This window comes from Nocardia sp. TBRC8007 (assembly GCF_056629435.1).
This window is the reverse complement of sequence record NZ_JBWSOR010000031.1, coordinates 1-52,048: the sequence shown is the minus strand read 5'-3', so window position 1 is coordinate 52,048 and position 52,048 is coordinate 1. Positions and strand designations below refer to the sequence as shown.

At 63.6% G+C, this 52,048-nt stretch carries 46 protein-coding genes, 3 pseudogenes and 1 riboswitch; of the genes and pseudogenes, 20 read left to right on the top strand and 29 right to left on the bottom strand.

The features are described 5' to 3' along the window. Positions 1-61: 61 nt before the first annotated feature. Together ACX4ZE_RS18690 and ACX4ZE_RS18685 are read right to left on the bottom strand one after the other, a co-directional pair. Positions 62-637 carry a methyltransferase family protein gene (locus ACX4ZE_RS18690; RefSeq protein WP_480274744.1) on the bottom strand — a complete coding sequence of 192 codons (576 nt, stop codon included), beginning with the start codon at positions 635-637 and terminating at the stop codon, positions 62-64. 131 nt (positions 638-768) lie between these two features. Continuing rightward, positions 769-1,650 carry a helix-turn-helix domain-containing protein gene (locus ACX4ZE_RS18685; protein WP_480274743.1) on the bottom strand — a complete coding sequence of 294 codons (882 nt, stop codon included), beginning with the start codon at positions 1,648-1,650 and terminating at the stop codon, positions 769-771. A gap of 146 nt (positions 1,651-1,796) precedes the next feature. Here ACX4ZE_RS18685 and ACX4ZE_RS18680 point away from each other — a divergent pair, with 146 nt between their 5' ends. Together ACX4ZE_RS18680 and ACX4ZE_RS18675 are read left to right on the top strand one after the other, a co-directional pair. Next, entirely contained in the window at positions 1,797-2,588 is a 792-nt protein-coding gene (locus ACX4ZE_RS18680) for an SDR family oxidoreductase (RefSeq protein ID WP_480274742.1), read from the top strand. A gap of 1 nt (position 2,589) precedes the next feature. Further along, on the top strand, positions 2,590-3,666 hold the full coding sequence (locus ACX4ZE_RS18675) for an NAD(P)H-dependent amine dehydrogenase family protein (RefSeq protein WP_480274741.1): 1,077 nt from the start codon (positions 2,590-2,592) through the stop codon (positions 3,664-3,666). A gap of 50 nt (positions 3,667-3,716) precedes the next feature. Here the strand turns inward: ACX4ZE_RS18675 and ACX4ZE_RS18670 are convergent, their stop codons facing one another. Then, complete coding sequence (locus ACX4ZE_RS18670; RefSeq protein WP_480274740.1) at positions 3,717-4,769, bottom strand: aminotransferase class V-fold PLP-dependent enzyme; 1,053 nt, start codon at positions 4,767-4,769, stop codon at positions 3,717-3,719. Between the two features lie 299 nt (positions 4,770-5,068). Between ACX4ZE_RS18670 and ACX4ZE_RS18665 the strand changes: the two genes are divergently transcribed. Then, positions 5,069-6,337, top strand: a complete 1,269-nt coding sequence (locus ACX4ZE_RS18665) for an IPT/TIG domain-containing protein (RefSeq protein WP_480274739.1) — start codon at positions 5,069-5,071, stop codon at positions 6,335-6,337. Positions 6,338-6,570: 233 nt separating this feature from the next. Here the strand turns inward: ACX4ZE_RS18665 and ACX4ZE_RS18660 are convergent, their stop codons facing one another. Continuing rightward, positions 6,571-7,047: a nuclear transport factor 2 family protein gene (locus ACX4ZE_RS18660; RefSeq protein WP_480274738.1), complete on the bottom strand. Its 477-nt coding sequence runs from the start codon at positions 7,045-7,047 to the stop codon at positions 6,571-6,573. Positions 7,048-7,364: 317 nt separating this feature from the next. Here ACX4ZE_RS18660 and ACX4ZE_RS18655 point away from each other — a divergent pair, with 317 nt between their 5' ends. Further along, positions 7,365-7,766, top strand: a complete 402-nt coding sequence (locus ACX4ZE_RS18655) for a hypothetical protein (RefSeq protein WP_480274737.1) — start codon at positions 7,365-7,367, stop codon at positions 7,764-7,766. Positions 7,767-7,770: 4 nt separating this feature from the next. Here the strand turns inward: ACX4ZE_RS18655 and ACX4ZE_RS18650 are convergent, their stop codons facing one another. Both ACX4ZE_RS18650 and ACX4ZE_RS18645 read right to left on the bottom strand, forming a co-directional pair. Next, on the bottom strand, positions 7,771-9,474 hold the full coding sequence (locus ACX4ZE_RS18650) for an FAD-binding dehydrogenase (protein ID WP_480274736.1): 1,704 nt from the start codon (positions 9,472-9,474) through the stop codon (positions 7,771-7,773). Between the two features lie 2 nt (positions 9,475-9,476). Then, entirely contained in the window at positions 9,477-10,112 is a 636-nt protein-coding gene (locus ACX4ZE_RS18645; RefSeq protein ID WP_480274735.1) for a TetR/AcrR family transcriptional regulator, read from the bottom strand. Positions 10,113-10,350: 238 nt separating this feature from the next. Here ACX4ZE_RS18645 and ACX4ZE_RS18640 point away from each other — a divergent pair, with 238 nt between their 5' ends. Then, positions 10,351-11,355: a zinc-binding alcohol dehydrogenase family protein gene (locus ACX4ZE_RS18640; RefSeq protein WP_480274747.1), complete on the top strand. Its 1,005-nt coding sequence runs from the start codon at positions 10,351-10,353 to the stop codon at positions 11,353-11,355. Between the two features lie 165 nt (positions 11,356-11,520). On the opposite strand, the gene ACX4ZE_RS18635 is transcribed toward ACX4ZE_RS18640, so the two are convergent. Beyond that, on the bottom strand, positions 11,521-13,584 hold the full coding sequence (locus tag ACX4ZE_RS18635; protein WP_480274734.1) for an SDR family oxidoreductase: 2,064 nt from the start codon (positions 13,582-13,584) through the stop codon (positions 11,521-11,523). Between the two features lie 540 nt (positions 13,585-14,124). Between ACX4ZE_RS18635 and ACX4ZE_RS18630 the strand changes: the two genes are divergently transcribed. Together ACX4ZE_RS18630 and ACX4ZE_RS18625 are read left to right on the top strand one after the other, a co-directional pair. Continuing rightward, on the top strand, positions 14,125-15,654 hold the full coding sequence (locus ACX4ZE_RS18630; protein WP_480274733.1) for a SulP family inorganic anion transporter: 1,530 nt from the start codon (positions 14,125-14,127) through the stop codon (positions 15,652-15,654). 1 nt (position 15,655) lies between these two features. Then, on the top strand, positions 15,656-16,078 hold the full coding sequence (locus ACX4ZE_RS18625; RefSeq protein ID WP_480274746.1) for a MerR family transcriptional regulator: 423 nt from the start codon (positions 15,656-15,658) through the stop codon (positions 16,076-16,078). Positions 16,079-16,204: 126 nt separating this feature from the next. On the opposite strand, the gene ACX4ZE_RS18620 is transcribed toward ACX4ZE_RS18625, so the two are convergent. Beyond that, positions 16,205-16,879 (bottom strand): biliverdin-producing heme oxygenase, encoded by a 675-nt coding sequence (locus ACX4ZE_RS18620; RefSeq protein WP_480274732.1) that lies wholly within the window; start codon positions 16,877-16,879, stop codon positions 16,205-16,207. A 274-nt stretch (positions 16,880-17,153) separates the two neighbouring features. Here ACX4ZE_RS18620 and ACX4ZE_RS18615 point away from each other — a divergent pair, with 274 nt between their 5' ends. Then, positions 17,154-18,008 carry an LLM class F420-dependent oxidoreductase gene (locus tag ACX4ZE_RS18615; RefSeq protein ID WP_480274731.1) on the top strand — a complete coding sequence of 285 codons (855 nt, stop codon included), beginning with the start codon at positions 17,154-17,156 and terminating at the stop codon, positions 18,006-18,008. Positions 18,009-18,082: 74 nt separating this feature from the next. Here ACX4ZE_RS18615 and ACX4ZE_RS18610 read toward each other — a convergent pair whose 3' ends face one another. The 7 genes from ACX4ZE_RS18610 to ACX4ZE_RS18580 form a co-directional block, all read right to left on the bottom strand. Continuing rightward, positions 18,083-19,714 carry an ABC transporter permease gene (locus ACX4ZE_RS18610; RefSeq protein WP_480274730.1) on the bottom strand — a complete coding sequence of 544 codons (1,632 nt, stop codon included), beginning with the start codon at positions 19,712-19,714 and terminating at the stop codon, positions 18,083-18,085. After that, the gene (locus ACX4ZE_RS18605; RefSeq protein ID WP_480274729.1) at positions 19,711-20,652 is read right to left on the bottom strand and encodes an ABC transporter ATP-binding protein; all 942 of its coding nucleotides are present in this window, start codon (positions 20,650-20,652) and stop codon (positions 19,711-19,713) included. Before ACX4ZE_RS18605 ends, ACX4ZE_RS18610 begins: the two co-directional genes overlap by 4 nt. Beyond that, on the bottom strand, positions 20,652-21,305 hold the full coding sequence (locus ACX4ZE_RS18600) for a TetR/AcrR family transcriptional regulator (protein ID WP_480274728.1): 654 nt from the start codon (positions 21,303-21,305) through the stop codon (positions 20,652-20,654). The genes ACX4ZE_RS18605 and ACX4ZE_RS18600 overlap by 1 nt, the downstream gene beginning before the upstream one ends. 78 nt (positions 21,306-21,383) lie before the next feature. Further along, positions 21,384-22,754, bottom strand: coding sequence for a cytochrome P450 (locus tag ACX4ZE_RS18595; protein WP_480274727.1), 1,371 nt, complete (start codon positions 22,752-22,754; stop codon positions 21,384-21,386). Positions 22,755-23,024: 270 nt separating this feature from the next. Then, positions 23,025-23,687 (bottom strand): phosphatase PAP2 family protein, encoded by a 663-nt coding sequence (locus ACX4ZE_RS18590; protein WP_480274726.1) that lies wholly within the window; start codon positions 23,685-23,687, stop codon positions 23,025-23,027. Between the two features lie 29 nt (positions 23,688-23,716). Beyond that, complete coding sequence (locus tag ACX4ZE_RS18585; RefSeq protein ID WP_480274725.1) at positions 23,717-24,613, bottom strand: nuclease-related domain-containing protein; 897 nt, start codon at positions 24,611-24,613, stop codon at positions 23,717-23,719. A gap of 127 nt (positions 24,614-24,740) precedes the next feature. Continuing rightward, on the bottom strand, positions 24,741-26,135 hold the full coding sequence (locus tag ACX4ZE_RS18580; RefSeq protein ID WP_480274724.1) for a DUF2252 domain-containing protein: 1,395 nt from the start codon (positions 26,133-26,135) through the stop codon (positions 24,741-24,743). Positions 26,136-26,458: 323 nt separating this feature from the next. Between ACX4ZE_RS18580 and ACX4ZE_RS18575 the strand changes: the two genes are divergently transcribed. The 8 genes from ACX4ZE_RS18575 to gcvP all read left to right on the top strand — a co-directional run bounded on the left by ACX4ZE_RS18575 (position 26,459) and on the right by gcvP (position 35,150). Then, positions 26,459-27,106, top strand: a complete 648-nt coding sequence (locus tag ACX4ZE_RS18575; protein WP_480274723.1) for a CDP-alcohol phosphatidyltransferase family protein — start codon at positions 26,459-26,461, stop codon at positions 27,104-27,106. A gap of 42 nt (positions 27,107-27,148) precedes the next feature. Next, on the top strand, positions 27,149-27,547 hold the full coding sequence (gene gcvH / locus ACX4ZE_RS18570) for a glycine cleavage system protein GcvH (protein ID WP_480274722.1): 399 nt from the start codon (positions 27,149-27,151) through the stop codon (positions 27,545-27,547). 168 nt (positions 27,548-27,715) lie between these two features. Then, the gene (gene odhI, locus ACX4ZE_RS18565; RefSeq protein WP_412804205.1) at positions 27,716-28,201 is read left to right on the top strand and encodes an oxoglutarate dehydrogenase inhibitor Odhl; all 486 of its coding nucleotides are present in this window, start codon (positions 27,716-27,718) and stop codon (positions 28,199-28,201) included. Between the two features lie 97 nt (positions 28,202-28,298). After that, positions 28,299-29,102: a transcriptional regulator FtsR gene (ftsR, locus tag ACX4ZE_RS18560; protein ID WP_480274745.1), complete on the top strand. Its 804-nt coding sequence runs from the start codon at positions 28,299-28,301 to the stop codon at positions 29,100-29,102. A gap of 157 nt (positions 29,103-29,259) precedes the next feature. After that, on the top strand, positions 29,260-29,733 hold the full coding sequence (locus ACX4ZE_RS18555) for a bifunctional nuclease family protein (protein ID WP_480274721.1): 474 nt from the start codon (positions 29,260-29,262) through the stop codon (positions 29,731-29,733). A 191-nt stretch (positions 29,734-29,924) separates the two neighbouring features. Next, positions 29,925-30,482: a MerR family transcriptional regulator gene (locus ACX4ZE_RS18550; protein WP_330231358.1), complete on the top strand. Its 558-nt coding sequence runs from the start codon at positions 29,925-29,927 to the stop codon at positions 30,480-30,482. Between the two features lie 126 nt (positions 30,483-30,608). Further along, positions 30,609-31,964: a M14 family zinc carboxypeptidase gene (locus ACX4ZE_RS18545; protein ID WP_480274720.1), complete on the top strand. Its 1,356-nt coding sequence runs from the start codon at positions 30,609-30,611 to the stop codon at positions 31,962-31,964. A gap of 118 nt (positions 31,965-32,082) precedes the next feature. Then, positions 32,083-32,182, top strand: a riboswitch (glycine riboswitch). A 157-nt stretch (positions 32,183-32,339) separates the two neighbouring features. Next, positions 32,340-35,150, top strand: coding sequence for an aminomethyl-transferring glycine dehydrogenase (gene gcvP / locus ACX4ZE_RS18540; RefSeq protein ID WP_480274719.1), 2,811 nt, complete (start codon positions 32,340-32,342; stop codon positions 35,148-35,150). A gap of 24 nt (positions 35,151-35,174) precedes the next feature. On the opposite strand, the gene ACX4ZE_RS18535 is transcribed toward gcvP, so the two are convergent. From ACX4ZE_RS18535 to ACX4ZE_RS18515, 5 genes and pseudogenes are all read right to left on the bottom strand, one after another. Continuing rightward, positions 35,175-36,770: a VWA domain-containing protein gene (locus ACX4ZE_RS18535; RefSeq protein ID WP_480274718.1), complete on the bottom strand. Its 1,596-nt coding sequence runs from the start codon at positions 36,768-36,770 to the stop codon at positions 35,175-35,177. Positions 36,771-36,971: 201 nt separating this feature from the next. Next, the gene (locus ACX4ZE_RS18530) at positions 36,972-37,244 is read right to left on the bottom strand and encodes a WhiB family transcriptional regulator (protein ID WP_480274717.1); all 273 of its coding nucleotides are present in this window, start codon (positions 37,242-37,244) and stop codon (positions 36,972-36,974) included. Positions 37,245-37,270: 26 nt separating this feature from the next. Next, positions 37,271-37,633 (bottom strand): annotated as a pseudogene (locus ACX4ZE_RS18525) (HNH endonuclease); the annotation flags it as partial. 75 nt (positions 37,634-37,708) lie between these two features. Next, positions 37,709-37,840, bottom strand: coding sequence for a hypothetical protein (locus ACX4ZE_RS18520; protein ID WP_480274716.1), 132 nt, complete (start codon positions 37,838-37,840; stop codon positions 37,709-37,711). 139 nt (positions 37,841-37,979) lie between these two features. Further along, on the bottom strand, positions 37,980-38,516 hold the full coding sequence (locus ACX4ZE_RS18515; protein ID WP_480274715.1) for a DM13 domain-containing protein: 537 nt from the start codon (positions 38,514-38,516) through the stop codon (positions 37,980-37,982). 367 nt (positions 38,517-38,883) lie between these two features. On the opposite strand from ACX4ZE_RS18515, the gene ACX4ZE_RS18510 reads away from it, so the two are divergent. Further along, complete coding sequence (locus tag ACX4ZE_RS18510) at positions 38,884-41,058, top strand: malate synthase G (RefSeq protein ID WP_480274714.1); 2,175 nt, start codon at positions 38,884-38,886, stop codon at positions 41,056-41,058. A 465-nt stretch (positions 41,059-41,523) separates the two neighbouring features. Next, positions 41,524-42,702 (top strand): serine hydrolase domain-containing protein, encoded by a 1,179-nt coding sequence (locus ACX4ZE_RS18505; protein WP_480274713.1) that lies wholly within the window; start codon positions 41,524-41,526, stop codon positions 42,700-42,702. A gap of 65 nt (positions 42,703-42,767) precedes the next feature. Here the strand turns inward: ACX4ZE_RS18505 and ACX4ZE_RS18500 are convergent, their stop codons facing one another. The 7 genes and pseudogenes from ACX4ZE_RS18500 to ACX4ZE_RS18470 all read right to left on the bottom strand — a co-directional run. Next, complete coding sequence (locus ACX4ZE_RS18500; RefSeq protein ID WP_480274712.1) at positions 42,768-43,748, bottom strand: hypothetical protein; 981 nt, start codon at positions 43,746-43,748, stop codon at positions 42,768-42,770. Beyond that, positions 43,745-44,308, bottom strand: a complete 564-nt coding sequence (locus ACX4ZE_RS18495; protein WP_480274711.1) for a hypothetical protein — start codon at positions 44,306-44,308, stop codon at positions 43,745-43,747. Before ACX4ZE_RS18495 ends, ACX4ZE_RS18500 begins: the two co-directional genes overlap by 4 nt. Continuing rightward, positions 44,292-44,696 (bottom strand): hypothetical protein, encoded by a 405-nt coding sequence (locus ACX4ZE_RS18490; protein WP_480274710.1) that lies wholly within the window; start codon positions 44,694-44,696, stop codon positions 44,292-44,294. The genes ACX4ZE_RS18495 and ACX4ZE_RS18490 overlap by 17 nt, the downstream gene beginning before the upstream one ends. Further along, positions 44,693-45,427 (bottom strand): hypothetical protein, encoded by a 735-nt coding sequence (locus tag ACX4ZE_RS18485; RefSeq protein WP_480274709.1) that lies wholly within the window; start codon positions 45,425-45,427, stop codon positions 44,693-44,695. Before ACX4ZE_RS18485 ends, ACX4ZE_RS18490 begins: the two co-directional genes overlap by 4 nt. Positions 45,428-45,821: 394 nt before the next feature. Next, positions 45,822-46,478 (bottom strand): DUF305 domain-containing protein, encoded by a 657-nt coding sequence (locus ACX4ZE_RS18480; protein ID WP_480274708.1) that lies wholly within the window; start codon positions 46,476-46,478, stop codon positions 45,822-45,824. A gap of 2 nt (positions 46,479-46,480) precedes the next feature. Then, the gene (locus ACX4ZE_RS18475) at positions 46,481-47,998 is read right to left on the bottom strand and encodes an LVIVD repeat-containing protein (RefSeq protein WP_480274707.1); all 1,518 of its coding nucleotides are present in this window, start codon (positions 47,996-47,998) and stop codon (positions 46,481-46,483) included. A 323-nt stretch (positions 47,999-48,321) separates the two neighbouring features. Continuing rightward, a pseudogene (locus tag ACX4ZE_RS18470) lies at positions 48,322-48,594 on the bottom strand (3-methyladenine DNA glycosylase); the annotation flags it as partial. 10 nt (positions 48,595-48,604) lie between these two features. Here ACX4ZE_RS18470 and ACX4ZE_RS18465 point away from each other — a divergent pair. Continuing rightward, a complete protein-coding gene (locus ACX4ZE_RS18465; protein WP_480274706.1) occupies positions 48,605-48,775 on the top strand; it encodes a hypothetical protein in 171 nt (56 codons plus the stop codon). A gap of 111 nt (positions 48,776-48,886) precedes the next feature. On the opposite strand, the gene ACX4ZE_RS18460 is transcribed toward ACX4ZE_RS18465, so the two are convergent. Further along, entirely contained in the window at positions 48,887-50,296 is a 1,410-nt protein-coding gene (locus tag ACX4ZE_RS18460) for an IS1380 family transposase (RefSeq protein ID WP_480274705.1), read from the bottom strand. 4 nt (positions 50,297-50,300) lie between these two features. Between ACX4ZE_RS18460 and ACX4ZE_RS18455 the strand changes: the two genes are divergently transcribed. Beyond that, positions 50,301-50,678 (top strand): helix-turn-helix domain-containing protein, encoded by a 378-nt coding sequence (locus tag ACX4ZE_RS18455; RefSeq protein ID WP_480274704.1) that lies wholly within the window; start codon positions 50,301-50,303, stop codon positions 50,676-50,678. Between the two features lie 39 nt (positions 50,679-50,717). On the opposite strand, the pseudogene ACX4ZE_RS18450 reads toward ACX4ZE_RS18455, so the two are convergent. Continuing rightward, positions 50,718-51,936, bottom strand: a pseudogene (locus ACX4ZE_RS18450) (DDE-type integrase/transposase/recombinase). Between the last annotated feature and the right edge of the window lie 112 nt (positions 51,937-52,048).

The window sequence follows — 52,048 nt, the reverse complement described above, 5'->3', positions numbered from 1 at the left end:
ACCGAAGGCCCCCAACACACATTGGGGGCCTTCGGCATATCCACACTCACGCTCGAGAAACTCACCATACTCCAGGAATGAGCCTTTTGGTGCTGCGGTGATATGCCCTGTAGGTCTCGCCCAAGGTCTCCAGTAGCGCTTGTTCCTCGATCCGGATGCGCCGGATCAGGGTGTATATCGGCAGGACTGTGGTCAGGACGAACGAGATCCAATTGCCGCAGGCCAGGCCGAAGCCGATGACGAGCAGCGCTATCCCGGTATAGGAGGGATGCCGGATCCAGCGATACGGACCGCGATCCACCACGCTCTGGTCGGCATCTACCTCGACAGTGGTCCGGAATGCGCTTCCCAGCACAATGATTGCCCATATTCGTAGGGCGAAGCCGAGCCACATGATCGTAAGGCCGAAGATCTGCCAGGGAAGACGCGAGTGGCCGGGAAGCGAGAACGGACTGGACGCAGGCAGCAGTTGTCCGATCACGGCGGCACAGAACACCGAAATCAAGACCACCACGAACATGGTTGCCCGGCTCCCTTTGTCATGCTCGGTCGATCCCTTGCCCCGGCGTCTGTCTCGTATGATGAGTCCTACCTCATACAGCAGCCATAGCCACGTGGTCAGTACAGCAACAGCCACGGTCTACCTCCTCTCCTTCGCGATCCGGCGATCGATATAGACCCATCAAAGCAGGTAGCGACAGCCGAGAGGCCTCGAAGAATTTCTCGGGTCACAGCGCGTCACGGGACGCGGGACACGCGGTTGTGCGGCTATCGGGGCTGCGGGCCGTCGGCGAGTGCGGCAGTCAGATCACGAGCTGTCACACGAGTTGCTTTGATGAAATCATCGCGTTCGACTCGAGTCGTCGCCGCGCGTAGTGGTCCGAGTTGGACCTCGTAGGCCGCGGTGCCGCTCGCGTCGAAAACCGGCGCTGCGAGATAACTCAGCGGCAATATCTCGTCGGAATCCAGTTCTGTTCGGGTGAAAGGCCGCGCGGTGAGTGCGGCGAGTTGCCGGAGGGCGCGAGTGCGCAGATGCGGCCGCGACAATTCGGAGCCGACCGCGCCGAGCAGGTCGACCAGCAGGTCGACCAGGCCGGCATCGTCGGAGCGGGGCCGGAATACCGCGATGCCGTGCTCGCGCACCAGCGACAGCAGCGCACTGGCACTACATCGATCGTCGTCGGTAGCGGTGCGTAGCCAGACATTCTGTTCGTTCGCCGGACGCCACGGCATCACACTGGCGCCGGCAGGGAATTGCAGCGGAATACGGTGCCCTACTGGAATTCCGGGAACTACGCGGTCGACACCGTGCCGGACATCGAGCACGGTGAGTCGATCGGGTTCGATCCGGCTGAGTGTCGCGCCGTAACCGGTGCGTGCGGCTAGTTCGGTGAGGAAATCGCCGACATCCTGCGGAAGGGCGGCGGTGGACAGCCCAGCCAATGCATGGCCGATGACATAGCCTCGAGCGGGGTCGCGGACGACCCAACCGGCCATGGACAATTCGGAAAGAATCGCACTCGCCGTGGCGCGGGCGATGCCGAGCTGTTCGGCGATGCTCGCGGTGTTGATCGGTTCGCCAGAGGTCGCCAACAGCGACACGATGTCGACGACACGACGTGTCGGCGGTGAAGCAGATCGGTCCGGCATAGCGGCGGCAACCCCTTGTCCCCGCTCGGGTGAGCGACGTACGATGACGAATATCAGACTAATAATAGTCGAATATTCGTCATACGCCTGTCCGGCGTCAGGCCGGCAGCGCGGTGGCTATTCGGCACAGCACGTAGGGAGCGTGCATGATTCTGGATCGGTTCCGGATCGATGGACAAGTGGCCATCGTGACCGGCGCAGGACGAGGCCTGGGCGCGGCGATCGCCGTCGCGTTCGCGCAAGCGGGCGCGGATGTCGTCGTCACCGCGCGGACCAAGAGTCAATTGGACGAGGTCGCCGAGCGTATCGCCGCTGTCGGACGGCAGGCGCATGTGGTGCCCGCAGACTCGAGTGATATCGATATCGCGGCCCCGCTTACCGCGACAGCGGTCGAGCGCTTCGGACGGCTGGACATCGTGGTCAATAATGTAGGCGGCGCTTTGCCGTGTCCTTTGCTCGATACCACGCCGCAGGCGCTGCGGGATGCCTTCGATTTCAATGTCACCACCGCGCACGCGCTGATTCGCGCCGCGGTACCTCGGATACTCGAAACCGCTGGTGGTGGTTCGATTCTGAACATTTCTTCCGCGATGGGACGATTACCTGGGCGTGCGTTCGCCGCGTACGGCACCGCCAAGGCCGCCCTCGCGCACTACACCAAACTTGCCGCGCTCGATCTGAATCCGCGGATACGGGTGAATGCGATAGCGCCCGGTGCGATCCTGACCTCCGCATTGGAGATTGTCGCGAGCGACGACGCGATGCGCGCCGAGGTGGAAGCCAAGACCCCGCTACACCGCATCGGCGAACCCGAAGACGTCGCCGCGGCCGCGCTCTACCTTGTCTCACCGGCGGGCCAGTACCTCACCGGCAAGATACTCGAGCCGGATGGTGGCTTGATCGCCCCCAGCCTCGACCTTCCGCTCCCGGATCTGTGACATGGTATATCGCGTAGTGCAATGGGGTACCGGCAATGTCGGTAGGCATGCCCTGGCCGGGATCATCGCACACCCCGATCTGGAGCTGACCGGCGTCTGGGTCTCCGGTCCTGCCAAAGATGGAACGGACGCCGGAACGCTCGCAGGGGTCGACCATGCGGTCGGCGTCACCGCCACAACTGACGCAGAGGCATTGCTCGCGGCGCGGCCGGATTGTGTCGTCTACTGCTCGATGACCGACAATCGGCTTGTCGAGGCGGTGCAGGAACTCCAGCGTATCCTCGCAGCTGGGATCAATGTCGTCGCTTGTGCCCCAGTGTTCTTCCAGTACCCCTATGGTGTGCTCCCCGATGAGTTGTTGATACCGGTGCAGGAGGCTGCCGCGCAGGGGAATTCGTCGCTGTGGGTCAACGGCATCGATCCGGGCTTCGCGAACGATCTGCTTCCGCTCGCGCTCGCGGGTACCTGTTTGCGTATCGATCAGGTGCGTTGCCTGGAGATCGTCGATTACGCTAGTTATGACAATCGTGCGGTGATGTTCGACATCATGGGTTTCGGCAAGCCCATAGACGAGCTACCGATGCTGCTGCGGCCTGGAGTGCTTTCACTCGCATGGGGTGGCACGGTCCGCCAACTCGCCGCGGGAATCGGTGTCGGCCTCGATGCCGTCACCGAGACATATGAGCGGATTCCCGCGCCGGAGTCGTTCGATATCGCGACCGGCCATATCGCCGAGGGCACTGCTGCCGCATTGCGTTTCGAGGTACTCGGCATGGTCGATGATACGCCGGTTACGGTGCTCGAACATGTGACCCGGCTGCGCCCGGACTTGTGCCCGGATTGGCCGTTGCCGGCGCACCCCGCGGGTTCCTACCGGATCGAGATCACCGGCGAGCCGTGCTACGCAATGGATCTGGTGACTTCGAGCTATAACGGCGACCACAACTACGCGACCCTGGTGGCTACCGGCATGCGTATTGTCAACGCTATTCCCGCCGTGGTCCCAGCGCGATCCGGAATTCTCACTGCGCTCGACCTTCCGCTGATCACCGGGCCGGCGGTCGGTCCGAAGCGCTGAGGCGCGGAGCGGGCCGAGCCACAGGATCGCCTGGTGCACACCTGGTCCGGCTATACGGTGCGCAGCGCGGACAACGCGCGTTCGACATCGACGATGCTGTTGTAGAGGTGGAAGGAAAACCGCAACCGGCCTGCCCGTGCGGCGGCGATCACCTCTGCTTCCGCCAGTCGGCTCACCAAGTCTGCCGCGCCGGGAAAGCAGACGATGGGGGACTGCGCGGCGATCGGCTCGAAACCGAGAGCGCGCAGCCCAGCGCGGAAGTGGTCGGCCAGTTCTAGATTGTGTGTGCCGATCTTGTCGACGGTGAGTTCGTCGATCAAGAACAGTCCTGCCGATGCGGCGATGACGCCGAGCCAATCCGGTGTCGTATCGTAGCGCCGTGCTGCTGCGGGCAGCGCGATCGGATGGTAGAGCTCGGCCCAGCGATCTTCGGCGGCATACCAGCTGGACCCGATCGGCCGTAGCTGCGTAACCAGTTCCGGCGCCACGGCGAGGAACGTGATGCTGCGAGCACCGAGCAGCCACTTGTAGCTGGCGCAGACCCAATAGTCCGCTTCGTCGAAGCGCAGCGGTAGCCAGCCCGCGGCTTGAGTGGCATCCACCAACAGTCGAGTGCCGTTGGTCCGGGTAGTCGTATACAGCTCGGTGAGGTCGAGGATACGGCCGTCCGCGGATTGAACCACGCTCACCGCCACAAGTGCGGTCTTCGGCCGCACTTGTGCGGCCAATTCCGACAGTGGTACAAAGCGCACTGCGAGATCGTTTCGGTGAACGAAAGGCATTGATACCGAGGAGAACTCACCTTCGGCCAAGAGTACCTCCGCGCCTGGAGGCAGTGCGGTGGCGACCGGGGCGATCAAGCCTGCGACGCTGCTGCCTAGTGCGATATCGTCGGCGGTCGCCCCGTCGAGCAGGCTGGCGAACCCCGCGCGTATGTCGGGGACCAGCCGATCCAGTGTCACGGATTGTTCGCCGCGGCCTGCTGCCCAGGCCGCGCTGGCGTCACGTACCGCGGCCAGCGCCTGGGCGGACGGCAGGCCATAGGAGGCCGTGTTCAGATAAGTGGTCTCGGGCATATATTCACTCGGTGCCAGGGCGGACATGTTCGCAGTATCTGCTGCCGGTGCCGCGACGTCCAGGACCAGTGGAGCGATAGTGGCCCGCGCCGTATCCGATTCTTATGGCCTCTGATACCCACTGCCGGGCAACTACTGTCAACTTCCGAGGCCGGCCGGTCGAAGATCCAGACCCGGAACAGAAATCGGACCGGGAATTGTTGCGGAACCGCCACCAGGGATACGTTGCGAAACCGCCTCTCCTAGTGGGTTACTGGATACAGCGGTAGCGCGACCACTTCGATATCCATTGCAGTACAACCCTTTTCTTCGTTGGGAGGCCCCCGATGGCGCCTGTGCTCACCTCGCTCAACCCCAGCTCCGGTCCCACCTCCGGCGGTAACACGGTACAGATATTCGGCAGCGGGTTCGCCGGTGTCGGCCCGCTGGCGGTGCGGTTCGGGGCGACAGCGACCACGTTCACTATCGTCTCCGACACCCAGATCGACGCCATCGCCCCGCCTGGTACCGGCACCGTCGAGGTCACCGTCGCCGCTCTGCTGAACGGCACCAGCAACCCGCTGCCCTACACCTACAACGGCGCAGGCCTGCTGTTCTTCACCGATGGAGCCCCCGGCAATGTGTATTCGGTGCCGCAAACCGGCGGCACACCGACCCTGCTGGCGTCCGGGCTGGCCACTTCCGCAGGACTCGTCCGGGTCGATAGCCTCCTCTACATCTGCGAGGTTGCGGCCGGTCGAGTGTCGACAGTGCCGGTCACCGGTGGTACGCCGGTCCCACTGGTGACCGGTCTGTTCTTGCCTTTCGATATCACCGTTTCCGGGAGCACCCTGTTCATCGCCAACCGAGGCACCGCTCAAGTACTGTCGGCGCCGATCACCGGCACCGCCACCCCCGCTGTGGTCGCCACCAGCCCCACCGGCGTATTCGGCATCACCGACGGAGTGCCGACCCAGTCGGGGTTCGCACCGGTCGCGGCGGCCCTGCTGGCCCCGCCCGTGCTCACCGCGCTCAACCCGATCTCCGGTCCCGAATCCGGCGGCAATACGGTGGAGATCTTCGGTAGCGGGTTCACCGGCCCGTTGACCGTGCGGTTCGGGGCGACGGCGACCACCTTCACCATTGTCTCCGACACCCAGATCAACGCCATCGCCCCACCCGGCACCGGCACGGTCGGTGTCACTGTCACCTCGGTGGACGGCACCAGCAACTCACTGCCCTACACTTACGGCGGTCTGCTGTTCTTCACCGATGGCGTCGGCGTCGGCAATCTGTATTCGGTGCCGCAAATCGGGGGCACACCAACCTTATTGGCATCCGGCCCGAGCTTTCCTCAAGGTATTGTCCGGGTCGGGAATCTCCTCTATTTCTGCGAGGGCGGGGCCGCTCAGGTGGCGACGGTGCCGGTTACCGGCGGCACACCGACCCCTCTGGTGACCGGTTTGTTGACCCCTGTGGATATCACTGCCTCCGGTAACACCCTGTTCATCACTAACCAGGGCACCGTTCAGGTGGTGTCGGCGCCGATCACCGGCACCGCCACCCCTACCGTGGTCGCCACCAGTCCAACCAGCGTCTTCGGTATCGCGATTTGAGCATCGGCCCCGACCGCTGGGCTGTGTGGCCCGGTCGACGTCCCCACGGATCGTTCCATCACAGCCCGGCGGGGCCACAACCGATATAACGGGAATGACGGCCTGATGTGATCGCGGTTGCGTGGGGGCGTCGGCACTCACCGTGTCCGCACCGGCGAGACGGGCTGAGGTTTCGGCGGTGTGGTCGGACCGCTGCGATGAACTCCTGCTAGCCGACCACCAGTGGTGACCGGTTATTTTTCGGCGGCCCACATATTGGACAGCAACTGGAAACTGGGCGTGTCAGACAGCGCCTGCATTGATTCGTAGATACGTTGATAACCGGTGGCAGTGATGCGCCACCGGTTATCAACGTCGCGCCGGTAGGTGTCGGTGTAGTAACCGGCTCCTCGGATCAGCACACCGTACTCGGTGGCGATCACGGTATCTTCGAAAGCCCATGAACCCGTAGCGATTCCACCGTCGACTCGGATCTCTGGGTGATCAGCGATGTGTACGGTGACCACGGAGGGCCCGAGATTTTCTCGCATGAACGCGGTGATAGCGGCGCGGCCGTCCAAGTGCAACGGCTCGCCCACCGCGTGGGTGCCGTAGCGGCCGGTCGCGTCGACGGCGAGAGTGTCGGCGAACTCGTCCCACTGTTTGAGGTCAAGGGTCCGGAAGTAACGGTACTTCAGCTGGCGGATGGCTTCGATGGCGTCGAGATCCATTGCTAGAGCCTGGCATGTATGGCTCCGGCAGACAATAACGTGTTCTACCGATCGGCAGCGGCGGAATATCCGTTCGGGTCGAATCATTTTCGACCATCCGTCATGGCTTCTGGTCGGATGCGCGATATGTGCCGCGCACTGCTGAACTATGTGCCGTTCCTGGTGCGGAATTTTCGTTTACCAAGTGTATGGGTGATCGGGCTGGTTTGCTGAGCAGGTCAGGATGGACAGTCCGTGAGCAGGTGAGCCGGAGTCGGAGAGCGATGCACCGGGTACCGATTCGACAGCGGCCATTTCGATCCGAATGGCTGTGGTTTGTGGCAGGCGTGCTGGGAACCGTGGCTGCCGTAGTCTGGTTGGCGCGGCCGTCGGTGCCGACCTGTGTCGCCGCGCCGCCTCCGCGGACGGTGTCGCTGCCCCGACTTCCAGTGATCGCTGTCCCTTTCGGATCGATGCTGCCGGTGTTGCCCATGGAGCGGGTCGAAGCGCCGTACTCCGGGCCCGACCGCCCGGTGACGTGCGTGCTCGATGTGCTGTCAACAGTTGGTGTCGACGTCCTGCCCGGCGGCGTCGCAGTGGGGACGCTCCACCGCGATGCCGGGGCAGGGATCGCTGTCGCGCAGGTGAGGGATACGGTCGATGTCGGGTCGCGCACCACCGAGACGCAGCCCGATACGATGGTTGCTTCGTACACGACTGTGGTGCGCTGCCGCCACTAGAGGATCAGGGGAGTTTCGCTGCCAGCGCACGCCCGGCGGCGCGGCCGGAGAAGATGCACCCGCCGAGGAAGGTGCCTTCTAAGGCGTTGTAGCCGTGCACGCCGCCGCCGCCGAATCCGGCGACCTCGCCCGCAGCGTACAGACCAGGGAACGTTGTGCCATCCGGCCTGATCACCTGGGAATCCAGATTGGTCTGTAAGCCGCCGAGGGTCTTGCGGGTGAGGATGTTGAGTCGCACGGCGATCAGCGGACCGGCGCCCGGATCGAGGATCCGGTGTGGCTTGGCGACCCGGCTCGCTTTGTCGCTGAAGTACCGGCGCGCGTTGGCGATTGCCATCAGTTGGCCGTCTTTGGTGTACTTGTTGGCCAGTTCCCGATCGCGGGCGATGATCTGGCGCTCCAGATCGGCATAGTCCAGCTGGGGGCGTTGCCCATCGATCCCAGCTCGTCCGATCTTGTTCATGCCCTCGACCAGCTCTTGTAGTGTGTCCGCGACCACGAAATCGACACCGTGCTGTTTGAACGCCTCCACCGGACCCGGCGCTCCCTTGGCCAGCCTGCTCTTCAGTGTGAGTTTGGGGTCCTTGCTGGTGATGTCCGGGTTCTGTTCGGAGCCCGAGAGCGCGAATTCCTTCTCGATGATCGACTGGGTGAGGACGAACCAGGAGTAGTCGTAGCCGGACTGCAGGATCTTCTTCATCGTGGCGAGGGTGTCGAATCCGGGGAAACACGGTGCGGGCAGCCGTTTTCCATTGGCGTCGAACCACATCGAGGACGGTCCTGGAATGATCCGGATGGCATGGTCGGGCCAGATCGGATCCCAATTGACGATGCCTTCGGTGTAGTGCCACATGCGGTCCCGGTTGACGATAGCCCCGCCCGCTGTCTCGGTAATGCCGAGCATCCGTCCATCGACGTGTGCGGGCACCCCGGAGATCAGCGTCTCCGGGCATGGGCCCAGCCGCTCGGTGGGCCAGTTGCGCCGGATCAGCTCATGGTTGTGACCGATCCCGCCAGAGGTGACGATCACTGCTTTCGCGCGGAATTCGAATTCGCCTACCTTGTTCCGGGACGAGGCCAGGCCGCGTTCCAGATCGGAGTCCTCCAGCACCGTACCGCGCGCGCCGACCACCGCGTCGTCTACCACGATCAGCTCGTCCACCTGGTGGCGGAAGCTGAAGCGGACCAGCCCCCGCCGCTCGCCTTCGAGCACCGGTTCGGCGAAAACCCGAACTACCTCGGGTCCGGTTCCCCAGGTGATGTGGAAGCGTGGCACAGAGTTGCCGTGGCCGTCGGCGAAGCCGCCACCGCGCTCGGCCCAACCGACCATAGGCAGCACGCGTAGCCCGAGATCACGGAGATAGTCTCGCTTCTCCGTGGTAGCGAACCGCACGTATGCTTGCGCCCACTGTCTGGCCCAGTGGTCTTGGTCATCGCGATCGAACCCGGCTGAACCGAGCCAGTCCTGGAGGGCCAGCTCGTAGGAATCCTTGATGCCGAGGCGGCGCTGCTCTGGACTGTCGACGAGGAAGAGCCCGCCGAGCGACCAGAACGCCTGGCCGCCGAGATTGTGGCGATTCTCTTGGTCGAGCACGTGCACCGTGCGACCAGCCTTGACCAGTTCGTGCGCGGCCACCAGGCCGGCCAGTCCGGCGCCGACGATGAGAACGTCCGCCTCCGGCGCGGTATCGGGATTCCTGTGGGGCATGTTCATCCTTCGGTTGCGGTGCTGTAGGCCAGCACGACGTGATGGAAGAGCTCGGTGCGTCGCGCGCGCACGGCGTGACTGTCGGGTTCCAGCAGGACTTGTACATTGGTGCCGTCGTGGATGGCGATGAGCGCCTGGCCGAACGCCTCCGGATCTGGTATATCGCGGCCGGCCCGCGTGAGCGCGGCGACGATTGTGGGCATGAGGGCCGCCATGATGGCCTCCTCGCGCGCGACCATCACCCGACGTAACGCGGGTGTGCGCAGAGCATGCGCGGTGAATTCGGCGGTGATCCGATACCAGCCTGCGTCGATCGGAACGGCCCGCTCCAACCGTTCCACCGCAGTGTGGACGTCCTCGGTGCCGTCCGCCGCGATCTCGTCGAGAATGATACTCGCTCGGGTGAGCATCGCCCTGGAGCGCTGCTCCCACATGGCCAGGAACAGCTCATCCAATGAGCTGAAGTTCGAGTAGAACGCACCGCGAGTGAAGCCGGCGCGTTCGCATATCCGTTCCACGGTGGCGCGCCCGAATCCTTCATCGGCGAAGGTTTTGTAAGCGGCGGTGAGCAGCCGGTCCCTGGTTTCGGCACGACGACGGGTGATCCGTACGGGCGCGGCTCGCACGACATCGGACATTATCGGATATCTCCTCCGTCCGGACCAGACGGTCTGTACCCGCTGATTTGGATACAGAAATGTACTCGATACATGAATGTATCAGAAAATGCATGTGTGGGTGCGAAATCGGCGAGTACAGTATTGTCCGTGCACCCGGCATTGTCGGTATAGCCGACCTGGTCGGGTCGTCTGCTCCGTGTCGAGCCGATCGGTGCGAGGTGATCCGGCGATGAGCGAGGTTCGCGAAGGTACCACGATGCGCTCCTGGCGGGTGCGCACACCGGGGCCGATCGAGGGCGGGTCTTTGCTCGCCGAGCGCGCGCCGCTTCCCGAGCCTGCGCCCGATGAGCTGTTGGTACGGGTACTGGCCTGCGGTGTATGCCGGACCGATCTGCATGTGGCGGAGGGAGATCTTCCGGTGCATCGTCCGGGGGTCGTGCCCGGACACGAGGTTGTCGGGGAGGTTGTCGCGCTCGGGCCCACTGCGGAAGAGGAGGGGTTCGTCGCAGGGGATCGGGTGGGCATCGCTTGGCTGCGGCATACCTGTGGAGTATGCAAATTCTGTCTACGTGGAAACGAAAACCTTTGTCCACAATCACTTTACACGGGTTGGGATGTGGACGGTGGTTACGCGGAGTTCGCTTGCGTTCCCGCGGCGTACGCGCTGCGTCTGCCCGCCGGTTACTCCGATGTCGAGACCGCGCCGCTGTTGTGCGCGGGCATCATCGGATATCGGGCACTGGTGCGGGCCGATGTGCCGCCGGGAGGGCGACTCGGGATCTATGGTTTCGGTGGTAGCGCTCATATCACTGCCCAGGTCGCGCTTGCCGAGGGCATCGAGGTGCACGTGATGACACGTGATTGCGCCGCACGTGAACTCGCCTTGTCCCTTGGGGCCGCATCGGTACAGGGAGCAGCTGATCCGCCTCCGGTACAGTTGGATTCGGCGATCATGTTCGCGCCTGTGGGTGATCTGGTTCCACCCGCGTTGGCGGCGCTCGACCGTGGTGGCGTACTGGCCATCGCCGGTATCCATCTCAGCGATATCCCCGTACTGAACTACCAGCGACATCTATTCCAAGAACGGCAGATGCGCTCGGTGACTTCCAATACCCGCTCCGATGCCCGCGCATTTCTCGCTTTCGCCGGTGGACACCAGATACAGCTGACCACACACAGGTATTCGCTGGATGCGGCCGACTGTGCGCTGGCCGATCTCATACATGGCCGATTCTCGGGTGCAGCGGTCCTCGTCCCGTAAGGTACGACGATATGCGGCCCTGAAGCCACGCCCGAGGTACTCGATCGGTAGCAGCGGGCAGCGACCGGTGGCAAGCCGCTGATCAGCGGCTTGCCTACCGGCCGCTCGAACGGAGCTTTGTCGAGTCGGTGATTTGTCCTTCTGGTCGCCACGGCCGTCGTGTGCTCACCACTGCAAACCGGGGACGACCCGAGTGACGCGGGCCGCAGGGCCTGGCATGGACATAAGCGGCATGATCACCGGGGCCAGTGCGGACAAGGGGCCAGGGCTCGGTGCAGCACCGGAGCCTGCGGTTTCCGCATGCGAGGCCGCTGTGTCCGAGGTGAAGGACGCTGCGGCAATCCTGCCTTTATTCTTTTGTGCGGCAAAAGTTTCCCCGAACAGTCGGTAACCCTGGTGCATGATCTGCCGTTTGACAGATGGCATGAGCAACTCGATCGCTTGGGCGAAGGTACCGACCGGCGTGTCGATGCGGTGCGGGCGGTCCTGCAGTGCGCGGAGCACGATGGCGGCGGCTTGTTCCGGGTCGGGAACCGGAAGGGAACGGTACAGATCGGTCGGCGCGATCATCGGGGTGCGCACCAGCGGCATCCGCACCGAGGTGAATGTGATTCCGGCATCCCGGTTTTCGACTGCCGCGATCTCGCTGAAGTTGTCCAGCGCCGACTTGCTCGCCACATACGCGGCGAACCGGGGCACTTTGGTTTGCACCGCGATCGAGGAAATGTTGACTACATGCCCGAACCGGCGCGCCCGCATCGATGGCAGCAGGCCGAGGACCAGCCGCACGGCACCGAAATAGTTCACTGCCATAGTGCGTTCGAAGTCGTGCATCCGGTCGGTGGAGTTGAGCACCGACCGGCGGATCGAGCGGCCCGCATTGTTCACCAGATAGTCGACGTGACCGTGGTCGCCGAGTACGCATTGTACGAGTTTCTCGACTGCTTCGGAATCGGTGATATCGCACGGATAAGTGTATGCCGCATAGCCTTCCGCATGAATAGCCGCAGCCGCGGCGGCCAGGTCGCCTTGTCCGCGGGCGACCATGAGCACCGTGGCGCCTCGCTGGGCGACCGCGTGTGCGGTAGCCAACCCGATTCCCGAGGATGCGCCCGTGATCAGCACGATCCGGCCGGCGAATGGATCAGCGCCGACGGACGCTCGGCTGCGCGAAGGAGCGAGATGGTCGCGCCAGTATGCCCACAGGCGTTCGGCGTAACTGTCGAACTGTGGCACGGTCAAGCCCACGCCGCGCAACTGAGCGCGGGTGGAGTCGCTGATGTACTCGGTGGAGAACGAGATGTGTGCGGCTACTGCGGCCGGGATGCCAAGCCGCTCCAGCAGGAAATCGCGCATGCTCGGTATTCCGGGAATGCGTGCGAGCCCGCTGAGCGCGAGCCCGCTGCCCGGCGCGGTGCCGCTGCCGGTCGGCGCGCCCGCCGCCGCAGCCAGTGCGCCATACACCTCACTGAACGGCTGCGGCTTCGGATTGACCAAGTGGAAGGTGCGTCCGTCCAGGTAGGGACGGTGGATCAGTTCGACCATGGCGGCCGAAACATAATCGACCGGAACGATATTGGTCGCACCGAGATCGGGCAGCGGCATCGGCAGGGCCGACGGCAGCGTACCGAGCTTGGCGATCGCGCTGAAGAAGTAGTACGGGCCGTCGATCTTGTCCATCTCGCCAGTGCGGGAATCGCCTACGATGATAGCGGGTCGATATATCCGCCAGCGCACGCCGCGTGACTGCCGCACAAGCTTCTCGGCGGCGAACTTGATGCGGTGATAGGGCGAGGTCAGGCGCTGTCCGAGATCGAAGTCCTCTTCGAAGAACTTGCCCTTGTGGTCGCCCGCCACAGCGACGGAAGAGACATGGTGCAGTACCGCGCCCAGCTTGCTCGCCAGTGCCAGCACCGATCGGGTGCCGGTGACATCGGCTGCGTGGGCGATGTCTTCGTCGGCGGTCATATCGTAGACCGCGCCCACGTGGACGATGTGATCAGCCTGTGGGGCCGGGCAGGCCAGTCCGAGGCCCTCGGTTGTGAGATCGCCGATCAGCTCGGAGACGCGTTCGCCACCGCGCCACCGCACCACGAGCTCGGCGAATTTCGGGCGCGATGTCTCGTGTACCAGCACGTGGATGATCGCATCTGGGTCATGATCCAGAAGATCTTGAACGATCCGTCTGCCCAAGAATCCGGTTCCGCCTGTCACGATGTAGGTAGCCATCGCACTCTCCTGCTGTTCGCTCGAACCGTGTTGTCGCACAAGTTATCCGGCATGCGGCAATGAATGCGGACAGCTGTTCGGCCTCATGGCAGCCCGCCGGGCCGAAAGTAGGAACACCCTCATCCTGACTTACTACCGAACGGTAATCGACCGCAGCCGGTATCGGCAAGCAATCGTGCCCTGGCCGACATGTGGGGCCGGTCACCATCCGAGCAGGTCAAAGGGGATGTGTTGCATAAGTTTCCAGCTATCGACGGGGTGATGGGCAGTTGGGTAGTAGCACAGTGGTCGGTGACTTCCGCTCGGTTGCGCTACCCAGGCACGGGTGGACATGACCCGTCGGAGTTGCCACTCTCCCCTAACAGGAGGGTATGGTCTCTGTCGCTGAGCGATTGCTGATCGCCGATGCCCGGCAATGTGGCCCGGATCGGTTCGGCCTTTCGTGCCGAGGTCCCGCTCGGCTTCTCTTCGACCTCTTCGCCGGTGAGTGTGCACTCATCGGCCGCGCGTGTGTGCGTGTGATCAGTGAACGGAGTACCGATGGTCTCGACGACTCATCGCCCTGACAGTGCCGAGGACTCGGTACTGGCGGCCTTGCGTAACCCGAAGAGGTTACGGATCGAGGTGCTGGCCGGGCTGGTGGTGGCGTTGGCTCTGATACCGGAGGCGATCTCGTTCTCCCTCATCGCCGGTGTCGATCCAAGGGTGGGGTTGTTCGCATCGTTCACCATGGCGGTCACCCTCGCCATCACCGGTGGGCGTCGGGCGATGATCTCCGCGGCGACTGGCGCGGTCGCGTTGGTAATCGCGCCGGTCGCGAAAGAACACGGGATGGACTATCTGATCGCGACGGTGTTGGCGGCAGGGTTGTTGCAGATCGTGCTGAGCGTGGCCGGGGTGGCGAAGCTGATGCGGTTCATTCCCCGCAGCGTGATGGTCGGCTTCGTCAACGCTCTGGCGATTCTGATCTTCCTGGCCCAGGTACCGCATCTCCTCGGAGTGCCTTGGTTGGTCTACCCGATGGTCGCGGCTGCGTTGGTGGTCATGGTGTTCTTACCGAAGCTGACCACTGTGGTTCCGGCTCCACTGGTGGCGATTGTGGTGTTGACCACGGCTACTATGGTGTTTGCGCTGGATCTGCCGAATGTCGGTGATGAAGGTGAGTTGCCGTCCAGCCTGCCGACGTTGTTCGTCCCGAACATTCCCCTGACCTTGGATACTGTGCGGATCATCGCCCCATACGCGTTGGCGATGGCACTGGTCGGACTGCTCGAGTCGCTGATGACAGCCAAACTCGTCGACGACATCACCGACAGTCATTCCGATAAGACTCGTGAGGGGTGGGGGCAAGGTATCGCCAACATCGTCACCGGCTTCTTCGGTGGCATGGGTGGTTGTGCGATGATCGGCCAGACCATGATCAACGTCAAAGTGTCGGGTGCCCGTACCCGTATCTCGACCTTCTTGGCAGGCGTATTCCTGTTGATCTTGGTTGTCGGGCTGGGTGGACTGGTCGCGCAGATTCCGATGGCGGCTCTGGTCGCGGTCATGATCATGGTTTCGGTGGGCACCATGGACTGGCATTCTCTCGCTCCGAAGACATTGCGGCGCATGCCTATCGCTGAAACCACTGTTATGCTGGTGACGGTCGTGGTCACCGTCGCCAGCCACAACCTGGCCTACGGCGTGATCATGGGCGTACTGACCGCGATGGTCGCATTCGCTCACCGAGTCGCTCACTTCACCGAGGTCGTCGCGGTGCACGAAGCTCGTCCCGACCGGAGCGGCGATAGCGAAGATGGCGATACCAGGGTGTATCAGGTGCGTGGCGAGCTGTTTTTTGCCTCTAGCAACGATTTGGTCTACCAATTCGACTACCTCGGCGACCCGCGCAATATTGTGATCGATATGTCCGAGGCGCATATCTGGGACGCTTCCACAGTCGCCACTCTTGATGCGATCACCACCAAATACGCGGCCAAGGGCAAGAATGTGGAGATCATCGGCCTCAATGCGGTTTCGGAGGCGCGGCATGAGCGATTGTCCGGCCATATGGTCGCCGCCCACTGAGATGACGACCGGCGCTGACGAGCGGTATCTGCAGATCGGGCGGGTGGCCGAACGGACCGAACTGTCGATCAAGTCGATCCGCTACTACGACGAAGTCGGCTTGGTCGAGCCTTCGGCGCGCTCGGCAGGCCGGTTCCGACTCTATACCGAGGTCGATGTGGCGCGACTGTTGGTGATCCGCCGGATGAAGCCGTTGGGTTTCACCCTGGCGGAGATGAAGCAGCTGCTCGAGGCCTTCGACGTGCTCGACAGTGGCATCGCGACAGCTCAACAGCGGGACCATGCGACAGCATTCCTGCTCCGATACCGTGACAAGACGCGCGAGAGTGCCGGACGGCTGCGTCGTCAGCTCGCCTACGCCGAAGAGTTCGCCGACTTGCTCACCACCCGCTCTGCTACACCGGCCGGGTGTGTGGATTCCTGATCGGACCGGGCGCACGGTCGGCTCGGCGCGCCCGTGATCCGGCAATCGGATAGCAGGTGATGGGATCGGGAGTGGTAGATACACCGGTGGCCGCCGGTGTATCGGTGTGTGCGGTCGGCGCGTGGTCTAGCGAGCGGCGGTGTGCTCTGCGCCGAGTTCATGAAAGACCGCTGTGTTCATCGCGAAGGCACGTTTGCTCTCGTCGAGCACGCGGCGGCGTTCTGGATCATCGAGAGGTAGAAGATCGAGCAAAGTGCGATATTCCCGCTTGAATGCGGCGGGATTGCCTACCCTGTCGAAGACATAGAAGCGGACACCGTCGCCCTGGTGCGGCAGATTCCACAACTTCTCCGCAGTACCACGGATGACTTGTCCACCGGACAGGTCGCCGAGGTAGCGGGTGTAGTGGTGGGCTACATAGCCCGCAGGCCACTCGCGGGCGCATTCGTCGATGCGCGCGGCATAAGCGGCCGTCGCGGGCAGCGGTTTCAGGCCGGTACGCCAGTCGGAGCCGAGGAGATGGGTGAGATCGCGCTCGAGTTCGGCAGTGCGGGCGAGTTCGGGGCGGATGAACGGCCCGGCGATCGGGTCGGCGGCCAACGCGTCCGAGTGCCGCTCCAGGGCGCGGTAGATGAACCAGAGCTGACCGGTATAGCGATGATAGGACTCGACGCCGAGCGCTCCGCCGAGCATGCCGCTCATGAACTGTGAGTTCTCCGCCGCCGCATGCTGCTGTGCGGTGGAGCTACGAATCTGCGTCGAGAACGGCGCTGTCTCCGACATGCTCGAAGTCTCCGACATGCTCGAACCACCTTACCTCGCCTCGGGTCGCCACCGACTCCTGGTGCCCTGACCAGTTCGATAGCCAGACTACCGGGCAGTCGCTTGGTATGGACGCGCCTTGCTCAGCGGGTGGGCGCCGAGTGGCGCCGCTGCCGGACCTCATGGCAGTAATGCCGAGACCGCGACCACAAAGGTAATCCGTCACCGGACGTACCGGTGGCGACCGAGCTGTTGGCCCGGCCAGGGAAACATGGTAGAACTTGTTCTAGTTTTTCTGATGGGAGCGCAGGCGATGCGGTACGGGATCGTATTGTTCACCAGTGATCGGGGTATTACTCCCTCGGAGGCAGCGATAGCCGCCGAGCAGGCAGGCTTCGACACGTTCTCCGTGCCCGAGCACACTCACATCCCAGTGATCCGCGCAGCGGCGCATCCACGCACCGGCGACGCGAGCCTGCCCGATGACCGGTACCTGCGTACCCTCGACCCATGGGTCGCGCTCGGCACGGCAGCGGCCGTGACCAGTCGTATCGGATTGTCCACTGCGGTAGCTCTGCCCGCCGAACACCATCCGATCGCGCTGGCCAAGACTATCGCCTCGTTGGATCACTTGTCCGGTGGCCGGGTTCGTCTTGGTGTCGGGTTCGGTTGGAATACCGATGAGCTGGCGCATCACGGGGTGCCCGCGGGCAAACGAAAGACCGTGCTGCGCGAACATCTGGACGCCATGCGCGCGCTCTGGACCGAGGAGGAAGCCGGATTCGCCGGTGAGTTCGTAACGTTCGGACCGAGTTGGTCGTGGCCGAAACCGGTGCAGAAACAGATTCCAGTGCTGCTCGGCGCGGCGGGTACGGAGAAGAACTTCGCTTGGCTGGCCGAGCATGCCGACGGATGGATCACCACTCCCACCGAAGACAGACTCGGCGAGAAGATCGCGGCGCTGCGTCGGGTCTGGCGCGAGCATGACCGCACAGATCGCCCCGAGATCATCGCACTCGCCGGCCGCCACGATGCGCAGCAGCTAGCGCGGTGGGCCGAATCCGGTGTCACCGAAGTGATTTTCGGACTGCCAGACCGTTCGGCGGACGAGGTACGGGCCTATCTCACCCGGTTGGCCGGGAAGCTGGGGCTGGAGCCCGGCCGATGACGCGTTGAGCGTCGCAGGCAAGTCGGTGCCCGGGATCGGCGCAAGTGTTCTCCCTTCGGCCGCAAGCGGCGGGATCAGCGCAGGTCACGCCGCCGGAACGCGGTGAAACCGAGACTGAGCAGTCCTACGGCGATCACGAGCAGCCACAGCACCGGTTGAGCTCGGAACGGGGCGCTGGGCAGTTTCGGTGGATGGATGAATGGAACCAGGTCGACTACCCATTGAGACAATCCGTCCAAGGAACCGAGGAAGAAGATCACCACCATGGCGCTGAGCACGCCCCAGGCGACTGGTGCGAACCGCGGCGCGACACCGTACAAGACCACCGTGATACCGGTGACCACCCAGATCGCCGGTATCTGTACGACAGCGGCGGCGATCCAGCGCGGAAGCTCGGCACCAGGGTCGCCGACCGATACGCCGTATACGACTCCGATCGCCGCACTGGCCACCAGCAATGCCACCACGGGACCGATCAGCGCGAAGCCGATGTGGCTCAATGCGTAGCGGCCGCGGCCGATCGCGCCGGACAGGGTGGCCTCGATCCGTCCGCTGGACTCCTCGTCGTGCAGCCGTAGGGTCGCCGAGATCGAGTAGGCCGCAGCTGCCGTGGCCAGTGCGATGATCGCGTAGGTGATGAAGGATTCCTGTAGCTGTTGCGAGCCGCCGATCCGGGTGATCATATCGCGGATAGCGGGATTGCTGTCGAATACGCCGCCGATGCTGTTCGCCGCCCCCCCGATCAGTAGGCCGTACAACGCGAAGCCGATCGACCAGGTCAGGAGCATACCGCGTTGCAGGCGCCAGGCCAGCCCGAGCGGGCCGGAAAGCCTCGGCCCGGCTGCGGCGGGGCCTGGACGCTCTGGGAGCAGTCCTGAGCCGAGGTCGCGTCGGCCGAGTAAAGCGTACGCGCCACCCGCTGCGAGCACCGCGCCGGTGACGAGCAGAAGCATTACCCACCACCGTTCGTTCGCGTACGGGCGGATCTGCAGGCACCATCCGATGGGGGAGAACCACGACAGCACGCCGTTTCCGGCATCGCCGACCGCCCGGAGCGCGAAGGCGGTACCGAGTGTGCCCAACGCGATGCCGCGGGCTACCCGCGCACCTGTGCTTATCTGGGCAGCGACTGCGGCGACCGCGGCCCAGAGGATGCCGGAAGCCGCCAGTGCGGCCCCGAAGGCCACCGACCCGGCGCTGGGCAGATCGGTGGCGTAGAGCGATATCGCGCACAGAAGCCCGACGCCGAGTGATCCGGAACAGGTCATGAGCAAGGCCGCGGTGAGGCCGGCGTAACGGCCGACGCCGGTGGCGCCGACCAATTCCGCGCGGCCGGTCTCCTCTTCGACCCTGGTGTGCCGGATCATCGTCAGCACTGTGGCGATTGCGATCATGCTGTAAAGGGCACCTGCCTTCCAGGTGCCGATGGAACCGAGTGCGGAGCTGAACACCGGACCGTACATGGCGATCAGCGCGGGGCTTCCTGCTGTAGTCGCAGCCAAGGTGTCCAGCGCGGACTGGGTGTTGTACAGATTCTTGATGCTGACCACCTGGAGCGCGGGCATCAGGCCGATCGCCAGCGTCCACAGCGGCAAAACGATCCGATCCCGCCGCAGATACAGCCGCAGCAGCTGGACGGTGCCGGCGAAATCACTCGATCCGCTGAATACCGGTGCTGCAGTGGTGCGGACAGTGGCGAGTGTCATGCGCGCACCTTCTCTCCGGTGGCAGAGGCGGTCCCTGCGCTTTCGGCAGTCTCGCTGTCGATGCGGTAATGGCGCAGGAACAGTTCTTCTAGCGTTGGTGGTGCGCTGGTCAGGCTGCGCACACCGGCGTCGCCGAGCGCTCGGATCAACTCGCCGAGGTGCTCGCTGTCGACCTGGCAATGCAGTGTGGCACCATCGCGCACGATGTCCTCGACGCCAGGTATACGGCTGAGATCGCCCGGATCGCCGAGTAAATCGGCGGTGATCGAGGTTCGTGACAAATGGCGGAGCTCGGAGAGCGAGCCATGCTCCACCGTGCGTCCGGCCCGGATGATGGTCACCCGATCACACAGCGCTTCCACCTCCGACAGGATGTGACTGGACAACAAGGTGGTGGCGCCGCGCTGTTGCGCTTCGCGCACACACTCCCGAAAGACCTGCTCCATCAGTGGATCAAGCCCCGAGGTCGGCTCATCGAGCAGCAGCAGCCGCACATCAGAGGCCAGCGCGGAGATCAGCGCGACCTTCTGGCGGTTGCCTTTGGAATAGGCACGTGCCTTCTTGCGCGGGTCGAGGTCGAAGCGCTCGATCAGCTCGGCTCGTCGTTGTGCGTTGATGCCGCCCCGCATTCTGGCCAGTAGGTCGATGATCTCACCGCCGGACAGTGATGGCCAGAGCGTGACGTCGCCAGGGACGTAGGCCACGTCACGGTGCAGGGCGACCGCGTCGGCCCACGGATCGCGGCCGAGGAGCCGAGCCCGGCCTGCTGTAGCGCGCAGGATGCCGAGCAGTACTCGGATCGTGGTGGATTTGCCCGAGCCGTTGGGGCCAAGGAAGCCGTGGATCTCCCCGTCTGCGACGGAGAGGTTCAGCCTATCCAGTGCGGCGACAATGCCGAAGGTTTTGCGCAGGTCGCGGACTTCGATGACGTCGGACATCACTGCTCCTTGATGAAGGTGTCCAAGATCGTGGGATCGGTGAGCAGCCCCTGGGTGTAGAGTTCCAGGGCGGGTAGGGTGATTTCATCCGAGAGCTCGCGAATTGCCTTGCGATAGTCGATCTCTTCACCGCGGTGCAGACGCATCTGCACCGCCAGCAGGGTTGCGCCGACATTCAGCATCACCAGGTATCTGGCGCGCGCGACGGGATCACGACTCGGTTTGACATTGCCCGCCTCCACCCCCTGCCGGAGATGCTCCGCTGTGTCGGAAACCATGTCTTCCAACAGTGATTCCGCCATTGGTCCCCCTGTCTGGAGGCTGCGCATCGTATATGCCAGCAGGGGCGCATACGATTCGATCTCGGCGAGGGCATCGAGCATGCTCGTCGCGACGGACGACGCGGTGATCGTCTTGACCTTCTTGTCGCGGATCAGATGCAACACCTGCTCGTCGCAGGCGGCCCGCAGACCGTCTTTGGAGCCGAAATGATGATTGACCAAGCCAGGGGAGACGCCTGCGCCTGCGGCTATCTTTCGGACGCCGACCTGGAATCCGTATTCGCCGAACATCTCGATCGCGGTATCGCGAATGCGTGCCGCGGTGGTCAGGTCCTCGGCGGATCCTTGCGAAACGGACTGTTGACCATACACATGTTCAGTATGTTAAACGCCCGTTCAGGTCCGAGCAAGGGTTGCCGCAGGCTTGTCGCATCAACAATTGCGGCCTTGTCACCTGATCCGACGGAAGTCGACTTCGAGCCCGGACGGCCGTAACGTCAGATTTTCCTCCACGTCCAGTTCGCCACTGCTCGCCAGCTCGAAGTCACGCACCAAAGAGGCGATTATCAGCTTCGCCTCGTGCAATGCGAACGCCTGACCGATACATGAACGCGGGCCAGTGCCGAACGGCCGGTACATCCACGGTTTGGGCCGAAACTCGTTCTCCAGCCACCGATCCGGCCGGAATTCCGTGGCGTCGGGGCCCCACACACTGGTGTCGCGGTGTACCGCCAGCAGAAGTACGAACACCCATTCTCCCGCCGCGATGTCGTATCCGCCGAGTGTGGTGTCTTGTCGCGCGGCCCGGAAGAATCCGGGTGCGGTAGGCCAGAGCCGCAATGTTTCCGACAGCACCGCATGGGTGACCTTCAGCTTGACCACATCCTCGTATGCGATCCGTCCATCGGTTGTCACCGCAGCGGCCTCGGCACGAACTCGGGCTGCTAGCTGCGGATTCCGCGCCAGAAAGTGGGTAGCGAACGCGAGCAGATTGCCTGTGGTCTCGTGCCCCGCGATGAAGAGCGTGAGCACCTGATCGGCGATGTTGTCGTCCGGCAGCGCCGACCCGTTCGCGGGGTGCAGCATACGGTCGAGTAGATCCGGGCGCCGCTCGCCGGTCCGCCGACGGGTTTCGATGACATCGAGCACCGTTCGTTTCATGTATTCGATATCTTCGGCGTACTGGCGGGTCCGCTTGCCGCTGATCAGTTTGCCCAGCACCGGAATCGCTGACTCCTGCACGTACGCAAACCCTCGGGTCAGCGCATCGGCGAACAGAGCACGGCCCGCCGCATCGTTTCCGGTGAACGCCCCGACCGAATACCCGAACCCCGCCAGACCGATCGTCTCCAGGGCCGCATCACCCATCATGGCCGCGGTGTCGGTCACGGTCCGGCTATCGCCGAGCCACTGCGAGGTCAGGTCCACCACGCGCAGCATCGCGTCATGATAGTCCGCCATCGCCGCGGGGACGAACCCATCGATCAAGGCCTCGTGCCCGCGTTTCCACTCCAGAGACTCATTCGCCGCGGTGAACAGACCATCCCCCGCTACCGCGCGCAGCTTTTCGTATGGGCGGGCGAAATGCCTCTGCCAGGTCTTCTCGTCGATGACCTCGCGCATCAGCTCCGCCGAGCCCGCGAACGTCAGATGTATCCCGCCGAAGAACGTGCGACGGTATAACGGGCCGAGCTGCGAGAACTGCCACAAAGTCTTCTGATTCGGGCGCTTGCGGTCCATGCCGAGCACGTCGCCCAGGATCGGAACCCGCTTGGGCGGATGCGGAATACTCTGTGCGACAGGTTTCGTCGTTGTCGTCATGCGGTTGCCTTTTCTGATGTTCGAATCAGCTTCTACAGTGGTCTGGCCTGAGTCAGGACTGGATCAGGTTCGGGGATGCGGAGATTACCGTGTCTTCGACAACCGCTACCTATCAACGTTGGCCGAATTGTGACTATCCGGTCCGGTGGAAGGTTGACCCACGTTGGAGTTGTCGGCCGTTGGTTTCGGCGGCGAGGATGCGGCCGAGGGCTCGGTCTTCGAGCCGGCAGCTGCCTCGGGCTCCGGGTGCCTCGGTACCCGAGCGTTCGCTCAGAGTGCGCGGGTACCGAGGGTACGGATCCGGGCCGTGCCGCACTCGATCAGGATTTCCGCCGCCCAGCACAGCAGGATGGTGAGTGCGACGGCCGCAGTGACGCCACCGAGGATATCGGTCGGATGGTGGTAGTCGAGGCCGATCATGCCGACCGCTGCCGAGAGCATCGACACACAGGCCACCGCACCTGCTGCCAGCCGGGCCCGCACGGAGTTCACGAGCAGCACGAAGGTTGCCGCGACGGCGACCAGATGGACGGTATGCCCACTGGGGTAGGCGAGATAGTCGTGCCATTGTCGTCCCCACAGCGGCTTCAACAGCCAGGTGTTGCTCGCTACGGCCAGTTCCGGTACCAGGAGCATCGTCACCGCTTGTCGTCTCTCGCCGCGGTACGCGAACCAGGCGCAGGCCAGCAGCAGCAGCGAGAGCAGGACGTATTCATTGCTCGGGACGATGAGCGCCTGGTAGACGCCTGGTCGTGTGTCGAGCGCCGTATGGATAGGATCGGCGATCGCCTGATCCAACGCCGATGGTCCGCCGTCGGCCGGCAGGGTCGCCGGTACTGCGGCAGTGCCCGCCGCGCCCGCAGTGGCGAGCCCGATCCGGGTCGCCTTCGTCGGGACATTCTTGCCGTGGCCGCTCTCCCGCAGTGCGCGCACTACTCGACGATAGCGACCGAGGTGTTCGATCAGCCGGGTCCATAGGTCGAGATCACGGTGACGACGAACCACAGGATCCAGGTGAAGGCGACGACCATGCCTACGGCCAGGAGGGTGCGCAGCACCGCACGACCGAGATCGAGGTTGCCCGGCTCGCGCGGATACAGCTTCCACGGGCTGTACCAGGGCGTCTGAAGGGTGAAGGTGGAGGCCTGTGCGTCCCGCTCGACCCGCGCGGTTTCCTCGGCATAGGCCTCGGCTTGCGCTTGATTGGGGCTGCCGTGCCACAGCGTGATGTCGATCGGACCGAGGAAGCCCTCGTTCAGCAGCTCCTGCGGAGCAGGCAGGTAGGGCAGGATGCCGAGACCGCGGAATATGATGGCGACATCGTTGGCGGTCCAGAGAAATTTCTCCTCGGCGGCGAGTGCGTCGAAGTAGTGGCGTAGCGGGGCGGGATCGTCGCCGATGATCACGTCGAAGCTCGGATCGGTCCAGGCCTGTTCTAGTCGCAGCTGAGCGCCGCGCAGCGGGACGACCAGCGCGACGCCATGGACGACACGCTGTCCGAGGCCACGGGAGGCCAGCCAATCCTGCAATGCGAAGGTATGTTCTCGCGACCGCTCCAATGGGGTTCGGCGGTCGCGGCGTTCGGTCACGATGGGCTCGCCGCTGATCGTCCACTGGCCGTTCAGCGGGACCTCGAGCAGACCGTCCTGCTTGGCGGCGAGTGCGTCGGTCTCCAGCACCACACAGCTGGTCGGTGTCCAGATCACCGCGTCGAAATGATGGAGCCGCTCCTTGTGGAACAAGCTGCAGTTGATCGTCGCGACACCATGCGGGCTCTCCGGATCTTTCCAGATGCGCAGCCAATCGATCAGCGCACGTTCGGCATCGGTGCCTGTAGCGTCCTGGACTCGCACGAGCATTGGCGGACCACCCTTCGTGTCAGCGCTCGACAGGGGAACAGGATACGAGGTCCCGCGCTGGGTTCGCTGCGTCCAGGCCGAAGATCAGCGTGCCGGGCGGGCTCTTTTCGGGAGTCGATCGGCTTCGCTACGGCTCCACGGCCGCGATGCGGCCGGCGCGGACCGCCGCGACGAGTTCGGCGTGGTCGGCCTCGGCGCGATCGGCATAGCGCACGGCGAAGGCGGCCACCGCATCGTCGAAACGCTCGTCGCCATCCAGATAGCCTGCCAGCAGCCGGGGATCCAGTGAGCGGGAATGGGCCCTGGCCAGGAGCGCGCCTGCCAATCTTCCGTAGTCGTCGAGATCGTTCGCGGGTAGTTCGGCGGGATCGATCTTACCCTTGAAATTACGGAATTGCCTTACTATGAAAGGTAATTCGATACCGTCATCGGCCGGGCTCAGTGAGGTCCAGCCCAATAGGATGTCGGTTTCCGACTGTACCAGTCTAGTGCCCTGCACAATGCGTTCGCCTTCATGCCGTACGATGGGCGCAGGCAGGTACGGGGCCAATGCGGCAGGGTTTGCTTGCTTTACCTGCAAGACCAGCGACTCGCCCTCGTTGCCGTGTAGGAGCGCGACGTAGGTGTGCAAGCCGACGCTTCCGGTGCCGACAATGCGAAACGCGATGTCGGACACCGCGAACCGATCCAAGAGATTGCGCCGGGACTCCCGCAGGGACCCTGCGTATCGTTCCAGCCCGCTGATCACCCGATCGGCGACGCGCTCGTCCACTGCGGTGAGAATCGGCGGATCGCTGACGAACCGATGCCTGCGGATGCCGGTCTCATGGTCTTCGAGGTGCTCGGTCCACTTGGCCACGACTTTGGCGCTGGTGTTTTTGCGTGCTTTCTCCGCCGCTTTCTCGAAGTCGTCGATCAGGTCGTCAGCTTGGGCTCTGGCGATCACGGACTTGTCCGGAAGCGCGTTCCAGGACTTCATGAACGGCATTGTGGCGAGCGCGTCGATGGCGAGTCGGTACGAGTAGGCGGCATCGCGCGCCGCGGTGCGGCAGTCGTCCTCGCCTGCGCCGGCTGCGCGCCCGGCCAGTACCAGGCTGGCGGCGAGCCGCTCCAGGTCCCATTCCCAAGGTCCTGCGATGGTTTCGTCGAAGTCATTGATATCCATGATGATTTCGCCGCGCGCCGTGCCATAGAGCCCGAAATTCGCCGCATGGGCGTCGCCGCACAATTGGGCGGTGAGCCCACTGTTCGGGCCACTAGCCAGATCGGCGGCCATCAATCCCGCGGTTCCCCGATAGAAGGCGAATGGTGAGGAGATCATCCGCCCGATACGCAGCGGTATCAGGTGCGTCAGTCGTCCTATGTTGCTTGCCTCCACGAAATCGAGCACATCCGGGCGGTGTAAGCCGGTGGCCGCTCTGTCCCGGGTACTGACGGGAACTCGCTGACGCAGTGCGCCCCCTTGGGCGCGGACCTGCTCCGCGGGAACAAAAGATCGTAGATCGATAGCGCTGTCCGACACGACGAATCACGCTAGTGGTTGTGCTCCCGGAGCCGGTGTGGCATTCGCCTCATCTCGCCGTCGCGGCGGTGGTACCCACTCCGATCACGGGTCGCGAGGAGCGGATGCGCGGGGTTGTTGGGTGTCGTGCCCGCGGGTCGCGGTCGGCACTGTTGTCCGGCTCGTCTCGCATGGACATATCCCCAGATGGTTCCACGATAACGGGGGAGTTCGACTGTTCCGCGCGGCAGAATGCATCGTCATCTCGGATGAATCAGACGAATATCTGGGAAATCGGCATGCGGAGATGGCGGTGGCGGGGTTGATGCGGTATGCACGGGGTCGTGACAACCGAATCGGACGCAGCGGAACCCGAGCGCCGCGCCGCCGACGGCGCGGTATCCGGCGTCTTCGCCGACCGCATCCTGACCGTGCCGAATGCGCTGAGCGTGCTGCGCCTGCTCGGCGTCCCGCTGTTGCTGTGGTTGCTGCTGGTCGAGCGGGCCGATGGCTGGGCGCTCGCCCTGTTGGTCGTCAGCGGCATCACCGACTTTCTGGACGGCAAGCTGGCCCGGCTGCTGGATCAGTCTTCCCGGCTGGGCGCGCTGCTGGATCCATTCGTCGACCGGTTGTATCTGGTGACCACTCTGGTGGCCTTCGTGATCCGAGGTTTGATTCCGTGGTGGGTGGCGGTGTTGCTGGTCGGGCGCGATCTCGTGCTGACCCTGACGTTGTCGGTGTACAAACGCCGCGATCTGCCCCCGCCCGAGGTGATCTATCTGGGCAAGGCAGCCACCTTTGCGCTGATGACCGCGCTGCCGTGGCTGCTGGCCGGGCAGATGAACTGGGCGGCCGACGGTTTCGGGCGGGCATTCGGTGGGGCGTTACTGGTCTGGGGTACCGCGGTCTATTTGTGGACCGGGGTGCTCTATGTCGGCAGGGCCGTTGTGGTCGCGCGAGCGCTACCGGCTGTGCGGCACCGGAGCGCATAGCCGATAGAGTTTGCGTGCAACGTTCGAACGAAAGGACGGCCTGTGACCCAGACCCCCGAAGAGCTGCGCTACACCGAAGAGCACGAGTGGATACGCCGGATCGCCCCTACCCGGGTTCGAGTGGGTATCACCGACTACGCCCAGTCTCAACTCGGTGACGTTGTGTTCGTGCAGCTGCCCGAAGCGGACGCGGAGGTGGCCGCCGCCGACAATATCGCGGAGGTGGAATCGACCAAGAGCGTGTCCGACATCTATGCACCACTGACTGCGAAAGTTGTTGCGGTGAACGAGAAATTGGCTACCGAGCCGGAGGCGTTGAACGCCGATCCCTATGGCGAGGGATGGCTGTTCGAGCTGGAGGTGAGCGACGAGGCAAGTCTCGACGCGATACTCGGTGAACTGCTGGATGCCGCAGGTTATCAAGGAGTTATCGGGGGCTGAAGCAGCCTTCCCGGTTCTACCTGCACGGGTGCGGCCCGGCAGGGTACGGTCAATGCCAACGGATGTGCCCGGCGACCGTGCCGGGAATCCAGGGACTCGACGGTAGGTCGCGGTGCCAGAGGTACTACCTGCTTGCAGGGATAATCAGGTTCGAGGAGGAGAGAAACGGTGAGCGAGAACAAAGACCCGGGTTACGGGGAGGCCGCGGCCGAGACGACGTCGGTCTTCCGCGCGGATTTCCTGAACGAGGTCGACGCGTCGCGCTCCGGAGAGCCGACCGGCGAGCAGCCGGTCCAAGGGGTCGAGGGTCTGCCTGTTGGCGCGGCCCTCCTGGTAGTCAAACGTGGCCCGAACGCGGGCTCGCGATTCCTGCTGGATCAGCCGACAACATCGGCGGGGCGCCACCCCGACAGTGACATCTTTCTCGACGACGTCACTGTCAGCCGTCGGCACGCCGAGTTTCGGCAGGACGACGATTCGTTCCAGGTAGTCGATGTGGGCAGCTTGAACGGTACATACGTGAACCGCGAGCCGGTGGACTCCTCGGAGTTGCAGAACGGTGACGAGGTCCAGATCGGCAAGTTCCGGCTGGTGTTCTTGACCGGGCCGCGCGCGCAGGTGACCGACTCTTCGGCGGGTGCGGGCAGCCTATGATGATATCGGCGTCGGGTCTTCTCATACTTGTTGAAAGGCTCGGGGTCATGAAGGACCTGGCGCTGTGACCGGTGCGGCGCAGTGGGCACGCGGAGGGATGTCGATCGGCTCCGTGCTCGACCTGCTGCGTCCCGACTTTCCTGACGTCACCATTTCCAAGATACGTTTCCTGGAAGCGGAGGGCTTGATCCGGCCGGAGCGGACGTCTTCGGGTTATCGGAGATTCTCCTCCGCCGATGTCGAGCGGCTTCGGTTCGTGCTGACCGCGCAACGTGATCAGTATCTGCCGCTGAAAGTGATCAAGGAGCAGCTGGAGGCCATCGACAGTGGTGTGGCGACGCTCGGTGTGCGGGAAGCCCGTGCCCGAGCGCATTCCGTTCGGACCAGGACGGAGGAGTCCGGGGCTGTCGTACCGGATGCGGGTGAACAGCCGCTGGGATCTGCTCGCGATACGCGCCAGAGCGCGGAGCCGCGGCGGCTGGGAATTGTGCCGGACGAGGTCTCGTCGGCGGATCTGCGGTTCGATCACGATATCCGGCTCACCCGGGCGGATCTGTTGGCTCAGGCCGAGGTCGATGAGAAGTTCCTGGACGACCTGGTCCGGGCGAACCTGATCGTGTCAGGCCCCGCTGGGTACTTCGACGACGATGCGGTCACGTTGGTCAAGACGGCGCGCGCGATGGCTGAATTCGGTTTGGAGGCACGTCATCTGCGTGCGTTCAAACTCGCTGCCGATCGGGAGGCCGCGTTGGTGGCGCAGATCGTCGCTCCGATCGCGAAGAGTCGTGACGCGGACGCGCGTGCCCGCGCGGAGGAGACGGTCCGTGAGTTGGCCGCGTTGTCGCTGACATTGCACACTTGTCTGGTGAAGTCTTCGGTCCGGAGCTCGTTACAGGGATGACTCCCGGCGACTCCGGTCCGGAGGTTCCTTCGGTCCAACATGCTGATTTCGGCTGCGCGGACAGATCGCTGCACCAGTATGGGTTCGCTTAGACTCGTGGTACGGCGGGCTCTGTGGTGGTCATGCCGGGCCGGTGGCGAGTATGGGAGGCAGTGCGATGAGCGAAATGCGCGTGATCGGCATCCGTGTCGAGCAGCCACAGAACCAGCCCGTGCTGCTACTTCGCGAGGTTTCGGGCGATCGGTATCTGCCGATCTGGATCGGGCAGGCCGAGGCGACCGCGATCGTGCTGGAGCAGGAGGGTGTGACACCTATTCGCCCGCTGACCCACGATCTGATCAAGATCCTGATCACCGAACTGGGGCATACTCTCAAGGAGGTCAGGATCGTGGATTTGCAAGAAGGCACCTTCTACGCGGATCTGGTCTTCGAGAACGACTTGCGGATTTCGGCGCGGCCGTCCGATTCGGTGGCCATCGCTTTGCGAGTGGGTTGCCCGATCCATGCTGAAGAGGCTGTTCTCGAGGAAGCCGGGCTGGTCATGCCGGATGAGCGTGAGGACGAGGTGGAGAAGTTCAAGGAGTTCCTCGAATCGGTATCACCGGACGATTTCAAGGCAACCGACAGCTGAAGTAGAGATAGAGATTTTTACCGCGCGTCGCGTTTGGTTCGATGAGGCCGCTCCCTGGACAATCTGGAGGAGTAATCTCGACAGTTGGGCCGCGTCCGTCCGTTTCGGCCGAATCCCTACCGGTTCGGTCGGTGACGGAACCGGATCATCGATGAGGCTGGGAATGCGTCGGCGAAGCAAGGGAGTGGTCAGTGGCAGAGCAATCGCAGGATGTGGTACAGCCAGGCCTGTTCCCGGACGACTCGGTACCTGACGATTTGGTCGGCTATCGCGTCCCTAGTGCATGCCAGGTAGCGGGGATCACCTACCGGCAGCTCGACTATTGGGCACGCACCGGTTTGGTGGTGCCCTCCATCCGTAGTGCCGCTGGCTCGGGAAGCCAGCGGCTGTATTCGTTCAAGGACATTTTGGTCCTCAAGATTGTCAAGCGGCTGCTCGATGCGGGTATCTCTCTGCAGAACATTCGTATCGCCGTCGACCATCTACGCAGCCGCGGTGTGCAGGATCTGGCAGGGATCACGCTCTTCTCCGACGGTACTTCGGTCTACGAATGCACCTCGGCCGAGGAGGTCGTCGATTTACTGCAGGGTGGGCAGGGTGTCTTCGGTATCGCTGTCAGCGGCGCCATGCGCGAACTGACCGGAGCTATCGCGAACTTCCCTGCGGAACGCGCATCGGCGGTCACCGAACGCCCGGAGGACGAGTTGTCGTTCCGTCGTAAAGCGCGGATGAACCGCAAGACGGGCTAGCCTTGCGTTCGGGGCTCGACCAGGACAATCGAAGCGTTCCCAGACCGGAGCACAGGTCAGCCGGTTAGCGCGGCGTGTACGGGTGCGGCGGGTGAAAGGGATGCGGCGGTAATGAGGAGGGGCGCCGTGCGGGCAGATGAGGAGATCACCCGGCTCGTCGGGCCGATCGACTTCTTCGACGCATTCCCCACTGTCGACGAGCTGAATGCGTTCGTCGACGCGCTGACGGCCGAGTACCCGGACCGGGTGTCGAGCACTGAACTCGGACGATCTCGTGGGGGTGACCCGATCCGTGAGGTCCAGGTGGGATCGGGCCCGCGGCACATTCTGGTGCTGGGCAACCCACACCCGAACGAGCCTATCGGCATGGCGACGATTCGCCATCTGCTCGGCAGGATGGTCGCCGACGACACTGCGACAGTGGGCGCTACGTGGCACTTCGTGCTGTGCGTCGACCCGGATGGAACTCGGCTCAACGAAGGGTGGTTCGCGGGACCACACACCAGAACTGGCGTCGCCCGCAGTCTCTACCGTCCGCCTGCGACCGAACAGCCGGAATGGTGCTTCCCGACCCTATGGCGCGGCAGATCGGTCGGTATCCCGCTACCGGAGACCGAGGCCATGATGTCGTTGATCGACCGCACTCGGCCCGCATTGATCGCGTCGCTGCACAATGCGGAATTCGGGGGTGGGTTCTTCTACACTTCTGGTGGCTCCTCTGACTACTGGACTGCCCTGACCGATCGGCTCGAGGCTGCAAATATCCCGGTCTACCAGGGAGAGCCTGATGTCCCTGGTGCACGTACCCTGGCGAGGGGGGTCTTCGAACTGCCGCTGTTCGAGGCGATGGCCGACCTGCTCACCGCACGCGGAGTCGACGCGATCGCGGCCCTGGGCGGAGGCGGCTGCCGGGACTACGCAGCGCGTTACGGCACCGCGATCCTGGTCTGTGAACTGCCGTTGTGGGCCGACATGCGAATCAATGACGGCTCGGAAGGTGATCGTCTGCTCGGCGACCTACTCGACGCTACCGCGGCCGAGTATCACGCGATGGCCGAGGTGGCTGCCGGTGTTCTCGCACGAGTCGCGGGCCGGTTGAGTGGTCGCAGCCCATTCGAACGATCAGTACGTGCGCTGACCGCCAGACTGCCCGGTCTCGCGATGAGCAGAGCAGCGGTGCCTGGGCGGCACCGGATCGCGACACGGGGCGAGATCTTCATCGAGCAGTACGACACGGCCGCTATGTTGCGTCTGCGATTGGGCGGCATGCTTCTGCGGTTGTTGGAGGAGGAATGCCGCCACGATGTCGATCCCGTTCTGGACGCTGAACGCGATCGATTCGCCGTGCTGTTCGATCAATGGTGTGCCGATGTCGAACAGCACGCGCCAGGTGTCGCGGTGCCGTTGGCGCGTCTGGTATCGATCCAAGCGGAGACGGTGTTGCTTGCGGCGACACGGCTGCGGGCAGGCTTGGCGATCTGATACTTGATCCGGCCTGCACAGCCGGGTGACGTGAACTACCCGAGTGACAAGAACTACACAACTCGCATAGTGACTATGCGTATTCCGACATGGTTTAGGCATACACTAACCGGTGCGTCGCCACCGTGCGGGAGAGTCCCGGCCTCGAAATGAGCTCGGGCGCCGAAGGAGCAGCACCTCCCCGTCAATCTCTCAGGCACCAGGACCGCTCGGACTCCGGCGCCTCTGGAAAGCGGTGGTTTCGAGCTGCCCGCCCATGGGGAAAGGGGTCGGCCTTAGGGTCGCGGCACCCGAATCTCTCAGGCGTCACGACAGAGGGGGAGGGCCGGTACCTGTCGACCTCATGGTCGACCTCGCCCGACCTTGGGAGCTGTTGTGACTCGTTCATTCGCCGACCGCCACATCGGACCTGACCGAGATGAACTGACCCGGATCCTGGACGTCGTCGGGATGCCGTCACTCGATGAACTGGCTGCCGTGGCACTGCCCGCGGGCATCCGAGACGGCGGCGGTCTGACCGAACTACCCGCGGCGGCCACCGAGCACGAGGTGCTCGCCGAGCTGGCGGAGCTCGCGAAGTCCAATACTGTGGCCACCTCGATGATCGGCCTGGGATATTACGACACGCTGACCCCGCCGGTGCTGGTGCGCAACCTGTTGGAGAACCCGGCCTGGTACACCGCCTATACGCCCTACCAGCCCGAGATCAGCCAGGGCAGGCTGGAAGCACTGCTCAACTTCCAGACCATGGTGGTGGAGTTGACCGGCATGGACCTCGCCAACGCATCCATGCTCGATGAAGCTACCGCGGCCGCCGAGGCGATGACCCTGCTGCGTCGCGCGAGCAAGGTGAAATCCGCACGGCTGGTCATCGATATCGATCTGTTTCCACAGACCAAGACGGTCCTGCACACCAGAGCCGCGCCGCTGGGCCTGGAGATCGTGGAGTCGGACCTGTCCACCGGTGAATTGCCCGAAGAAGAGTTCTTCGGCGTGTTGGCGCAGACGCCAGGAGCCTCCGGTCGCATTGTGGACTGGACTGGCGTCATCGCCGCAGCGCATGAGCGCGGCGCCTTGGTCGCGATCGGCGCGGATCTGCTGGCGATGACGCTCATCACGCCGCCCGGCGAGCAGGGCGCCGACGTGTGCTTCGGCACGACTCAGCGCTTCGGTGTTCCGCTCGGCTTCGGCGGCCCGCATGCCGGATATCTCGCGGTGCGCCAGGCGCAGGCTCGCCAGCTGCCGGGGCGGCTGGTCGGAGTTTCGGTGGACGCGGATGGCGATATCGCCTACCGGCTCGCGCTGCAGACGCGTGAGCAGCACATCCGTCGGGAGAAGGCGACATCCAACATCTGTACCGCGCAGGTGCTGCTGGCGATCGTGGCCGCGATGTATGCCGCCTACCACGGCGCCGACGGCCTGCGCGCCATCGCCCGCAGGGTGCACGGACACGCCATGTCGATCGCGACTGGTCTGGACAGTACGATCGTGCACGACTGTTTCTTCGACACGGTGCTCGCACATGTGCCGGGCACTGCGGAAGCGGTCGTAGCGAAGGCGAAGTCGCTTGGTATCAATCTACGGCTGGTCGATGCCGACCATGTCGCTATCGCGTGTGATGAGGCGACGACCGAAGCGCATGTGCTGGCCGTGCTCCAATCCTTCGGTACCGAAGCGTCGTCCGAGTCGGCGACGCCTACTCTGATCGCCACGATCGAAAACCGTACCTCGGAGTTCCTGACCCATCCCGCGTTCACGAAATACCACACCGAGACGGCCATGTTGCGCTATCTGCGCTCGTTGTCCGACAAAGACATCGCGTTGGACCGCAGCATGATCCCACTCGGCTCGTGCACCATGAAACTCAATGCCACCGCGGAAATGGAGCCCATCACCTGGCCCGGTTTCGCCTGTGTGCACCCGTACGCACCGGTACAGGACGCGCCTGGCCTGTTACGAGTGATCGCGGACCTGGAACGCTGGCTGTCCGACATCACCGGTTATGCCGCGGTGAGCCTGCAGCCCAATGCGGGTAGCCAGGGGGAGTACGCCGGTCTGCTGGCGATTCGTCGATACCATCTCGACCGCGGCGATACCCACCGCGATACCTGCCTCATTCCGTCCAGCGCGCATGGCACCAATGCGGCGTCGGCGGTTATGGCCGGGTTGCGGGTGGAGGTGGTGCGCTGCCGCGACAATGGGGACGTCGATCTGGATGTCCTGCGCGCCAAGATCGCCGACCACGCCGAACGCCTGGCTTGCATCATGATCACCTATCCGTCTACGCATGGCGTGTACGAACACGAGATCGCCGAATTGTGTGCGCTGGTACACGACGCGGGTGGTCAGGTCTACGTCGACGGCGCGAATCTGAACGCCCTGGTCGGTCTGGCTCGGCCGGGCAGGTTCGGCGGCGATGTCAGCCATCTGAACCTGCACAAGACGTTCTGTATCCCGCATGGTGGCGGTGGTCCAGGTGTCGGCCCGGTCGCGGTCCGCGCACACCTGGCGCGATATCTGCCCGGCAACCCTTTGGAAGCGGGGTCGCACGCGGTGTCCGCAGCGCAGTACGGTTCGGCCTCGATCTTGCCCATCACCTGGGCGTACATCCGGCTGATGGGCGCCGGTGGCTTGCGTAGAGCGACACTGTCGGCGATCGCCTCGGCGAACTACATCGCGCGCAGGCTCGGCGAGCACTTCCCGGTCCTCTACACCGGTGAGCACGGCCTGGTGGCACACGAATGCATTCTGGACCTGCGTGAGATCACCAAGCAGACAGGTGTCACTGTGGACGATGTGGCAAAACGCCTGGCAGACTATGGTTTCCACGCACCGACTATGAGCTTTCCGGTGGCAGGCACCCTGATGGTGGAGCCTACCGAGAGCGAAAATCTCGCCGAGCTGGATGATTTCATCGAGGCGATGATCGCTATTCGCGCGGAGATCGACCAGGTCGCAGCCGGGATGTGGCCGGTGACCGACAACCCGCTACGCGGTGCGCCGCACACCGCGGCGTCGTTGGTCAGCGAGTGGAATCACCCTTATAGTCGGGAACAAGCCGTCTACCCGCGCGGCCTCGGGCACGCCAGGGCGAAGGTGTGGCCTGCGACGCGCCGGATCGATGGCGCCTACGGCGACCGGAATCTGGTGTGCGCATGTCCACCTTTGACAGCGTACTCGGACTGAGTGGAGTCGGTTCGTGGCGTTCGGTCACGGTTTGGTGAGTGCCTGGACGACGGCGGATCCGAAGCCGAGGTCGTTGGAGGTGGCCAGGCGGGTGTAATTGCCGCCGGTCCGCTGTGCCAACGTCTGGAGGGTTCGGGTGCCGCTGCCGCCGAGCACGATCACATCGATACGGACCGGCCGAGTGGTATCGGTCGCCGCATCGATCGCCGCGATCAGCTGCCTGCCGGTGACTGTCGAGTCGTCGTTCGGTCCATCGGTGATCAGTAGTACCGAATTGGTGTGGCCCGGTGTGTAACCGGTGACAGCGCTTCGGTACGCGGCGATCAGCGCAGGATAGGCCTGGTCGGTACTATTTTTGTCGAGGCGGATGGAGTTCAGTGCTGTGCTGATGTTCGCCCGCTGCTCGGCGGTGAGCGGTGCTGTCGCGGCTTCTACTCGGTAGGGGGTTCCGTTGCCCAGATCTTCACCGAAGATCCATACGCCAAGGCCGAAGTCGGGTGGCATGACCGTCATCGTGGAGGTCAGGGCGGCAAGAACATTCGAAAGCCGGGTCGTCGAGCCCTCTGTGGTTCCCATCGAGGCCGAGACGTCGACCAAGGCTGTCGACTGTACCCCCAGGACAGAATCTGTCAATACGGTGCGCACCGCGTCGAGCGCGGCGCGCGGTGGGACGATGGCTGCGGCCTGTGGAGCATTCCCGAAGCCGGCTGCGGTGAAGTTCTGTGCCTGTTCTGGTTTGCGCAGGTAGTCGGTGAAGAGCCCGGCGAGGAGATTCTGTGTCTCATCCACCCAGGTTCCGGACATCAGCGCGGCCGGATAATCCGCTATCGGCGTTGCCCCGGTGGGCCGGAACGCGATCAACCCGGGTCGGCCCAGCACTTGTTGCTCGGTGGTCGCGACCGCGTGCACCGGTGCGTCTTGCGCCGCGATCGCCGCCAGCGTGGTCGTCGAATCGGATTCCCGCGGGGCATTGGAGGCCAGCCCGGAGAGCGCAGCGACCACCTGACTGGACTGTGCTGCCGTCACATCGAGTGGATCAGCACCCGACACGACAGCCCCGACCGCCGTGGCCGCGGCCAGCGTTGAGTCACCGGGAGGTAAAGCCAGACGCAGACCGCCCCAGCCGGACAAGCCGAGCTCATTGAGCGAGCCTTGTTGTAGACGGGGCAGATCCGCCCAAGAGATGGCGGCCTGCCCCAGCGTTCGGCCCAGTTTCTGCGGCACCGCGAGCACGATCGGACTGGCGGCGATCGGTACCGGCGTGCCCTCGATCAGGCCGGGCACCCGCATAGCCTCGATCGAACGAGTCGAATCGGCGATCCACAGTGCCGGTTGTGGGCCGAGCGCCTGATCCCATGGCTTATCGCCGGTGAACGCGGTGACGATCGCCGAGGACGGCTGCGCGGTCACCTCCACTCGCGCGCAATGATCCCGCACCCGTGGCCGGCTCGCGTTGTAGCTATCGGCGGCGGCCCGCACCTGAGTCGCGATACTCGGATCGGCCGTAACGAAGAGTGTCGCAGGCCCCGCTACACACTCGGTCGCTGCCGCATTGTCTCGATCAGCTGCGCGATGACGCAGCTGGAACCAACCGGCGATGAGCGCAGCCACTGCAATCACGGTGACTACGGTGATAACCATTCCCTTGCTGACGCTCCGAGAGCCGGTTCGGCGACGATGAGTGCCCACGTGGTTCAGTGTATGGACCTCCAGGGTGAACGGGACCGGAGAGGCTCCACGTTACGTGGAATACGGTGTGGCTCATTCCTACGACATGATTGGCATCCGGCGGTCACACCGGACTTGCGTCACGGGGACGTTTCAGCAGCGGATCATGCGCCCGCGGTCGAACTCGTGTCCGCCCCAGACGCCCGATTGTCCGGTACGCGTGGCGAATTCACCACATGCATTCCGTAGCGGACACTGTGCGCAGACTTTCCTGGCGTAGTCGAAGTCCTGGGACGGGTAGGGGAACCACGCCTCATGGTTCGGGTCGCCGCGGCAGGCCGCCCGGTGCCATCCGGGGGAGTCCGACAGCGGAAGCAGATCGGTCAGAGTAGATCCTGCTGCGGCGATGGCCTGGGTATGTGTCATCACGTTCTCTCCTTTCTCGGTCGTGATCACGTGCTTGCGAGTTGTTTCCAGATCCGGCGTTGCTGCCTGGCCTGATGCGTGGGGGCTGCCGGTTGCCAGAGCAAGCGCATGTCGGCTTCTTCCGGAGTACGGTCGGCCTTGGTCGCATTGCAGGGCACACAGCAGGCCACCAGGTTGCTCCATGTGTTCGGGCCGCCGCGTGAACGCGGCCGAATGTGGTCTACGGTGCAGGCCCAGCCCGCGCAATAGCCGCACTGGTGCTGATTGCAGCGCAATACACCGGCCTGCGTCGCTTTGCTCTCGTCGTGTACCAGTGCGGTGTGCTCTGGATACACGTAGCGCAAGAGTCTTATCGTCCCCAGCTCTCGGCGGTCGGCGTGATCGGATTGGTGTCATAGCGGAACATCATGGGAGTTAACGTGTTTCGTGCGGAGTAGTGATGAGCGGGGAAAGGGATACGGCGGTCAGCCGAGGATCTGAAGGCGGCGTTCGTTCTGTTCGCTGTGCCGAATGCGCATCGGCTCGTCGAACCCGTCGTCCGTGTCCGCCAACCGTGCCATCGTTACGTCTGTCGGTTTCATCGAATCCGGACTCATCGCCGCCTCCTTTCCACTGCTCGAGGACCACCTGCACTGTGGTGGTCGACGTCGAAACATATGGTGGCACAGCACACCCGCGGTTGTCGGGTGATTTTTTGTCCCATAAGCACGAGCGTGACAGGGGAGCGAAGCGGAATCAGACCGAGCGCAGCTCGGCAGCGCCGAAGGAGACATTGAATCGGTCGCACCAGATGGCGACGCTGGTCAGCTGAGTCAGGTCCGCATCGGCCGGAATCGGGTAGTTCTGATTGCCCCGGTTGCCTTTTAGTGCGCCGAGGTCGGTGTATACGCCATCATCAAAAACGAACCATCCGTCACGGCCCGCGCGCACCGGGGCATCGGTGAGCCAGACGCGCAGATCGGGTCCATTGGTGGTGTCGAGGTTCTCTAGACGCAGTACCCGGCTGTTGTCGGGCAGCTGCAACACCACGACGATGCCCGAGGTCGCATGCTCATGAGAAAGGAACGTGCCTCTGGCGATGACACGCGGCTGCGATGCCGTGGTTTTCGCTCCAGGGGCTGTGGCGATCGAAGGGGCAGCCTCCTCGACGGTGGTGTTCGTGATCAGACGCCACGGCTGGAAAAGGGCCAAGCCTGCGCCGAGTGCAGCTATTGCCAGAACGGCGATGGCCCAAGAGATCGGTGAGCTCGCGATCCTACGTGCGGACACCATGGCTTCTCCGTAAATTGTCAGTCGGCCCAGTCGGAACATCGTCGTGTAGCTGCCGTTGCGTCCAGATCATTCTGCCCGATGGCTGTCGCCACCACCAGAGCACGCTCCCGGTGAATACCTATGGCGCTGTGGCACAGTCGGTAGCCGGCACTGTTTCCGATCAGCCTTCAGCCCGCGCGATACGATCGGAAGGCCGTACGGTCGGTCGCCGAAGGTCAGGGGATCCACCGGATGTAGGACGCCCGTACCCTTGGTGCGGTGGAATGACTGGAGCGGCGGTGAGCCGACCCGACCGGCGGCGGCGACACTACCCACGGGTAACATGGCACTGTTTTCCCACCCGGCTTTCTCGGAAGTGAGGCAGTAGATGACAGAGCGGATTCAGGTCGGCGGGCTCCAGGTGGCCAGTGTTCTCCACGAGTTCGTCGAGAACGAAGCGCTCCCCGGTACCGGCGTGGATTCCGCCGCGTTCTGGTCCGGTGCTGAGCAGGTCATCAACGATCTCGCCCCACGTAACCGTGCCTTGCTGGCCGAACGCGACGAGATCCAGCGCAGGATCGATGCCTGGCATACCGAGCACCCCGGCGCGAATTACGACAAGGCCGCTTACAAGAATTTCTTGACCGAGATCGGCTATCTCCGCCCCGAGCCCGCCGATTTCCGGATCTCCACCCAGAATGTCGACAGTGAGATCGCTGCCACCGCGGGCCCACAGCTCGTGGTACCGGTGATGAACGCGCGCTTCGCGATCAATGCTGCGAACGCGCGCTGGGGTTCGTTGTACGACGCCCTCTACGGTACCGACGTGATCTCCGAGGATAATGGTGCGCAGAAAGGTACCGGCTACAACAAGGTACGTGGCGACAAGGTCATCGAATGGGCGCGTAATTTCCTCGACGACGCGGTCACCCTGATCACCGGTTCGCACATCGGCTCGGCGTACTACAAGATCGTCGACGGTGAATTGGAGGTCGGGCTGGAAGACGGCACCAGCATCGGGCTGGCCGACCCCACGCAACTGGTTGGCTACTTCGGTGATCCGCAGGCGCCGAGTTCGATACTGCTGAAGCACAACGGTCTGCACATCGAGATCCAGATCGACCCGAACTCGCCTATCGGTCGCACTGACACCGCGGGTGTCGAAGACGTTGTGCTGGAGTCCGCGGTCACTACCATCATGGACTTCGAGGACTCGGTCGCCGCGGTAGACGCCGAGGACAAGGTGCTGTGCTACCACAATTGGTTGGGCCTGATGAAGGGCGACCTCGCCGAGAAGGTCACCAAGGGGGAGCAGACCTTCACCCGCACCATGAACCCCGACCGTGTGTACACCGCGCTGGACGGCAGCGAGCTGGCGTTGCACGGCCGGTCGCTGCTGTTCGTGCGCAATGTCGGTCACCTGATGACCTCGGACGCGATTATCGACGCCGAAGGCAACGAGGTGCCGGAAGGCATCATGGATGGCCTGATCACCTCGCTGATCGCCAAGCACAGTCTGCGCGGCGATGTGGCACTGGACAACAGCCGCACCGGCTCGATTTATATTGTGAAGCCCAAGATGCACGGCCCGGATGAGGTCGCGTTCACCAATGAGCTGTTCGGTCGGGTCGAAGACGTGCTCGGGCTGGATCGCAACACGCTCAAGGTCGGCATCATGGATGAGGAGCGCCGCACCACGGTGAACCTCGCGGCGTGCATTCAGGCCGCCGCCGAGCGCGTCGTGTTCATCAACACCGGCTTCCTGGACCGCACCGGTGACGAGATCCACACCTCGATGGTGGCCGGGCCGATGGTCCGCAAGGCGGATATGAAGTCCCAGCAGTGGATTCTCTCCTACGAGGACTGGAACGTCGACACCGGCCTGGCCGCTGGGCTGCCCGGTAAGGCGCAGATCGGCAAGGGTATGTGGGCCATGCCCGATCTGATGGCCGACATGCTCACGCAGAAAACCGGCCACCCGCGCGCAGGCGCCAATACCGCCTGGGTGCCCTCGCCGACCGCGGCCACCTTGCACGCGACCCACTACCATTTGGTCGACGTGTTCACGCGGCAGCAGGAGATCGCCAAGGGCGGTCGCCGTGCCACGGTCGATCAGATCCTGGACATCCCGCTGGCCGCCGAGCCGAACTGGACCGACGAGGAGAAGCGTCAGGAGCTGGACAACAACTCGCAGTCCATCCTCGGCTACGTGGTGCGCTGGATCGACCAGGGCGTCGGCTGCTCCAAGGTGCCCGACATCAAGGATGTCGCGCTCATGGAAGACCGCGCGACCCTGCGCATTTCGAGCCAGTTGATGGCGAACTGGCTGCGCCACGGCATCGTTACCGCCGACGAGATGGTGGCGAGCCTGGAGCGGATGGCTCCGGTGGTGGACCGGCAGAACGCCGGCGACCCGAGCTACCGGGCCATGGCGCCGGACTTCGCGGGCAGCATCGCCTTCCAGGCGGCCAAGGAACTGATTCTGGAGGGCACCGAACAGCCCAACGGATACACCGAACCAATCCTGCACCGGCGTCGCCGTGAGGCCAAGGCGCAGGCCTGAGCCTGCTCCCCGCGTGTGCTCGATCCCCCGGCCCGGCCCAGTTGCCCGAGCCGGGGGATTTTTGCGGGTGAAATACTAGGATTTCCATCTGCGTGCGCGGGCAATATCTACATGAGGTGCGTATTTTGCAATCGCCCTCAGGATTGGGCGACTCGGCGGGCACCCCCATAAATCCTGCCTGCAATACCCGGTAGCTCTGAGTGGTGTCGCATGAAGTGGGTTGCGAATCCCCTGTCGGATCTCTTTCTCAACTATTTCGGCTCTTGCGAGTTGGCCTCGATTTTTCGTCGGGCCTGCGGCCTGGCGTGATCGGGTGGGCGGTGACCTCAGAAGCTCGACCTCACCAGGTCCCGTCATAGTCTCGTTTATCCGGTCGGTCGGCGTCACAACCCGCCGAATATTGTTTGGTTGCGAAGGGGTTTCGCCCCAGGTCGTACCCGCTGGATCTTGTCGAGGAGGTTCGAGGTGTTGGTGGAAGGGTTTGTCGAGCATGGATTCGGGGGGGTCCGAGACGGTTTCGCTCGCGCCCACGACGGTGACGAGGGTGCCGCGCAACTCTGCGTCTATCGCCAAGGGCGCGTGGTGGTGGATCTGTGGACGGGGCAGGATCCGGAATCCGGTAAATCATGGGACGCGGAATCGCTGACGGTGCTCATGTCGGTGTCGAAGGGGGTGACCGCGACTTGTACGCATATCCTTGTCGATCGAGGTCTGCTCGATCTCGACGCGCCGGTTCGGGAGTATTGGCCGGAGTTCGCGGCGGGAGGCAAAGGCGACATCACGGTCGCCGATGTGCTGTCGCACCGAGGCGGCCTGTCGAGTTTCGATGCGGAATCCGGTATCGGGGCTCGGGAATTGACGGACTGGTCAGCGTGTGTGTCCGCGCTGGAATCGATGCAACCTCTATGGGAACCGAGGTCCGCGTTCTACTATCATTCCCTCACGTGGGGTTACCTCGCCGGCGAGCTGATCCGCCGGGTCTCCGGTAAGAGTGTCGGTGAGTTCCTCGCCGCCGAGGTTGCTGAGCCGCTCGGGCTGAGTCTGTGGATCGGCCTGCCGGAAGACCAGGAATACCGTGTCGTTCCACAGTTCGTGCGGCGACAGTTGCCCGGGGCCGCCGACGTGGAAGCGATGTTGAGCCGCATGGGCGTCGATATCGACGCGCGGTTGGTTCGCGCGACGCTCGCGACGGTCGCGGCCCGTGACGAGGGTCTCGCGTTGCTCAATACTCGAGTTGGGCACTCGGCGGAGGTGCCGTCCGGCAACGGGATCGGGAACGCGCGTTCTGTGGCGCGGATGTTCGCGGCGACGATCGGTGAAATCGACGGTATCCGGTTGCTCACCACGGAAGCGGTCGAGCGGGCACGGCAACCACAGACCGAGGGCCTCGGCCATCCTGCGCCGCTGGAGGTGATGCCGCGGGGCAACTACTTCGCCCACGGCTACGAACTAACCCGGCCTGCCCAGTTGCTGGGTGCCGGAGCTTTCGGGCAGGTCGGTACCGGAGGACGAATCGGCATGGCCCATCCCGAATCCGGCATCGCCGTGGGCTACACATGCACCAACATGGTGGGGGATGACACGGGTGGACCCGATCCGCGTTGGCAGCCATGGTCCGACGTGCTGCGCACAGCGCTTACCTGAGCTGACCGAGCGTGTGTGGGATGTGGCCTTGGTTGTATCTCCAGCAGGCCATGGTGGTCCTGCCTTCAGGCGGTCGTGGGGTCGCCTGCAGTGCCTCTGCTTCCGGCCTGGTGCATATGATCGGCCAATTCGATCTGCAGCCGATACGCGGTCGCACCCGATCGAGATGCCGTCCAGCACATTCGGCGGGTGGGGCGGAATGGATCGGACTTGTCCAGCACGACATCGGGGTTTGCTATCCGGACCGCCAGCCATCGGTGGCCGAAACGCCGCAGCAGCCGATAGTGATGGAACCGGTCTCGGAGGATGTGGGTGGCGTAGATGCCGGCGGATACTCCCGCCGCGATCAGTGCCGTGAGCCCGAGCGCGATCGACACGGGTTCGGCATTCCGGTGCCAGAAATTGTCGTCTCCGACGTGCTGCAGATAGAGGTTGTAGACGTTGAATGCGCAGTAGACCAAGCCCAGTACTTCGCACAAGGCGATAGCAGCCAGTGCATGCGCGAACGGGCCACTGCGGACCCACAACAGTTCACGGATGATGTATGCGCAGCCGACGACCAGCGCGCTCGCCAGCGGTGTCAGGAACGCGAACCAGTACGCCATGACGGGCCCTGTCACCGGGAAGTCGTTGCTCATATACGACGTCGGAGTGTGCACCATCGGCGTGCGCAGGAATGTCGTGATCAGCGCCGTGACGATCACGAGGGCAATCCCGAGTTGCGTGCGCGGCGTGAGGTCGCGGCCGGTAATGTACGAGCTGATCCCGAGGATCGGTATTGCTGCTAGAGCGCCGAATATCATCGCGGCCAGGGACATGATATTCGCGAGGCTGGTCGCGTCGCGCAGCACGGGGTTGATAATGTCGTCGGTGATCACCGGGACCCGGCACAGTTTCGCCAGTCCGAGGAAAAGTAGGAGCTGAGTCAGCGGGTTGGTGATTCCAGTGGGGGCACTGCGGCGATTGCCTTGCCGGTTGGTTCGAATGCGGTGTACCGCCAGCGCGAGAAGCACCGTTGGGATGAGTGCGCCGACGACGATTTTCACGCCGACCATCCGAAGATCGCGGCGGCCCGTTCGAGCATGACACGTTGTCTAGGGTTGAGATTCCGGTCCGGAAACAGTGGTCGGCCGAGTACGGCGGCGGCCTCCATCAGCAACGTCGCGAACCACTCGGCTTGGCGTTCCAAGGGCAGTTCGAAGTTCGAGCGCAGACATGCCTGTTGGGCCATGAGCCGTTTGATGACAGTAGCCGGGATCGAGGGCGCAGTTCGTTGGAAATACTGGTTCCGCTCCTCGAGCGGAACCTCATGTCCGAGGATGATGTGCCCGAGTTCGTGTGCGATGATGCCGTCACGCTCGATCTGGGTGAATCCTGATCGGTGCCGAACGAGGTCCTTCTCCGGTAGCGGGATCCAGATGCCGGAGTAGTCGATGCCCTCGAATTCGCCGAGCCCTTCGACGATCTCGATCGGCCGGTCCCGCTGCAGGCTCAGTTGCTCCACGAAGTGCTGCATCGACCAGGGACGCCGCAACTTCAGCTTCGCAAGAGCCTGTTCCGCGATCAGACGGTCCTCGTCCATGCCGTCTCTAATCGAGGGATTCAAGGTACTTCTTCAACTCCTGTAGCGCATTGTCGCTCAAGTGGTCCGAGCTCGGACGCAGGGCGAGAAACGGGATTCGCTTGTCGCGCTGCACAATCAGCAGGCTCAGCTGCCGGAACGAGCTGTAGTACTGGTCGGGGTCGTCGGAAAGGAAGCTCTCGGGCATGTCGAAGTAGCGAGCCAGTGCGTCGAGTAAGTCGCCGCTCGGCCGTTGCGCCTCGGGCCGCCGCAGGGCCTCGATCTGCTCCACTCCGACCAGGTATCCCAAGCTTTTCGAAAGCGCCTGCGCCACAGTTGTGGTGCTGACCTCGGTCCTATCATTGTCGATGATGGTGGCGAACAGTAGGTTCACCCGATCCTCCAACGGTACGACTCCGTTGCTCTGGCTCAACGGCTTTCTCCCTCGATCAGACTGATCCGGTCCAACTTGGACCGCCACCGCTTAGTAAATCGGTCTGCGAGGGCGGGGTCCAGATCTGTTGCGCTTCCGGCGAGCCACCGCCGGTACTGTTGGTTCTCTTTTTCGATCCCCGTGGCCGTCGGTGGTGTCGCCAACAGCGCACCGATGAGTCTTTCGATGTTCTTGGGAATATCGTTACCCGGACCGCCTGCTCGCTCGAGCACTTCGGTTGCTTGTGCGGCTGCGAGCTTGCCGACGGCGATGGCGAGCTGCTCTTTCACTGTCCGTGCAGCCTCCTGGGTCGATTCAGGAAGGTCGGTACGGTCGCAGAGTTGGAAACAACGGTCGGCGGCAGCGATAAGTGCGTCCACAACGTCGATATCGAGTTCCACCAGGCGGAAGCTCAGTGGGTCGTATTCGATGCCCCTGGGAGTCAGTGCATCACGAGTATCCAAGTCCGACATTTGCTCGCCCAGTTTCATCGGGTCGCCGCCGTGGAGCGTTCTCGCTGCACTGCCTTCAGCCCATTGCAGGCCGATATCCAGGAGTCTCAGCGTCGCGGGGCTCGGCGGTGCGGTGCTGGCGCGTGGGATTTCGACTCGTGCCATCGTCGCGATGGATGGCCCTCCGGCCGCGCGAACGTCCGGCCGCGAGAGCCCGAGTTCTTCGCGGCGTCTGGCCACGATTCGGCCGAAACGCTCTTGCAGATCCAGCGTCACCACGAGCCGAACCCTATGCGCCCCATGCTCGATGCCCTTTCTCTCCACCGTGTACCGCGCAGCTGTGACGTCACAGAGCGCTCACCTTTCACTGTCATGAGCCTCAAAAAGAGATCACGAACTCCACTTTCGAACTCATGATATGTTCACAACACCTCGTCTGCTGGGTAGTGAGTCGAACTCGACACGATGCCCCGCTATGGAAGCGGTAGCGGATGATTGGTTCACCGGCCATGCGAGGAGATGTCGTCCGGAGGAGGGGAGGCGACAACTCCTCGGATGGCCGGTAAGCGCTCGGGCGACGCTCGAGAAATTTCGTACGCTTCTGCGTCTGGAAATCCACAAAAGTGCAGCCGGGGGCATCGGATGGTCTGCGATGCCGCGGTCGGATGCGGGGTCAGGGCAGCAGGTCCGCTCCGCGCTGGGTGAGCAGTATGCTCATCAATCCCACTTCCTGGTTCTGCTGGTGGATCATGGCCCGGGCGATCTCCTTGACCGGTCCGGATGACAGGAGGGCGTCGGCGGCTTGCGCCATGACAACACCACCTTGATGGTGGCGGATCATCAACTGCAGAAACAGGATTTCGGCGTCCCGGCCGCGCGACCCGGCCAAGTCGTCGAGCTCCGTGGTGCTCGCCATACCAGGCATGGCTGTGCCCGCGGCCGATGCCTCGAGGGATGGTTCGGTGGCCGAATGCCGATGAGAGGTGGGGGCGGCGGTGTGCATCCAGGCCATCGGCTGTTCGGCGATCGGGGCCGCGTTGGCCAGTCGCAACCAGCCCAGCATGGTGCCGATCTCCAGACGCTGGGTCCGGTCGAGTTGTTCGGCCAACCGGATGATCGCCGGATCGGTGGTGCGGTCGAGCCGCTGCACCATGATCAGTGCCTGTTGGTGGTGTGCGGTCATGTCCTGAGCGAAGCCGATTTCTACCGCGGTGAGTACCGGTGGCGTCGAATGGCTTTCCGGAAATATCAGTGGTCGCAGCGCGGCGCCGAGTACGAGCAGCGTGAAGGCCGCCGAAGCAAGGAAAGCCGTGCGCATCCGTAGCGCCATCGCTATGCTCCGATGGTCGACTGTTGGTCCGGTGGCGGCGTATAGACGCCGTTGTCCAGTTGCAGCACCATGAATCCGTTGTCCGAGCAGGCGACGTATAGTTGTGAACCGCGCCACTCCGGTGGTGAGAAGCACCAGTCCGTGGATATATCTCCGAAAGCGAGCCGGTTGGTGCGTGGAGTGGTGAAGTCGAGCGGGTCGAACTGCCCTTCCAGTACGGAGCGCACGACGGCCGGTGTGCTCATCAACGGGATGCCGATGAGTGAGCCGAGGGCGTGCGGCGAGTTCCACAGTTCGAGGTTCTGCCCGGTGCGGGCGGGCGGATTGTAATAGGCGATCTCACGGATATCGAGCGGGTCTCTGATGTCGAATACCCGGATACCGGAGGAAATCCAGCCGCAGGCCAGCGCGGTCGGATTGTTCGGGCGGTCGGCAGCGCAGTAGTGCGATTCGTAAGCGAAGAGGGAGCCACCCATGGACGAGCCGATATTGCTGTCGATGTGTTGCGGCAGATTGATCTCCAGCTTGATCTTGTTGATTACCTTGGGTGCAGTCTCGTCGGAGATATCGATAAGCTTGACGCCGCCGGAACCACCTTCGTCGACGGTGTAGAGATAGGGTTTGCCCGCGTAGTCGACTGGGATACTGTGTTGGGTCGCCCAGCCGTCGGTCCAGAACACTCGACCGATATGGTGTACCTGCGGATTCGGGTCGCGGCGTTGCACCGCGCTGATATCGAGGACGGTGAATCCGCCGAGTGCGGAGATGTACATCTGGTTGCCGTCCGGGCTGATGCCGAATCCATGCGCCGCGATGCCGGTCAGCCCTTGCCAGATCACGCGTGGATTCGCCGGGTCGGTCAGGTCGATCGCGCTGACGAAACCGGGTGCGAACCCGGACGCCCAATAGGTGTTGCCGTCCGGGGAGAACCCTCCTTCATGTGTGACCATCGGCAGCGGCATGAGCATGTTCGTGCCGGGACCTGGGTTGAGCAGCCGTGGGTATGCGCAATCGGAGATGTCGTATACCGACAGGTACCCCATGCCCTGACTCACCGGAACGCCGGTGCCGACCAGTAGTTTGCGCCGGGCGTTGACTTTGAGGCTTTCCCAGGTGCCCGCGAGCATGGCGGGCTCGGTCAGGGAAACCGTGGGACGTGGATTCGTCGGATCGGAGACGTCGACCACCTGGACGCCGCGCCGGTCACTGATCAGGCTGCCGGGAAAGAACGAGCCGAGATAAGCGCAGTGTTCGAAGCTGGTCGAGGTGATGCCCGCGCCGCGGCCCGCGTACCCGCCGATGAAGGACATATTGCATCGGTACCCCTGCTCGCTGCGCCCGCTGTTGCGGTCGGCCGCGGTGACATCGCCCTGCAGACCGTTCTCCGGTGCGGAGCCAGGGCCGCAGTTCGCTCGGGGGACCGAGGTCCGCCCGACGTCGAGGAACTCCTGGATGGCGTTTCTCGGGCCGGACCACGGGTCGGCCGTGGCGCTTGCGGGCAGCAGCACGACTGTGACCATGCCGATGAGGAATAGTGCCAATGACTTGGCACAGCGAAATCCGACCTTTGGGCGCATCGTCGCGTCCCCCCACTTCGTTTTCGGAACGTGCTCGCAGTGACTGGGACAGCCACCACTTGGCTGAATGGTAGTGATATTCGTCAATTCGCCGAGGAGTTTCGGCAAATTTCGTTGTTCCGCACCAAAAGGGTTCGGTCGAAAGGGTTCGGTCGATCGGGCATACCGGCGCCGGTGTACGACACCAGATCTCCGGCTTCACCCGACACGAAGGATGCTCGCCTTCGCGGAGAGGACGCAGGTTCAGGCACCCGCTGACTCCGAGGTTATGGAGCTATGGTGAGTAGCTCTTGGCAGGCGCTCAGCAATCGAGTGCGCACAGCCATCGCACGGGCCGCGATGCCGGACTGTCTGCGAACGTACTCGGCGCGCCCGGTCGGTGTTTCGATACGGATCGGCTCATAGCCGTACCCGGACAGGTCGTAGGGACTGGCGCGCATATCGAGTTCGCGGGCGTCGCAGGCCAGTTCGAAACAATCCAGCAGGAGCTCGGAGGAAATCAGCGGGACCAGCTTGAAGCCCCACTTGTACAAGGCCATGATGACGATCATGGCCGCATTCACCCAACTCGAACGAGACACGATGGTCGAACGAACTCGGGCCGAACTGGTAGTCGCAGCGGACAACGGCCGCAAAGGTGGACGGCCCCGCAAGGTCAACGATAGCGACGCCGCTAAGGCTCGACAGCTAAGCCTGAATCCGTGGATGGGGGGTTGCTAGGTGGTCTGCGCGCCTGCGGCGCGCGGACCACCGGGTTGTGAGTAGCCGGTAACCGCTGGTCTGCCCAGCTTTTCCACTGTTGTTCCTGGTTGTAGGGATGAGGCGGTGTGGTCAGGTGGCAGCGGATGCTGTGGTGTGGTTGATGGCGTTGAAGATGCTGTACCACAGGTTTTTCCATGACTTTTCCCAGGGCCAGTGGGCGGGTAGGCGCAGGACCGGCTTGCGGGCGGGCTGGGCGAAGCGGGCAGGAACGCAGACCAGGTCACGACGCAGGGTGGTGCCGCGGGCCACAGCGTGGCGGGGTGATCCGGTGAGGGTAGCGGCGGCACGCAGCAGGTTGTGGGTGATCTGGGCGCAGATCGCCCACACGGTGTTGGCCGGGAAATACCCCGAGGGCAGATGCGCCAAGGGGCCATCGATCAGATCGGAGATCACGGTTTCGATGACGGCGTGGCGGCGGTGGACCAGATCGGCCTCGACGGTGGCCAGCTCGGAGTTGGTGGCGAACGGGTGATACCGCCACACCGGGAACAATGGCTCTTGCTGCACGGCAGCGTCTTTGACGCGGCGCACGACCAACCGCACATCGATCGCACAGCGACCGGAGCCGATGATGTGAGTGGTTTCGGCGACCTCGGCATCAGAGATCCATGCCCCGGTATCGGGATCACGCACCGCACCCGGATACTTCACCCCGGTCCAGGCGTCGTCGGGAATGGCCGCGACGGCCCGGTCGATAGCGCGGTTACGGGCCAGGGTGAGGGAGAATTCCGCGCCGGCCGCGAGCGCGGTACGCATGATCTTCTTACTGCCGAACGCCGAATCACCGCGCAGCAAAACCTTCCCGGCACCGCACTCACGGGCGGTGCCGATCGCCGCGGCCACTTGGGAAGCCGCGCCGCGGGCCGACCCGGTCCGGCCCGCGCGCAGCCGCATCTCGGCGATCACCGGCGCCGTCGTGTCGGTGGACAGAGTGGTCAACAGCGGCGACAGGCCGCGACGCAGCACCACTTTCCCAGCGACCTTGGAGTGCCCGAACGAGGCACCCTGCTTGGCATGCCCGTACACCGACCGCAGCACCGAATCGATATCCACATACACCCGGTCGGCGGCACCGGCCAGCAATGGCGCACACCGCGCGAGCGCGACCAAGTGCCGGCGAGCGACCGCGGCCACCTGCTGTGCATGCCCGAAAGTGAACTCACGCAAAAAGATTCCCAACGTCGAGGGCGCATACACCTCACCGAACACCGTCGCCGTGCCACCAGCACGCAGCAGATCGGCATGATCGATATGGTCCGCGCCGCACAACATCGCGCCGATCAGCGAGGTCAGCTTCCCCGCGGCGTTCACCGCCCCCGAGACCACCCGCGCCGAGTCGATATCGACGCACTCGCCGATCAATACTGAAAGCCCGGCCTGCTCGGCCAATTCCATCACCGGCACCAAACCCGCCGCCGACACGAGATTCCTCTCGTCGAACACCGCGGACTCCGCGGTGAACGTATGCGATGATCTCACTGAAATGCCTTCCGGTTCCTGCATGATCCTCGGTCTCGACAACCACGATCATTCCAGGTCGAAAGGCATCTTCTTCATCTCACACACCGACTGTGACCAGCACCCCATCCACGAATTCAGGCTAAGAGCTAAGGGGGTCAGCGCACCGGATATCGCGAAGATGTTCGGATGCTCCCGCGCGACCATCTATCGGTATCTCTTCGGGGACCGATGCCCGGAAAGGCTGGTAGCGATAACCGCTGGACTGGTCGACAGCCCATCCCGCTCGCAAGCGTTGCTATCGCGGTCGAGTTCGCCGCTTACGAACAGGGATCGCCGGTCTCGGTCCGGTACGGCTGAAGGTTTCGCCGCTATCGGGTTCGATCAGCCTGTATACCAGTAGTTTTGCACCATTGATGAAAGGTTGGCCTATTGCCTCATGTCAAGATGTCCGGGAACGTCGGGTCGTTGCCTCACCTGGTTTTGCCCGCGTACCAATGGTCGTGGTCGGCGGGTTCTTGCTGGTGGCCAGGGTGATCAGTTCATCGGTGAGAGCTTGGATGCGGCGTTGTACAGCAGCCGGGTTGATCTCGGCGGGGGTGCGTCCCATGGCATGCTTGTCTGCAGCGGTAACCGTGTCGTGGCGTTCGGCGCGGCGGTGTGGGGTGGTGGCGGTGTCGTATTTCTTGGTGACCTTGGCGTCGTCGTGAACCTTCGAGATCAGCTTCTGTTGCGGCTGGAAATAGTTGGTCAGCAGCGACTGCTGTTGCCATATCTTGTTGAGCAGCACTATTTCTGGCGCGGTGTCGTAGCGCAAGTAGCCGACCAGTGCACGCACGATCGCCCAGTTCTTTTGTTCCGCATGGGCTCCATCGTTGGAGTTACCGGGACGTGAGCGGGTGAAAGTGATTTCACGTTTCTCATACCACGCCAGCGGGTGGTGGTTGATGAACTCGCTGCCGTTGTCGGAATCGGCACCGCGCACCGGGAACGGCATCACCGCCGCGATGTCCTCCAGGGCGGCGACGACCCATTTACGGGCCTTGTTGGGCACCGTACGGTTCTCGGTCCAGCCGGTGGCGATGTCGGTCACCGTCAAGGTGTAGGCGTGCTCACCGATCGTGTTGCCGCCTTCGTGGCCGACCAAGTCGATTTCCACAAACCCCGGTGCGGTGTCGTCCCACCCGGCCCAGGTACGGATCGGGATCTGCGATTTCAGCAACGACCCGGGTTTGGTGTGGGAACGCCCCTTCAGCTGTCGCCGACGGCGCTCGGGGGCCAAGCGGTGGTCGATGGTCGCCGCCGACACGCCCGCCCAGCAGCACCGCGGTGTCGTCATCGATGCCCAGCTCGCTGTGACGGCGCAGCACCTCCACTAACTCACCCAAGACCGGCTCGAGCCGCCGCCCCGCCGGCATCCCCAACACCGTCCAGCAAAACACCAGCGCCTCAACGATTTCCGGACCATACTTCACCGAGCGCGGCGCGGCAGGACGAACAACCCTCGGCCGCAACGCCTTCCGCAAAGCCTTGCGGGCATGATCACGATGCCAGTCCGTGGTGGCGCACAACTCGTCGAGGATCTTCGCCTTGCCCGACTTATCCGCCCGCAGATAGCGAGTCGCGATCACAGCCCTGCGTTCGGCCATCGTCAATCCCATCCCTCAGGCCCTAACGCATCCCTTCTGACCTGCCGCGACACCACGCCGTACGCGGGCATCCTTGCATGAGGCAACGAAGCGATTACGCGGGCATTTTGGATGAGTCAACGCG

Coding starts and splice junctions, on each gene's coding strand:
- ACX4ZE_RS18645 (WP_480274735.1), bottom strand. CDS start 10,112: ATGTCCGATGTCGTGCGAGCCGCGCCCGTACGGATCACCCGTCGTCGT.
- ACX4ZE_RS18635 (WP_480274734.1), bottom strand. CDS start 13,584: ATGGCTACCTACATCGTGACAGGCGGAACCGGATTCTTGGGCAGACGG.
- ACX4ZE_RS18640 (WP_480274747.1), top strand. CDS start 10,351: ATGCGCTCCTGGCGGGTGCGCACACCGGGGCCGATCGAGGGCGGGTCT.
- ACX4ZE_RS18455 (WP_480274704.1), top strand. CDS start 50,301: ATGCCTTCCGGTTCCTGCATGATCCTCGGTCTCGACAACCACGATCAT.
- ACX4ZE_RS18465 (WP_480274706.1), top strand. CDS start 48,605: ATGGCCGCATTCACCCAACTCGAACGAGACACGATGGTCGAACGAACT.
- ACX4ZE_RS18555 (WP_480274721.1), top strand. CDS start 29,260: ATGAGCGAAATGCGCGTGATCGGCATCCGTGTCGAGCAGCCACAGAAC.
- ACX4ZE_RS18615 (WP_480274731.1), top strand. CDS start 17,154: ATGCGGTACGGGATCGTATTGTTCACCAGTGATCGGGGTATTACTCCC.
- ACX4ZE_RS18680 (WP_480274742.1), top strand. CDS start 1,797: ATGATTCTGGATCGGTTCCGGATCGATGGACAAGTGGCCATCGTGACC.
- ACX4ZE_RS18530 (WP_480274717.1), bottom strand. CDS start 37,244: ATGACACATACCCAGGCCATCGCCGCAGCAGGATCTACTCTGACCGAT.
- ACX4ZE_RS18660 (WP_480274738.1), bottom strand. CDS start 7,047: ATGGATCTCGACGCCATCGAAGCCATCCGCCAGCTGAAGTACCGTTAC.
- ACX4ZE_RS18595 (WP_480274727.1), bottom strand. CDS start 22,754: ATGACGACAACGACGAAACCTGTCGCACAGAGTATTCCGCATCCGCCC.
- ACX4ZE_RS18620 (WP_480274732.1), bottom strand. CDS start 16,879: ATGTCGGAGACTTCGAGCATGTCGGAGACAGCGCCGTTCTCGACGCAG.
- ACX4ZE_RS18585 (WP_480274725.1), bottom strand. CDS start 24,613: ATGCTCGTGCGAGTCCAGGACGCTACAGGCACCGATGCCGAACGTGCG.
- ACX4ZE_RS18480 (WP_480274708.1), bottom strand. CDS start 46,478: ATGGCGCTACGGATGCGCACGGCTTTCCTTGCTTCGGCGGCCTTCACG.
- ACX4ZE_RS18475 (WP_480274707.1), bottom strand. CDS start 47,998: ATGGTCACAGTCGTGCTGCTGCCCGCAAGCGCCACGGCCGACCCGTGG.
- ACX4ZE_RS18610 (WP_480274730.1), bottom strand. CDS start 19,714: ATGACACTCGCCACTGTCCGCACCACTGCAGCACCGGTATTCAGCGGA.
- ACX4ZE_RS18665 (WP_480274739.1), top strand. CDS start 5,069: ATGGCGCCTGTGCTCACCTCGCTCAACCCCAGCTCCGGTCCCACCTCC.
- ftsR (WP_480274745.1), top strand. CDS start 28,299: ATGTCGATCGGCTCCGTGCTCGACCTGCTGCGTCCCGACTTTCCTGAC.
- ACX4ZE_RS18605 (WP_480274729.1), bottom strand. CDS start 20,652: ATGTCCGACGTCATCGAAGTCCGCGACCTGCGCAAAACCTTCGGCATT.
- ACX4ZE_RS18670 (WP_480274740.1), bottom strand. CDS start 4,769: ATGTCCGCCCTGGCACCGAGTGAATATATGCCCGAGACCACTTATCTG.
- ACX4ZE_RS18675 (WP_480274741.1), top strand. CDS start 2,590: ATGGTATATCGCGTAGTGCAATGGGGTACCGGCAATGTCGGTAGGCAT.
- ACX4ZE_RS18520 (WP_480274716.1), bottom strand. CDS start 37,840: ATGAGTCCGGATTCGATGAAACCGACAGACGTAACGATGGCACGGTTG.
- ACX4ZE_RS18685 (WP_480274743.1), bottom strand. CDS start 1,650: ATGCCGGACCGATCTGCTTCACCGCCGACACGTCGTGTCGTCGACATC.
- ACX4ZE_RS18630 (WP_480274733.1), top strand. CDS start 14,125: ATGGTCTCGACGACTCATCGCCCTGACAGTGCCGAGGACTCGGTACTG.
- ACX4ZE_RS18625 (WP_480274746.1), top strand. CDS start 15,656: ATGACGACCGGCGCTGACGAGCGGTATCTGCAGATCGGGCGGGTGGCC.
- ACX4ZE_RS18515 (WP_480274715.1), bottom strand. CDS start 38,516: ATGGTGTCCGCACGTAGGATCGCGAGCTCACCGATCTCTTGGGCCATC.
- ACX4ZE_RS18650 (WP_480274736.1), bottom strand. CDS start 9,474: ATGCCCCACAGGAATCCCGATACCGCGCCGGAGGCGGACGTTCTCATC.
- ACX4ZE_RS18510 (WP_480274714.1), top strand. CDS start 38,884: ATGACAGAGCGGATTCAGGTCGGCGGGCTCCAGGTGGCCAGTGTTCTC.